Source organism: Serratia sp. AKBS12, assembly GCF_024793895.1.
In the GTDB taxonomy this organism is placed as follows: domain Bacteria; phylum Pseudomonadota; class Gammaproteobacteria; order Enterobacterales; family Enterobacteriaceae; genus Serratia_F.
Genome location: NZ_JANUSB010000016.1, coordinates 57,672 through 115,342, shown reverse-complemented (window position 1 = coordinate 115,342; position 57,671 = coordinate 57,672). Strand labels below are relative to the sequence as shown.

Genomic DNA, 57,671 nt, shown 5'->3' with positions numbered 1-57,671 from the left:
CTGGCGGAAATCATCGTGCTCGATCAGTTCAGTCGCAATCTGTTTCGCGGCACGCCACGTTCGTTTTCCTGCGACGGTATGGCACTGGTGCTGGCGCAGGAGGCGGTGCGCAGTGGGGAATGCGCCCGGCTCAGCGTGGAACAGCGCGGTTTTCTTTATTTGCCATTTATGCATTCGGAATCCGCGCTGGTGCATCAACAGGCGCTGGCGCTATACCGTGAACTGAATAATGGCGACCAGCTGGAATATGAATTGCGCCATAAGGCGATTATCGATCGCTTTGGTCGCTACCCGCATCGCAATGCGATATTGGGGCATACCAGCACCGCCGAAGAACAGGCATTCTTGCGCCAGCCTGGCTCGTCTTTCTGATATTAGCCGTTGACCGCTGGCGAACAACAAAATAGCCGTGGCACCGGGACAAGATTAATTAACGAGCTGTTTTTATTACTGGAAATAATATATCGCGCCAAAAAAATCTTAGGCGACGACAGGAAATTCTTGGTGCGATATTAAGCCTTTACATCGTTTGCTGTGCTAAATATAGTCAGAAAAGATTGCATAATAAATCACCGCACTTCTGTTGCGGATATAAGCGAGTGACACAGGGTGGCAGGCAAATGAGCAAACCAGTTATTGCCATTCATGGCGGCGCGGGCGCCATTACGCGCGCGGCAATGAATGCAGAAAAAGAACAACGTTATATTCAGGCGCTCTCGTCGGTGGTGGCCGCCGGGCAGCAAATACTGGCGCAGGGCGGCAGCGCGCTGGATGCGGTCACCGAAGCGGTGCGGTTATTGGAAGAGTGTCCGTTGTTCAATGCCGGCGTCGGATCGGTATTTACCCATCAGGGCACCCATGAAATGGATGCGTGCGTGATGGACGGCCGCACCCTCGATGCCGGCGCGGTAGCCGGCGTCAGCCGGGTGCGCAATCCGGTACTGGCGGCCCGCGCGGTACTGGAAAACAGCCAGCATGTGCTGTTTGCCAGCGACGGCGCGGAGAAGTTTGCCGCCACCCACGGGCTGGAGATGGTCGCGCCCGATTTCTTTTTTACCCAGGAACGTTTCGATCAACTGCATCGCGCTCAGGCGGAGCAGGGGCGGGTGTTGCTCGATCACGACGGTGCAGCGGCGTCGCAGGCCGGCGATCCGCTCGATGCCGATCGTAAATTCGGCACGGTAGGTGCGGTGGCGCTCGACGCGCTCGGCAATCTGGCGGCGGCGACCTCCACCGGCGGCATGACCAATAAGCAGGCCGGTCGGGTGGGAGATACGCCGATTATCGGCGCCGGCTGTTATGCCAATAACGCCACCGTGGCGGTATCCAGCACCGGCACCGGCGAAATCTTCATGCGCAGCGTGGCGGCTTATGACGTTTCCGCACTGATGGAATACGCCGGGCTCAGTTTGCAACAGGCCAGCGATAAAGTGGTGCAGGAAAAGCTGCTGGCGCTGGGCGGCAGCGGCGGGTTGATCGCCATCGATCGCGACGGCAACGTGGCACTACCGTTCAACAGCGAAGGCATGTACCGCGGCTTTGGCTATGTTGGTGATGCGCCTACGGTGGGTATTTACCGTTAACCGTCGGCCGGGAGGCAACATGACCGAGACTGTTCTGACGCCGGAGGCGGGCGGCGGTTTGCTGCTGCCGCCGCAGCGCGTGCTGTCGGTGCGCGATCTCAGCGTGCAATTTCAGCGTGAAGGTGAAACCGTCGACGCGGTGCGTGGGCTTAATTTTGCTGTCGATCGCGGCGAAACGCTGGCGATCGTCGGTGAATCCGGTTCTGGCAAGTCGGTGACCTCGCTGGCGCTGATGCGTTTGGTAGAGCAGGGCGGCGGGCGGCTGATCGCGGGCAGCATGGTGTTTCGTCGCCGCAACGGCGCGCTGCTCGATGTGGCGCAGGCCAGTCAGAGCACGATGCGCCGTCTGCGCGGTGCCGATATGGCGATGATCTTTCAGGAACCGATGACCTCGTTGAACCCGGTATTCCCGGTCGGTGAGCAAATTGCGGAATCCCTGCGTTTGCATCAGGCGATGGACCACCGCACTGCCCGTCGCGAAGCGCTGCAGATGCTGGATCTGGTGCGAATTCCCGACGCCGGAAACGTGCTTGGCCGCTATCCGCACCAGCTTTCCGGCGGGATGCGCCAACGGGTGATGATTGCCATGGCGCTGTCATGCAAGCCGGCGCTGCTGATCGCCGACGAGCCAACCACCGCGCTGGACGTCACCATTCAGGCGCAAATTCTGCAATTGATCCGCGTACTGCAGCAAGAGATGCAGATGGGGGTGATTTTCATTACTCACGATATGGCCGTGGTGGCGGAAATCGCCGATCGCGTACTGGTGATGAAACAGGGCGAAAAGGTGGAAGCTGGCGGCGTGCGCCCGCTATTTTCCGCGCCTCAACAACCCTATACCCAGGCGCTGCTGGCCGCGGTGCCGAAGCTCGGCGCGATGGCCGAGGCGGATTTCCCGGCTAAATTCCCACTGCCGGGTGACGAGCAGGCGGTGCAGCCGCAGGATACCGTACCACGTGACGCGCAGCCGATCCTGCGCGTCGACCGGTTGGTCACGCGTTTTGACGTACGCAGCGGCATTTTCAACCGCGTTACGCGGCGAGTGCATGCGGTGGAGAACGTCAGTTTCGACCTCTATCCCGGTGAAACGCTGGGGCTGGTGGGCGAATCCGGCTGCGGAAAATCGACCACCGGTCGCTCGCTGCTGCGGCTGGTGGAAAGCCAGCACGGCACCATTACCTTCAACGGTCAAACCATCAATCAACTACAGGGCGCGGCGTTACAGCACCTGCGGCGCGATATTCAGTTCATTTTCCAGGATCCTTATGCCTCGCTCGATCCGCGACTGACGGTGGGTTTTTCCATCATGGAGCCGCTGCTGGTGCACAACGTGGCGCGCGGCAAGGCGGCAGAGCGGCGGGTCGCCTGGCTGTTGGAGCGCGTTGGCCTGCGGCCGGAACATGCGCGCCGCTACCCGCACGAGTTTTCCGGCGGCCAGCGCCAGCGGATCTGCATCGCCCGCGCGCTGGCGCTTAATCCGAAGGTGGTGATTGCCGATGAGTCGGTGTCGGCGCTCGACGTGTCGATTCAGGCGCAGATCGTCAACCTGCTGCTGGATTTGCAGCGTGAGTTCGGCATTGCCTTTTTGTTTATTTCGCACGACATGGCGGTGGTGGAGCGCGTCAGCCACCGGGTGGCGGTGATGTACCTTGGCCAGATTGTCGAAATCGGCCCGCGTAAAGCGGTGTTTGAAAACCCGCAGCATGCCTATACCCGCAAGCTGATGGCCGCAGTGCCGGTAGCCGATCCGCGCCGCGCACACCTGCGCCAGCCGCTGCTGGTGGATGAAATACCCAGCCCGATTCGCCCTCTCGGCGATGAACCGGTGACTGCACCGCTGGTCGAGGTCGGCCCTGCGCACTTTGTCGCACGCCATCCTATCGCCGGCATCTATTAATCTTTGGGAGAACAAGCCACATGACTCAGAAACGCAGTTTATTGGCCGTTGCCGTGCTGTTGACCGTTACCGGCGCGGCGCCGGCCTGGGCAGCGAAAGATGCGGTGATCGCCGTCGCCTCCAACTTCACCACCCTCGATCCGTATGACGCCAACGACACGCTGTCGCAGGCGGTGGCAAAATCGTTTTACCAGGGGCTGTTCGGTTTTGACAAGGACATGAAACTGGTCAACGTGCTGGCCGACAGCTACCAGGCCAGCGCCGACGGCCTGAGCTACACCATCAAGTTACGATCCGCAATCAGGTTTCACGATGGCAGCGAATTCAACGCCGAGGCGGTGAAGGCCAACCTGGATCGTGCCAGCAATCCGGACAGCCACCTGAAACGCTATAACCTGTTCAAAATGATCGACAAAACCGAGGTGGTCGATCCGACCACGGTGAAGATCGTGTTGAAAGCGCCGTTCTCGGCGTTTATCAATAACCTGGCGCACCCGGCTGCCGCGATGATTTCGCCGACGGCGCTGAAGCAGTACGGCAAGGAGATCGGTTTCCACCCGGTGGGGACCGGGCCATACCAGTTCGAAACCTGGAACCAGACCGATTATGTCAAGGTGAAGAAATTTGCCGGTTACTGGCAGCCGGGGCTGCCGAAGCTTGACAGCATTACCTGGCGTCCGGTGGTTGACAACAATACCCGGGCGGCGATGCTGCAAACCGGCGAGGCGACGTTTGCCTTCCCGATCCCGTACGAGCAGGCCAAGGTGTTGCAAAAGAACGACAAACTGGCGGTGGTGACCGCGCCGTCGATCATGCAGCGCTACATCAGTATCAACGTCACCCAGAAGCCGTTTGATAACCCGAAAGTACGCCAGGCATTGAATTACGCCATTAACAAGCAGGCGTTAATCAAAGTGGCGTTTGCCGGTTACGCGGTGCCGGCGGAGGGGCCGGTGCCACCGTCGATCGATTTTGCCACCCGCTATCAAGCGTGGCCGTACGATCCGGCCAAGGCGCGTGAGTTGCTGAAACAGGCTGGCTACCCGAACGGTTTTACCACCACGCTGTGGTCTTCGCATAACCACAGTACCGCGCAAAAAGTATTGCAGTTTGCTCAGCAGCAGTTGGCGCAGGTGGGGGTAAAAGTGAAGGTTACCGCCATGGACGCCGGGCAGCGAGCGGCGCAGGTTGAAAGCGTCGGCGTCAAGGATACCGGCGTGCGCCTGTTCTATACCGGCTGGTCGGCTTCGACCGGCGAGGCCGACTGGGCGCTGTCGCCGCTGTTTGCCAGCCAGTCGGCACCGCCGAAGCTGTTCAATACCGCGTTCTACAGCAATCCGCAGGTCGATCGGGATCTTGGCGAGGCGCTGGCGACCACCGATCGAGTGAAAAAACAGCAGTTGTACAAGGATGCGCAGGATCGCATCTGGGCCGATGCGCCGTGGATCTTCCTGGCTACCGAGCGCTTGCTGTCCGCCAGCAACAAGCAGCTCAGCGGCTTTTACGTGATGCCAGATACGTCATTCAGCTTTGAAAATGCCGATCTCAAGTAAGCGCTGCGTTACCGTCCTCTCCGTGCGGGGAGGACGGCATGAGGGGTTAACCAACCGATGCTTAATTATTTTATTAAACGGCTGCTCGGGCTGATCCCGACGCTGTTGATCGTCGCGGTGCTGGTGTTCCTGTTCGTCCACCTGCTGCCGGGCGATCCGGCGCGGCTGGCGGCCGGGCCCGAGGCCGACGAGTCGGTGGTGCAGCTGGTGCGTAAAGATTTGGGGCTGGACAAACCGCTGCCGCAGCAGTTCGTGCATTTCTTTGTTAACGCGCTGCAAGGCGATTTCGGCCACTCGATGGTGTCCAAACGGCCGGTCAGCGAAGAGATCGCCAGCCGCTTTATGCCGACCTTCTGGCTGACCGTGAGCAGTATGCTCTGGGCGGTTATCATTGGCATGGCGATTGGCATGGTGTCCGCAGTGTGGCGCAATCGCTGGCCTGATCGTCTGGGCATGACCCTGGCGGTGTCCGGTATTTCGTTCCCGGCGTTTGCGCTTGGCATGCTGTTGATGCAGGTGTTCTCGGTCGAGCTCGGCTGGTTACCGACGGTGGGTGCCGATAGCTGGCAGCACTATATTTTGCCGTCGATTACCCTGGGTGCGGCGGTAGCGGCGGTGATGGCGCGTTTCACCCGGGCGTCGTTCGTGGAAGTGATGCAGGAAGACTATATGCGCACGGCGCGCGCCAAGGGCGTGCGGGAAACGGCGGTGATCGTCAAGCACGGTCTGCGTAATGCGATGATCCCGGTGATCACCATGATGGGCTTGCAGTTTGGTTTTCTGCTCGGCGGTTCGATCGTGGTGGAAAAGGTGTTCAACTGGCCCGGTCTGGGGCGCTTGCTGGTCGATTCGGTAGAAATGCGCGATTACCCGGTGATTCAGGCCGAAGTGCTGCTGTTCTCACTGGAGTTTATTCTGATTAACCTGTTGGTGGATATGCTGTATGCGGCGATCAACCCGGCAATACGTTACAAATGAGGGCGTGGCATGATTAATTGGCGACGTAATGCCGCAATGACCACGCTGCCGGTGCTAAATCCGCAGGCGGTACGTACGCCGTGGCATGAGTTCTGGCGGCGTTTTCGCCAGCAGCGGGTGGCGGTGATAGCGGCGCTGTTTGTGCTGTTGCTGGCGGCCGCGGCGGTGTTCGCACCGTGGCTGGTGCCGTACGATGCGGAAAACTACTTCGATTATGACCGGCTGAATGAGGGGCCGTCGCTGGTGCACTGGCTGGGGGTCGACTCGCTTGGGCGTGACATTTTCAGTCGGGTGCTGATGGGTACGCGCATTTCGCTGACCGCCGGGGTGTTTTCGGTGCTGGTTGGCGGTGTGATTGGTACGCTGCTGGGACTGTTGGCCGGCTACTATGAAGGCTGGTGGGACCGGGTCGTCATGCGTATCAGTGACGTACTATTTGCCTTTCCCGGTATTTTGCTGGCGATCGGCGTAGTGGCGGTAATGGGCAGCGGTATGGCGAACGTTATCGTTGCGGTGGCGATCTTCAGCATTCCGGCGTTTGCCCGACTGGTGCGCGGCAATACTCTGGTATTGAAGCATTTAACCTACATCGAGTCGGCGCGTAGCATTGGCGCCTCCGACTGGACCATTATCATGCGCCATATCTTGCCGGGCACCATTTCGTCAATTGTGGTGTATTTCACCATGCGGATCGGTACCTCGATCATTACTGCCGCCAGCCTGTCGTTTCTCGGGCTGGGGGCGCAGCCACCAACGCCGGAGTGGGGCGCAATGCTCAACGAAGCGCGTGCGGATATGGTGATCGCACCGCATGTGGCGATCTTCCCGAGTCTGGCGATCTTCCTTACCGTATTGGCGTTTAATTTACTGGGAGACGGGTTGCGCGATGCGCTGGATCCAAAATTGAAGGGCTAATGGTGATAATTCACGGGCATCAGCGATAAGCGTGCCGGCTGGGGCATTGGCGACAGGGAGATGACGAGTTATGTATGATAATGCCATCAGAGCTTTTTCCGGCATTAGCCTGATCCTGACTATGTCCATTATTCATGCATCTCCTATAACGTTTTCCATTGGCGAAAAATTATCTCGACGCGTTGATTGTGGTGCTGGTTTTTCTTGGTGTTAACAGCGCCTGTTTATCGCTTGTCGATTTTTATCGTTGGTATTCAGGCGTTTCACCGCAGTAAGCCGCGTTTGTGGCGGATGAGCGTAGCTTTTTCCTTGGCACCATTAGATAAATTAAGATACAGGGTGACGGGCGCTGGGGTTACTGAGGTTAGGCAACTGGGTTAAGCGATGGAAATTGCCGCTATCGGTAATAAGTGCTTGCGACCATCCTTATCGCAAGCAGCGGTCTGGCTATCAGCGGAACAGATGTTCTGCGTGAAAGCGCAGGTGATCCTCGACAAAGGTCGCGATGGTAAAGTAGCTGTGGTCGTAACCCGGCTGTATGCGCAGCGTCAGCGGCCAGTCGCGCTGGCGTGCCAGCTCGGCCAGCTTCGCCGGTTGCAGCTGATCGGCCAGGAACTGATCGTCATCGCCCTGATCGACCAGCACCGGCATTTTTTCTGCGCCGCTGGCCAGCAGGTGACAGCTATCGTATTGCAACCACTGACTTTCGTCGTCGCCGAGATAGGCGCTAAAGGCTCTGCGCCCCCAGGGCACCTGACACGGGTTGACAATCGGCGCAAATGCCGACACCGAGCGATAACGCTGCGGATTGCGCAACGCCATCACCAGGGCACCATGGCCGCCCATTGAGTGGCCAAAGATCGACTGGCGGTCACTGACGCTGAAATGCTGATTAATCAGCGCCGGTAGCTCGTCGCTGATGTAGTCATACATGCGGAAGTGCCGATCCCACGGTGCCTGCGTGGCGTTGAGATAAAACCCCGCTCCCTGGCCGAGATCGTAGCCTTCGTCATCCGGTACCTCATCGCCGCGCGGGCTGGTATCGGCCATCACCAGCACCAGCCCGAGTTCGGCTGCGATGCGCTGTGCGCCGGCCTTCAGCGTGAAGTTCTCGTCGTTGCAGGTCAGCCCGGACAGCCAGTACAGTACCGGCGGCGGATTATCATCACGCGGTGGCGGCAGGTAGATGCTGAACGTCATATTGCAGTTCAGGCTTTGCGCCGCGTGGCGGTAGCGCTGTTGCCAGCCGCCGAACATGCGATGCTCTTCGAGAAGTTCAAGTGACGTATTCATACCGGATTTGCCTCCCTGCTTATTTATCGAAATGAATTACGGAACGAATCGATTTGCCTTCATGCATTAAATCGAATGCTTGGTTAATCTGCTCCAGACCCATGGTGTGGGTGATAAAGTCGTTCAGGGCGAACTCGCCGTCGAGATAGCGCTGAACAATGCCCGGCAGCTGTGAGCGGCCCTTGACGCCACCAAAGGCGGAACCGCGCCAGACGCGGCCGGTTACCAACTGGAACGGGCGGGTAGAGATCTCTTCGCCGGCGCCGGCGACGCCGATGATCACCGACTCACCCCAACCCTTGTGACAGCATTCCAACGCCGAGCGCATCACGTTAACGTTGCCGATGCACTCAAAAGAGAAATCCACGCCGCCATCGGTCAGCTCGACGATAACCTCTTGAATCGGTTTGTCGTAGTCCTGCGGATTGATCAGATCGGTGGCACCCAGTTTGCGCGCCAGATCGAATTTACTGGTGTTGATATCGATGCCGATAATACGACCCGCACCGGCCATTTGCGCGCCAATGATCGCCGACAGACCGATACCCCCCAGTCCGAAAATCGCTACCGTATCACCGGGTTGCACTTTGGCGGTATTGATGACCGCCCCCATGCCGGTGGTGACGCCACAGCCGAGCAGACAGACTTCTTCCAGCGGCGCTTCTTTGCTGATTTTCGCCAGCGAGATTTCCGGTACGACGGTGTATTCGGAGAAGGTGGAGGTGCCCATATAGTGGAAGATCGGTTGACCGTCCTTGAAGAAGCGGGTGGTGCCATCTGGCATCAGGCCTTTGCCCTGGGTAGAGCGGATCGCCTGACACAGGTTGGTCTTGCCGGATTTGCAGAACTTGCATTCGCCGCATTCCGGGGTGTACAGCGGAATGACGTGATCGCCGACTGCGACGCTGGTGACACCTTCACCAACCGCTTCCACCACACCGCCGCCTTCATGGCCGAGGATCGCCGGGAAAACGCCTTCCGGATCTTTGCCCGAGAGGGTATAGGCATCGGTATGACATACCCCGCTGGCGACGATGCGCACCAGCACTTCACCTTTTTGCGGCGGCATCAGATCGACTTCCTCGATCTTCAACGGCTGGTTGGGGCCCCAGGCGACGGCGGCGCGGGTTTTGATCATTTCCATTACATTCTCCTCAGTGGTATGGATTTTTAAGCGAGTTCGCTGTGTGCGACGGCTGGGGTTTCAGCCTGTTCTATAATCAGTTGTTTCAAGGCGCGTACGTTGGGGCCGAAGGCGTCACGACGCCACAGCAGCCAGGTGGCGGTTTCGGCGATGTCGGGCGGCAAAGGGTGGATGCTGACCCGTTCATGCCCCGGCAATAGCGTCAGCACCGAATGGGGGATCATCGCCAGCCCGGAACCGCTGGCGACGCAGGCCAGCATGGCGTGATAGGACTGGATTTCCATAATCTGACCGGGCAAGGCGCCATCGCGCTTGAACCACGACTCCAGCCGCAGTCGATAGGAACAGCTGGGGCGGAAGGCAAACAGCGTTTCGCCCTTGGCGTCCTGCGCACTGTGGATAGGCGCATGATCAAGGCAGGAGATCGCCACCATGCGTTCCTCGAAGGCCACACAGCCGTTCAGTTCGTCGTGCTGCAGCGGACCATCGACCAGCGCCGCCGCCAGCGTACCGGCGCGCACGCGTTCGGTGATTTCGCCGGAGGTGCCGGTGATCAACGACAGGGAAACTCGAGGGAAACGCTGGTGATAGGCTGCCAGCAGGGTAGGCAGACGCGTCGCGGCGGTGCTTTCCATCGAGCCGAGCGCGAAGTTTCCCGCCGGTTCGCCGGCGTGGGTGATGCTCATCGCCTCTTCGCTCAGCGCCAGAATGCGGTTGGCGTAACACAGAAAATTATGGCCCATCGGCGAAAGGCGCAGGCGCTGTTTTTCGCGGATAAACAGATCGGCGCCCAGCTCGTGCTCGAGCTGGCGTAGACGGGTGGTCAAGTTCGACGGTACCCGATGCAGCTGCTCGGCGGCACGTGCGACGGAGCCGGTTTCGGCGACGCTGCAAAACATGCGAAGCTGGGTCAGATCCATTATCTTCTCTTTTTGTGATGAACTTTGTGATTATTATTCAGTTTTTGTGAGTGTAATACTGCGGCATGATACTGGCAACTTTCTTTTAACCGTTGGGATGGCCAAATGGCATTGAGAATTGCATTAAGTGGATTTGTGGCGCTGATTGTGGCGATGGGGATCGGCCGTTTCGCCTTTACGCCGCAGGTGCCGCTGATGATTGCCGAACATCAGTTTACGCTGACCAGCGCCGGGCTGGTCGCGGCGCTGAACTACCTGGGTTATCTGTGCGGGGCCTACGATGCGATGCGTGCCTGCCGTCACGTCGAACGCCGGGTGTGGCTCGGCGTATGGGGTGCGGTAGCGCTGACGCTGCTGTCTGCCTGGGTGGAAGGCGCGTGGTGGCACGGCGCGGTGCGTTTTGCCATTGGCTGGGTCAGCGGCTGGGCGATGGTGCTGGTGGCGGCATGGACCAACGAGCGTTTGGCGCATTATGGTCGCCCGGCGCTGAGTGCGGCAGTATTTGCCGGCCCCGGAGCGGGGATCTTTATCAGCGGCATGCTGGCGGTGGGTATCCACGGGCTGGCGCTGAGCGCGGCCCAGGCCTGGCTGGTGTACGGCGTATTGGCATTGCTGCTGATTGGCACCATCAGCGTCAATTTACCGCGCGCCGGGGAACTGCATCGACCGAACCTGACGCCGGAGCCACTGGTGCTGACGCCGGCGCTGAAACGCCTGGTGTGGAGTTACAGCCTGGCCGGTTTCGGCTATATTCTGCCGGCGACGTTTCTGTCGCAAATGGCCAGCGAGCGGTTTCCAGGTAGCGTATTTGCCCAGTTTGTCTGGCCGGTGTTTGGCGGCGCGGCGGTGCTGGGGATCGTGCTGGGTATTCTGACCCGCCACCGGCTGACCACCCCGACCCGTCTGGCGCTGACGTTATGGGTGCAGGCGTTGGGGGTTCTGTGTGCGGAGGTGGTGCCGGGCATCACCGGTCTGGCGTTGGGGGCGTTGTTCACCGGCGGCGGTTTTCTCAGCGTGGTGCAGCTGGCGCTGCAGCATGGCCGTGAACTGGCGCCAAACCATGCGCGCTACATGGCCGGCCTGCTGACCACCGGTTATGCTGTCGGCCAGTTGGTCGGGCCGATACTGTCGGCGCTGTCCACTGCGCTGACCCAACGTCTGGAGCCGGCATTGTATGTTGCCGTGGCGGGCTTGCTGGTGGCCGGTTTGCTGGTGGTGAACACGCCGGCGCGTGCCGCAGTGAGCAATCTGTCGCGCAATTGTACAAAATAACAACAAAAATACGCGACTGACCCGATCGTGCTATATGCGGATTTTTCACGGCTGGTTGAAACACAATCACTGGATAAACGACTCACTCTCATTTACAGTGGGCAAAATCTTGATCGGCTTCACGCCGTTGGCGGTAAATGTCGGTCGGATACAAGAATCAATCCCTGCTCCATCATTCAACGTTACGGCAACAGTCTGGACGGGTAATCAGGGTAGCCTGCTGGAGACACACACAAAATGACGACATTAAGTAAAGAAGCGGCGTTGGTTCACGCCGCGCTGGAATCGCGCGGTCTGGAAACCCCGTTACGCGGCGAAATGCTGGATCGTGAAACGCGCAAGCGTCGCATTCAGGAGCACATGACGGAAATCATGCAACTGCTGAACCTCGATCTGACCGACGACAGCCTGGCGGAAACTCCTCATCGTATCGCCAAAATGTACGTCGACGAGATTTTCTCCGGCCTGGATTACGCCAACTTCCCTAAAATTACCGTCATTGAAAATAAAATGAAGGTAGATGAAATGGTGACGGTGCGTGATATCACGCTGACCAGCACCTGCGAACACCACTTCGTCACCATCGACGGCAAAGCCACCGTGGCTTATATTCCAAAGGATGCGGTGATTGGCCTGTCAAAAATCAACCGTATCGTGCAGTTCTTTGCCCAGCGCCCTCAGGTGCAGGAGCGTTTGACGCAGCAAATCCTGGTGGCTTTGCAAACGCTGCTGGGCACCAATAATGTGGCGGTTTCTATCGATGCGGTCCATTATTGTGTCAAGGCGCGCGGTATCCGCGATGCGACCAGCGCCACGACCACCACCTCGTTGGGCGGGCTGTTCAAGTCCAGCCAGAATACCCGTCAGGAATTCCTGCGTGCGGTACGCCATCATCAGGGGTAAGGGTTAAAGCGTTAAGCGACAGGCGCCTGCGGGCGCCTTTTTAATGAGCGAAATACGGCGAAACAGATGAATAACCAATCGACAGCCTCCTTGCCGCGTATCGCAACCCTGGATTGTGTACGCGGTATCGCCATTCTCGGCATTCTGCTGCTGAATATCAGCGCCTTTGGCTTGCCGAAGGCGGCCTATCTCAACCCGGCCTATGCCGGGCTGCCGGCACTCCGTGACGCCTGGACCTGGGCGCTGCTGGATCTGCTGGCACAGGCCAAGTTTCTGGCGATGTTTGCGCTGCTGTTTGGTGCCGGCTTGCAGCTGTTGCTGCACCGCGGCAAGGGTTGGATGCGCGCGCGTTTAAGCTGGTTGGTGCTGTTTGGCCTGGGGCACGCCATTTTCCTGTGGGACGGTGATATCTTGCTGGCTTATGGTCTGATCGGCCTGGTGTGCTGGCGTATGATCCGTGAGGCGAAAGATACCTTTACGCTGCTGAAAACCGGTGTGGTGCTGTATCTGATCGGCGTTGCTGTGTTGCTGCTGCTGGGGGTTATCAGCCACCCAGAGCCCGGCAGCTTTTGGCAACCCGGCCCGGCGGTTTTGCAATATGAGCAGTTCTGGAAGTTGCAGGGCGGTATGGAGGCCTGGCGTAATCGTGTTGATCTACTCTCTTCCAGCCTGTTGGCGATTGGTGCGCAGTACGGTTGGGAATTGGCCGGCATGATGCTGTTTGGCGCGGGCCTGATGCGCAGCGGTTGGCTGCGTGGCCATTTCTCGCCGGGGTATTACCGGCGACAGGCCGCCTGGCTGATACCGCTGGCGCTGATGATTCAGCTGCCCGCAGTGGCGCTGCAATGGCATATGCAGTGGGATTACCGCTGGAGCGGCTTTCTGCTGCAGGTGCCACGCGAGCTGGGTGCGCCGTTGCAGGCGATGGGTTATCTGGCATTGTGTTACGGTTTCTGGCCACAGCTGGCGCGGCTGCCGGTTGGCCGTTGGCTGACGCAGGTAGGCCGTATGGCACTCAGTAACTACCTGCTGCAAACGCTGGTGTGCACCACGCTATTCTACCGCTTCGGCTGGTATCAGCAGTTTGATCGCCTGCAGCTGCTGGCGCTGGTGCCGTTGGTATGGGTAGTCAATCTGGTGTTTTCCACCCTGTGGCTGCGCTATTTTACCCAGGGACCGATGGAATGGTTATGGCGTAAATTGACTGCCCTGGGCGCGGGTAACAACGATCGCCGGCGACAAAGCGAGATTTAAGTCGCCTAAGTTAAAAAAATGTATGTAAACGTTTTCTTTTATGTGACGCAATTCGCGTAGGGAAAGCGGGGCTCGGGGTAGGATAGCGCCACACGTTGATTACCCCGAACCAGGATCCTCGATGCACCCAACCCATCTCATCACTATTCGCGACGTTGCCAAACGCGCCGGCGTTTCAGTGGCGACCGTTTCTCGCGTATTAAATAACAGCGCCGTGGCCAGCCCACAGACCCGCGAGCGAGTATTGCAGGCGGCAGCCGCGTTGGGTTATCGGCCGAATGCCAATGCGCAGGCGCTGGCGACGCAGAATAGCGAAACCATTGGCGTGGTGGTGATGGACGTGTCGGATCCGTTCTTCGGCGCGCTGGTGAAAGCGGTTGACACCGTGGCGCAGCAGCATCACAAATATTTGCTGATCGGCAACAGTTACCATCAGGCGGAAAAAGAGCGACATGCCATCGAAGTCTTGCTGCGCCAGCGTTGCAATGCGCTGATAGTGCATGCAAAAGCGCTGGGTGACGACGAACTGGCGGCGTTTATGGACCAGGTGCCGGGTATGGTACTGATTAACCGTATCGTTGCCGGCTACGAGCACCGTTGCGTAGGGCTGGCCAACGTCTGCGGCGCGGAAATGGCGCTGCGGCTGCTATTGTCGCAAGGGCATCGGCGTATCGGCTATCTGGGCTCCAACCACGGCATCGAAGACGGCCCGCTCCGCCAGCAGGGATATCTGCAGGCCATGACGGCAGCGGGAGTGCAGGTGGCGGAAAGCTGGAGCGCCTTTAATACTCCGGACTTGCAGGGCGGCGAAGCGGGGATGGTCGAGCTGCTGGGGCGCAATCTGCGTCTAAGCGCAGTGTTCGCCTACAATGACGCGATGGCCGCCGGCGCCATGGCGGTGCTAAAAGAAAACGGTATCACGGTGCCGCAGCAATTTTCGCTGATCGGTTTTGATGATATACCGATTGCGCGTTACACCAGTCCCAAACTCACTACCGTACGCTATCCCATTGTATCCATGGCTACTCTGGCGGCCGAGCTGGCGCTCAAGGGCGCAGCCGGGCAGTTGGAAATCCAGGCCAGCCATCTGTTCATGCCGACGCTGGTACGACGCCATTCGGTGGCGCCGTGGCAAAGTGAGGCGGTGGTCACTCTCTGAACATTTAATCTTGTGTAACCGTTTTCAATCTGTGAGAAAATTCACAGATTATTAACATAGTGCCGTTTATGCTCTAGGCGTTTTCCGGCGCAAAGGCTCTTGCCACCGATTATTTAACCGCGCGCTGACACAGCATTTTCAGGAATAACATGATTCAAGGATGACAGGGATCCTGCCAGGCTCGGTCGTGTGCGCACGCCGTGAAACCTGGTTTATTACATCGAGAACGACCCTCTATAAACCGGAGACACACAATGAATAAGAAGGTTTTCACCCTGGCCACGCTGGCTGCCAGCATGATGTTTGGCGCTGCGCACGCAGATACCCGCATTGGCGTTACCGTTTACAAATACGATGACAACTTCATGTCGGTAGTGCGCAAGGCGCTGGAAAAAGATGCCAAGGCGGCGCCGGATATCACCTTGCTGATGAATGATTCGCAGAATGACCAATCCAAGCAAAACGATCAGATCGATGTGCTGATTGCCAAGGGGGTTAAAGCGCTGGCGATCAACCTGGTTGACCCGGCTGCGGCGCCGGTGGTGATTGACAAGGCGCGTGCCAACGACATTCCCGTGGTGTTTTACAATAAGGAACCTTCGCGCAAGGCGCTCGACAGCTATGACAAAGCCTATTATGTCGGCACCGACTCCAAAGAATCCGGCGTTATTCAGGGTGAGCTGATTGCCAAGCACTGGCAGGCCAATCCGAACTGGGATCTGAACAAAGACGGCCAAATTCAATACGTGTTGCTGAAAGGCGAGCCGGGTCACCCGGATGCCGAAGCGCGTACTACCTACGTGGTGAAGACGCTGAATGAAAAGGGTATTAAAACCCAGCAGCTGCAGATGGACACCGCAATGTGGGATACCGCCCAGGCGAAAGACAAGGTGGATGCCTGGATGTCAGGCCCGAACGCCAGCAAGATTGAAGTGGTCATCGCCAACAACGATGCCATGGCAATGGGCGCCATTGAAGCGCTGAAGGCGCATAACAAGTCGGCTATTCCGGTGTTCGGCGTGGATGCGCTGCCAGAAGCGCTGGCGTTGGTGAAATCGGGCGCGATGGCCGGTACCGTGCTGAACGACGCCGACAACCAGGCGAAAGCCACCTTTGCATTGGCGAAGAATCTGGCAGCGGGCAAACCGGCCGCTGAAGGCACCAATTACAAGATCGACAATAAAGTGGTGCGTATTCCTTACGTCGGCGTAGATAAAGACAACCTGTCACAATTCGTTAAATAAACTTCGGTTATACCCGGGCTTATTTGCGTTGCATCGATCGGCCAGGCCCGGGATGCCGCGCAAACGAGCACGGGTAGAGACTATCGTTCCCCGCCGGCGGCGACCCGACGCCAACACCAGTTGGCCGTGCGGCGGGGAATTTCAGTACATTAAGGTATATCTATGGCCGACAGTTCTCGCGAATATCTGCTGGAAATGACCGATGTCAATAAGTCATTTCCCGGCGTCAAGGCATTGGATAATGTCAATTTACGCGTTCGCCCACACTCCATTCATGCATTAATGGGAGAAAACGGTGCCGGTAAATCGACGTTATTAAAATGTCTGTTTGGTATTTATAAAAAAGATTCGGGCAGCATTGTTTTTCAGGGGAAAGAAGTCGATTTTAAAAGTTCCAAAGAAGCGCTGGAACATGGCGTTTCCATGGTACATCAGGAATTGAACCTGGTATTGCAGCGTACCGTCATGGACAACATGTGGTTGGGGCGTTACCCCACCAAGGGGCTGTTTGTCGATCAGCACAAGATGTACCAGGATACCAAAAGCATTTTCGACGAACTGGATATTGATATTGATCCGCGTGCCAAGGTCGGTACGCTGTCGGTGTCGCAAATGCAGATGATTGAAATTGCCAAGGCATTTTCCTATGACGCCAAAATAGTGATTATGGATGAGCCGACTTCGTCATTAACCGAAAAAGAGGTCAATCATTTATTCACCATTATCCGTAAATTGAAACAGCGTGGCTGTGGCATCGTGTATATCTCCCACAAGATGGAAGAGATATTCCAGCTGTGCGACGAAATAACCATCCTGCGTGACGGCCAATGGATTGCCACCCAACCGCTGGAAGGGCTGGATATGGACAAGATCATCGCCATGATGGTCGGACGTTCACTGAGCCAGCGTTTTCCCGATCGCCAGAATACGCCGGGAGAGGTGATTTTACAGGTGAAGAATCTGACTTCACTGCGCCAGCCGTCGATCCGTGACGTGTCGTTTGATTTGCACCAGGGCGAGATCCTGGGCATCGCCGGGTTGGTCGGCGCCAAGCGTACCGATATTGTCGAAACCCTGTTCGGCATTCGCGAGAAAGTGAGCGGTACCATCAAACTGCACGGCAAGGCGATTAATAACCACAGTGCCAACGAAGCGATCAATCACGGATTTGCCTTGGTAACCGAGGAGCGACGTTCGACCGGGATTTATGCTTTTCTGGATATCGGCTTTAACTCGCTGATTTCCAATATTCGCAATTATAAAAATAAAATTGGCCTGCTGGATAATGCGCGCATGAAAAGCGATACCCAGTGGGTAATCGATGCGATGCGGGTAAAAACGCCGGGGCATCGTACCAATATCGGTTCCCTGTCTGGCGGAAATCAGCAGAAGGTGATTATCGGCCGCTGGCTGCTGACCCAGCCGGAAATATTGATGCTGGACGAACCGACGCGCGGCATTGACGTTGGAGCAAAGTTTGAAATTTATCAGTTGATGACCGAATTGGCGAAAAAGGGCAAGGGGATCATTATCATCTCGTCCGAAATGCCGGAGCTTTTGGGAATTACCGACAGAATATTGGTGATGAGTAATGGTCAGGTTGCGGGCATCGTTAATACCAAACAGACCTCGCAAAATGAAATCTTACGCTTAGCCTCCTTGCACCTTTAAGGGAAACGAATTATGAGCGCGCTAAACAAAAAAACGTTATTCACCTATTTTAAAGAGGGTGGCATCTATATGGTGTTGCTGGTTTTACTGGCAATCATCATTATTCAGGATCCGACCTTTCTCAGCTTGATGAACCTGAGCAATATCCTGACCCAGTCTTCGGTACGTATTATCATCGCCCTGGGCGTGGCGGGGCTGATTGTCACCCAGGGTACCGATCTGTCGGCCGGTCGCCAGGTGGGGCTGGCGGCGGTGGTGGCAGCAACGCTGCTGCAGTCGATGGATAACGTCAACAAGGTGTTTCCGCAGATGGAAACCTGGTCGATTCCATTGGTGATTTTGCTGGTCTGCGCCATCGGTGCGCTGATCGGTCTGGTCAATGGCCTGATTATTGCCTACCTGAACGTGACGCCATTCATTACTACCCTGGGCACCATGATCATCGTCTACGGCATCAACTCGCTGTATTACGATTCGGTTGGCGCGTCGCCGGTGGCGGGCTTTGATCCCGGATTTTCCACCTTTGCGCAGGGCTTCTTGAAGTTCGGCGATTTCAAACTGTCGTACATCACCTTCTATGCGCTGATCGCCATCGTTTTTGTCTGGATCCTGTGGAACAAGACCCGCTTCGGCAAAAACATCTTCGCCATCGGCGGTAACCCCGAGGCGGCGAAAGTCTCCGGCGTTAACGTGCCGCTTAACCTGATCCTGATTTATGCCTTGTCCGGGGTGTTCTATGCCTTCGGCGGCATGCTGGAGGCCGGGCGTATCGGCAGTGCCACCAATAACCTGGGCTTTATGTATGAGCTGGATGCCATTGCTGCCTGCGTGGTCGGCGGGGTGTCGTTTGCCGGCGGTGTCGGTACGGTATTGGGGGTGGTGACCGGGGTCATAATTTTCACCGTTATCAACTACGGTTTGACCTATATCGGCGTCAATCCGTATTGGCAATACATTATCAAGGGCGGCATCATTATTTTCGCCGTGGCGCTGGATTCGCTGAAGTACGCCAAGAAGAAGTGATTAATTGCGCAGTAACCACAACGGCCAGCAATTGCTGGCCGTTGTGGTTTACCCGGCACCGATGAGGCGCCTGCGGTTATGATTTGTCGCGGGCTTTCTGTTTCTCTGCGGCCAGTTTATGCTCCAGCTCTACCAGCTGTTCCGGCGACACCGCCGGGTAGCCCTGCGCATCCTCCGGCACCTTGTGCATCGAAGAGATCGGTATCAGCGGGCCAAGGAAGCGCGGTTCGCGTTTCAGAATATACAGATCGTTCAACGCCCCCAAACGGGCAAAAATCTCACGCACCCGCACCGTCAGCATATCTTTTGGCGACGGTACGGCGAAACATTGCGCCTGGATACCCATATGCAGGGCAATGAACAGTGCGCGCTCGCAGTGAAAACGCTGGGTGATGATGATGAAATCGTTGGCGTCGAACACTTTACGGGTGCGAACAATCGAATCAAGGGTGCGGAATCCGGCGTAATCAAGCACGATGTCGCTTGGCGCGATACCGGCGGCGATCAGATCGCGTCGCATGGTCATCGGTTCATTATAACTCTGCAAAGCGTTATCGCCGCTTAGCAGCAGATATTTTACCTTGCCGCTGTTGTAGGCATTAATTGCCCCCTGAATGCGGTAGCGGTAATACTGATTGATCACACCGGTGCGGTAATATTTGGCGGTGCCGAGTACCACGCCAACCTGACGGTTTGGCAGTTGTTGCAGCTCGTCATAAATATAGGGTGCGGTTTTCCAACTGATCCAGCGATCGAGCGCGATAGCCGACAGCATCAACACCGCGGTGATGACGAAAAGGCTGATAATCAGGCGTTTCCACATGTTGAGGCCTTACGCGCACAAATCTGAAAAAGGGTGGATCAAGGCTACTGTACCTGACAGGCTGACGCAAGCTGTCCACCGCGCCTAGCACGGGGGTGCCGCATTTTTCAGCGCTTTTAACCATAAAAAAAGACCCGGCATGCCGGGTCTGTTGCTTTTATCGACAGATTAAAACGAAGTGCGTTTATAACTGCGGTACTGCGGGCGCCAGAAGTTGTGCTCAATGGCTTTGGACAGCGCCTCTTCGGAGGTGACTACCGCCACGCCCTGCAACTGCGCCGCCTTGCCCACTTCCATGGCGATGCACTTGGATACGCCCTGAATATCATCGATATCCGGCAGCAATGCGCCATGGCCGTCGGTGGCCAGCGGCGAGCAGTCCGCCAATGCCCGGCTGGCGGCCATCAGCATGGCGTCGGTGACGCGCGCCGCGCCGGATGCCAGCACGCCCAGGCCAATGCCGGGGAAGATATAGGAGTTGTTGCACTGGGCAATCGGGAACTGTTGTTCCTTGTAATTTACCGGGGCGAACGGGCTGCCGGTAGCGACCAGTGCGGCGCCGTCGGTCCAGTGGATAATATCTTCCGGGCGAGCTTCCACCCGCGAAGTCGGGTTGGACAACGGCATCACGATCGGCCGTGGACAATGCTGGTGCATTTCGCGGATCAGTTCTTCGGTGAACAGTCCCGGCTGGCCGGAAACGCCGATCAGAATGCTTGGCTTGGCATTGCGTACCACGTCCAGCAGCGAAATCGCATCGTTGGAGACGTCCCATGCGGCCAGGTTTTCGCTTTTTTGCACCAGCTTGCTCTGGAAGTCGAGCAGGTTCGGCAGCTTGTCGGTCAGCAGACCGAAACGGTCAACCATAAATACGCGGGCGCGGGCTTCGTCTTCGCTCAGGCCTTCCGACTTCATTTGCGCGATGATCTGTTCTGCGATACCACATCCGGCGGAGCCGGCGCCGAGGAAGGTGACGGTCTGGTCGCGCAATTGACTGCCGGCGGCGCGGCTGGCGGCGATCAGACTGCCGAGCGTGACCGCAGCGGTGCCCTGGATGTCGTCGTTAAAGCAGCAGATTTCGTCGCGGTAACGGTTTAGCAGCGGCGTGGCGTTGTTTTGCGCAAAGTCTTCGAACTGCAACAGCACGTTTGGCCAGCGACGCTTTACCGCCTGGATAAATTCTTCGACGAACGCGTGGTATTCGTCACCGGAGATACGCGGATGACGCCAGCCCATATACAGCGGATCGTTCAGGCGTTGCGGGTTGTTGGTGCCAACGTCCAGCACTACCGGCAGGGTGTAGGCCGGGCTGATACCGCCACAGGCGGTGTACAGCGACAGCTTGCCGATGGGAATTCCCATGCCGCCAATGCCCTGATCGCCCAGGCCGAGAATGCGCTCGCCGTCGGTAACCACGATCACCTTAACGTTCTGCTTGGTGGCGTTTTGCAGCATATCGTCGATGCGGTCGCGATTAGGGTAGGAAATGAACAACCCGCGCGCCCGGCGATAAATGTCCGAGAAGTGCTCGCAGGCTTCACCGACCGTCGGCGTGTAGATGATCGGCATCATTTCGCTCAGGTGGGCATCGAGCAGGCGGTAGAACAGCGTTTCGTTGGTGTCCTGAATGTTGCGCAGATAAATGTGCTTGTCGTTGTCGTTCTTGAAGTCCTGGTATTGACGATAGGCACGTTCCACCTGTTCTTCAATGGTTTCTACCGCTTCCGGCAGCAGACCGTGCAGATTGAAATGGCTACGCTCGTCTTCTGTAAACGCGCTGCCTTTGTTGAGCAGCGGGAATTCCAACAGAATCGGACCGGCATAGGGGATATACAGCGGACGTTTGCTTTCGTATTCAAGTTCCATCAGTTTACTCTTAACGTATCAGATAATTTTTATAACTGGTGATCCTAAAAGATAAGGAAAATATGTACAGCAATTGTTATCGGATCATGAGGCAAATTGATGCAATTATCGACGCTCAAATCATTTTTTAACTAAAAAAAGTGTTTTAGAAGATGAATGGCATTGTATTTGGCGGGCGGGGCTGGTAGTTGCGGAGCCGAACGGCTCCGCATCAAACAAGTCAGAAGGTGATGCGGCTGACCGCGTCGCATCCCAACGCTGCCAGCGTGGCACGGGTGGCATCCCATTGGCTGAATATGGGGCTCTGCGGTTCCGCCAGCACCGCGCGGCGGATTTGCAGGCAATCGCCGCCGGAGACGTTTAACAGCACCAGCGCCGCTTGCAACGGCGGCAGGCTTGGGTTGAAGGCGGCGTTTTCGGCATAGCGGCCCGCATGGATTTTGCCATCGGCGGTTTCCAGCGCTACGCCGCTGTGGGCGTTGCTGTAGGGCGCATGGCTGCGGTTGGCAGCATCCAGCGCGGCCTGCTCCAGTGGATCGCGCAGCGGCAGTTGGAAACCATGATCCACTCGATCCATCAACAGGGTGCTGATAGCCAGATCGCGCGGGCCAAACGCATCCGGCAGATAATCTGCCAGCGTTGCCGCAGCGCGCCCCGGCAGGCGGATTTGCAGTTCACCACCGCTGTTCAACTCGTTCATAAACTGGCGGCAGTGGCCACATGGCGTGTAGTTGACGGTGATGGAAACCAGTGAGCGTTCGCCACGCAGCCAGGCGTGGGTCACTGCGCATTGTTCGGCATGGATGGTTTGTTGCATCGGCGCGCCGTGAAATTCCATATTGGCGCCAAAATACAGATTGCCGCTGACGCCACGGGCGATGGCGCCAACGTTGAAATGTGAGATCGGCGTTAAGGAACAGGTTGCCGCCAGCGGCAGCAGGGCAAATGCCAGGGCATCATCATCCAGCCCGCTGTGCTGCTTGATTGTCTCAACCTGGCTGGCTTCGAACATCGCCGGGAAATCAGACGCATCCATATAAGGCAGCAGTGCGCTTTGCAAGGAAGCGGGCAATTGGCTGAAAGCGGTGTGAAAACGCGTATGCATAATAGGTCTCTCTATTGATTAACGGGGAGGCCGCTGTTACCGATTCACATCGTTGGTGGTGTGCGCCACTCCTGACGTGTCAGGCTTTGGCGGGCCGCCGCCGCAATGCAATCTCGAATTAATTGGATAGGGCATTCTAGGCAGCTCGCCATCAATAAAGTGTGATTAATGTCTCTTTATTGGTGAAATTCATGTAATGGAAATTATTATTGCGAGATATATCGCAAGTTTTAGCCTCAGGCAAACAGGTGCAACAGCAGCGGGAACAACAACGGCGCCAGTAACGAGGTGATAATCCCGCAGATCACCAAGGCCAGTGAGCTAAATGCGCCTTCCTGATAGTCCAGTTCTACGCTACGCGCGGTCCCCAGGGCATGTGATGCGCTGCCCATCGCCAGACCACGGGCCGATTTGGTGTTGATTCTCATTAGGTTGAAGATGGAATGGCCGAAGATTGCGCCGAAAATTCCGACGAAAATCACGCAGACGGCGCTGATGGTCGGTATGCCGCCGATCGATTCCGCCGTTGCCATGGCGATCGGCGTGGTGACCGATTTGGGCAGGATTGACGCGACGATTTCTGGCGTAGCGCCCATCCACAGCGCGATGGCGCCGCCGCTGATCATTGCGGTCAGACTGCCAATAAAGCACACGGTAATGATCGATTTCCAGCGCGCGCGGATCTGGTGTATCTGTTCATACAGCGGAAAGGCCAGCGCCACCACCGCAGGTTGCAAAAAGTCGTTCAGTATTTTGCTGCCCTGAAAGTAGCGTTGATAAGGAATGCCGGTGAACAGCAGAAAAGGAATGATGATGGCCATCGACACCAGCAGCGGGTTGAGCAGTGGCATTTTCAGCCGCTGCGACAGCGCCCGTGCCGCGTAAAACACCACCAGCGTTAACGGTAACGACCACCAGATGTTATCCATTATTTGTCCTCCTTGGCGTCGCACTTGCCGGCAGCCGGGCTACGGTCGCGGTGAAAATAGTGGGAGGAATAACCCACCACCACCAGTACCAGCACGCTACTGACCAGGCAGGATACCAACAGCGGTGCCAGGTGATCGACAATCTGCCGATAGTATTGCATGACGCCGACGCCAATCGGCACAAACAGCAATACCATGTAACGGATAAAGACGCTGCAGCCAGGACGCACCCATTTGGCCGGCAGCAGTTGTGATGCCAGCAGCGCAAACAGCAGCAACATGCCGATGATGCTGCCGGGAATGGTGATGGGTAAAAGGGCGGAAATCGCATTGCCGGCAAACAGGCAGATATAAATCAAAGCGAAGGCCCGCAGGTATTTCCAGCACAGTGCGAATACGTTGGTCATGATTCTTTCCTGTTTAACTGATGCATTTATCATACAATTAAACTGTGAGCTTAGCCACAAAACACGCCATGAATCCTGTCTATGCAAACGATGCCATTTGACGCTATTGACGGCATAGAACAAGTGTAGATTACGCCCCCTGTGCCAGCCGCTGCCGTTGCGCCAGCCGATGCCCGAGAAAGAAAAACAGCAGGCTGAACAATGCGGCAGCAATCAACATGACGAACATCAGCGCCGGTGCGGTATAGCTCAGCAGCAGGCCGCACAGTACCGGATTGATGGCTCCGCCCAGATTGCTGAGGTTCTGCACGCCATAGTAACTGCCTTTTAAATGCCCCGGAGCAATGAAATCGATGAACATATATTCCACCGGGATGACAATGATTTCTCCGAGGGTGAAAACCGCCATGGCCGCCGCCCACAGCCACAGCGACTGGCCGGCAAACAGAAAGCCCAACAGACCGATAACGAAAAACAGCGTGCCCAGCGCCAGCCAGCGCAGAATGTTGTCCTGCCGCATGCCGCGACTTAGCAGATACTGTAACGCAATCACGATGCAGGCGTTGACGATCATCACCAGTCCAATCACCCGGTAGGCGAAGTCGGCGCTGGAGACGGTGATCAGGTACTGCGACAGATAACCGGTGAACTGGCCGAATACCACCGCCCCCAGCGTGCTGCCCAGGGTAAAGTAGATCAGCCGGCGATCCTGACGCAGGATTTTTGCCGTCTGGCGGAAGTTTGGCAAAACGGCCGGTGCGTCTGATTGGCTGGTAACCACCGGCGGCGCCTGTAGTCGGCGTAGCCGCAGGTTGACTATTACTACCGTTAGCAGCGCCAGCCCACCGGAGAGGTAGAACGGCAGCAAGGGGCTGAAGCCGGCCACCAGTACGCCGAGCGACGAGCCGATCGCCCAGCCGACGTTCACCAGGGTGTAATTGATCGAAAACGCCTTGATGCGCTGCGCCACCGGCAGCCATTCGGCGAAACAGGCTTTAATGGTAATACCCAGTACGGCATACGCGGTGTGCAGCACCGCCAGCACGGCGACTATGCCGCCCGGTTGCGTAATCCAGGGAATAATGAAAAAGCTCAACGCGAACAACAGGATGGAAACCGCAATCAGGGTGGTTTTGTTGAACTTGTCCACCAGATAGCCGCCATACAGGCTGCTGAGAATGCCGATCGTCAGGCTGATACCCAGGATGATACCGACGCTGGTTGGCAACAGATGAAAGTGTTCGGTGAGATAAATGGTAATGAATGGCAACGTGACGCCGCGACCAATGGTCAGCAGTAACGAACTGGCCAACAATGTATTGATTTGCGCCGGGAATCCCTTCATGACAATGCCTGTTTATGCATACAGTTATTAATGCGGTGTTGATAACATAGCGTATTTTGGCAAACAGGAAAGGGGATGATGGAAAATAAGCACAAAAAAGGGGCAACCGCTGTCGCCCCCGCTTAAAACAGGTTATTTGCCTGCCTGTGTCTGTAGCGTGGCAAACCATGGCTGGACGAAATCGTCGCTGCTGCCCCAGCCCGGAATGATTTTGCCAAGGCTGGCCACGTTTACCGGCCCCGGTTGGCTGACCAGCAGCGCCTGCGGAATGGCGGCGGCCTTGAATTGGTAGTTTGCCGGCGTAGTTTCACCGGCGATTTTGTTGGCGATGAGCCGCAGGTTCACCGCGCCGATCAGTTTGGTGTCTACCGCGACGCTGACTTTCCATGGGCTGCCGGCTTCGCGCATCAGTTGCAGATCCTGATTGGAGATATCAATGCTGTATAGCTTGATTTCGCTGCGGCCATTTTCCTTCAACGCCTTGTAGGCACCTTGCGTAAAGGCATCCCAGGTTCCCCAAATGGCGTCAATCTTGCCTTTCGGGTATTTGGCCAGTACGGCACCGACCTTGTTGGCGGTATCACCCTGCACGTCGGAAGACACCGCGCCGATCGATTCGAGTTCATGGATGCCGGGGTGTTGCTTCAGCAATTGTTGATATGCGGCCTGACGCCGTTCCATTGGCGGGAAGCCGGCCACCCACAGTTTGATGATATTGGCATGACCGTTGAAGTCTTTCACCAGCTGGCCGAAGGATTCATTGGCCAGCGAGGCGTCATCCTGCTGAGAGACGGTCACGCCGGGAATGACGCCGTTGACGTCGGTATCAAAGGCGGACACGGCAATACCCGCGGCGGCGATGCGCTTCACCAGCTCGGTGGAGTAGGGGGCACGCCCCTGCGAAAGAATAATGCCATCGTATTTTTGGCTGATGGCCTGATTGACGAAATCCTGGAAGCGGGCGTCGTCGCCATTGCTGAGGAAAGTATCCACCTTGAACCCCAGTTTGCGGCCTTCCTGAATGGCGCCGGCAAGGAATTGCGTGGTGTTGTCATCGGACCCCAGATTGCGGATCACCGCCACGCGGATCGGCCCTTGATGATTGGCGATGGCGGCCGGTACCGGTGCCAGCGTTGCGTCTGGCGCCGCGTACAACGGCAGCGCGCTAAGCAGCCCCAGCGCGAGCAAAGAGGTTTTTATCGTTTTCATTATCAACTCCGAAGCAGGTAAGTCTTCCCGATGAAATGGTGAATAGCAGTCTTTCTGTCCAGACGTCTATTTTTGTCTGGCTAGCATCATAACCAGAAGGGTTTTGCTAGGGAATTGTCTTCGTTATGATTTTTTGGCTGACGTTATAGCAAAATGTTTGGCAGGCAGTCGGCGGGCGTAAAAAAGCCGGGCAAGCCCGGCTTTAACTATGGCGTTGATGATTATTTTACTTGCATACCCGGCTGGGCACCGCTGTCAGGGCTCAGCAGGAAGATTTCCTTTCCGCCAGGACCGGCGGCCATCACCATGCCCTCGGACATGCCAAAACGCATTTTGCGTGGCGCCAGGTTGGCCACCATGATGGTCAGGCGGCCTTCGAGCAACTTGGGATCCGGATAGGCGGAACGAATGCCGGAGAAAATCTGCCGACTCTCACCGCCCAGATCCAGCTGCAGCTTCAGCAGCTTGTCGGAACCGTCGACGAAATCGGCGCTTTTGATCAGCGCGATACGCATATCCACTTTGGCAAAATCATCAAAGGTAATGGTTTCCTGAATCGGATCGTCAGCCAGCGGGCCACTAGCCGGCGCCTGGTTGGCAGCCATGTCTTCCCTGGACGCATTGACCATGTCATTTACCTTGTCGAGATCGATACGATTGAACAGCGCCTTGAACGGGGTGACCGTGTGATCCAGCAGCGGTTGCTGGATGCCGTTCCAGCTCAGCTCGCCATTGAGGAACGCTTCGGCGCGCTCGGTCAGTGACGGCAGCACCGGCTTAAGGTAGGTCATCAGTACGCGGAACAGGTTGATGCCCATCGAGCAGATGGCTTGCAGGTCGGCGTCGCGGCCTTCCTGCTTGGCAACCACCCACGGTGCCTGTTCGTCCACATAACGGTTGGCCAGATCGGCCAGCGCCATGATCTCACGGATGGCGCGGCCGGATTCACGGCTGGCGTAAGCCTCGGCAATGCTGTCTGCGGCGTCGGTGAAGGTTTGGTATAGCGCCGGATCGGCCAGGCTGGCTGCCAGCTTGCCGCCAAAGCGCTTGTTGATAAAGCCGGCGTTGCGCGAGGCCAGATTCACCACTTTGTTAACGATATCAGCATTGACGCGCTGCACGAAGTCTTCCAGATTCAGGTCGATGTCATCAATGCGCGAGGAAAGCTTGGCCGCGTAGTAATAGCGCAGGCAGTCGGCGTCCAGGTGTTGCAGATAGGTACCGGCCTTGATAAAGGTACCGCGCGACTTGGACATTTTGGCGCCGTTGACCGTGACATAGCCATGTACAAACAGATTGGTTGGCTTGCGGAAGTTGCTGCCCTCCAGCATCGCTGGCCAGAACAGGCTGTGGAAATAGACGATATCCTTGCCGATAAAGTGATACAGCTCGGTGGTGGAGTCCTTGAGCCAGAACTCATCGAAGTCCAGATCGCCGCGCTTGTCGCACAGATTCTTGAACGAACCCATATAGCCGATTGGCGCATCCAGCCAGACGTAGAAATATTTGCCTGGTGCATCCGGGATTTCAAAGCCGAAGTACGGCGCGTCACGCGAGATGTCCCACTGTTGCAGCCCCGACTCGAACCATTCCTGCATCTTGTTGGCCACCTGCTCCTGCAATGCGCCGGAGCGCGTCCAGGCTTGCAGCATTTCGCTAAAGGACGGCAGATCGAAGAAGAAGTGTTCGGAATCGCGCATCACCGGCGTCGCACCGGATACCGCCGATTTAGGATCGATAAGCTCGGTCGGGCTGTAGGTGGCGCCGCACACTTCGCAGTTGTCGCCATACTGATCCGGCGATTTGCATTTCGGGCAGGTACCTTTCACGAAGCGGTCCGGCAGGAACATGCCTTTTTCCGGATCGTACAGCTGGGAAATGGTGCGGTTTTTGATAAAACCGTTTTCCTTCAGGCGGCCATAAATCAGGCTCGACAGCTCACGGTTTTCGTCGCTATGGGTTGAATGATAGTTGTCATAGCTGATGCCAAAACCGGCGAAGTCCTGCTGGTGCTCCTGGCTCATTTCGGCAATCATTTCTTCCGGCTTGATACCCAGTTGCTGTGCTTTCAGCATGATAGGAGTGCCGTGCGCGTCGTCTGCACAAATGAAATGAACTTCGTTGCCGCGCATTCGTTGGTAACGAACCCAGATATCTGCCTGGATGTGCTCGAGCATGTGGCCGAGATGGATGGAACCATTTGCGTACGGTAGCGCGCACGTCACCAATAATTTTTTCGCGACTTGAGCCATAGTGAGAACTTGCTTTCTGTTATGTATAAAAGGGCCTTTGATGTTAACCGATTGCACGCGTCGCGGCTAGGGCGGTTTCTTTCGTCTTGTACGCGCCAGGCGCCGCGCAGTTCTGATATGCTTGAGCATAACGCCATTTATTCGCTATCTATTAAAATCAAGGAGCAGGGATGAACACAAAATCCCCCGAGCAGAGCAATCCCGAAGTTCTGCGTGCCCTGGTGACCGGTGTACTGGCCGCCTTTGAACACCCGACGCTGAAAAACAACCTGACGGCGCTGAAAGCGATTCATCACTGTGCGCTACTGGACGACGTACTGCATATTGAACTGACCATGCCTTTTGCCTGGTACAGCGGTTTTGAAGCGCTGAAGGCCGGCGTCAGCGGCGAACTGCTGCGCGTCACCGGTGCTGGTGCCATCGACTGGAAGCTGAAGCATGATATAAGCACCTTAAAACGCGCCAACGATCAGGCCGGCGTCAAGGGCGTACGCAACATTATTGCCGTTAGCTCCGGCAAGGGCGGGGTAGGCAAGTCCAGCACGGCGGTCAACCTGGCGCTGGCGCTGATAGCGGAAGGCGCGAAGGTCGGTATTCTTGACGCCGATATTTACGGGCCGTCAATCCCCAATATGCTGGGCACCGAAGATCAACGGCCAACCTCGCCGGACGGCCAGCATATGGCGCCGATTATGGCTCACGGGCTGGCGACCAATTCGATCGGCTATCTGGTGACCGACGACAATGCCATGGTGTGGCGTGGCCCAATGGCCAGCAAGGCGCTGATGCAACTGTTGCAGGACACGCTATGGCCGGATCTGGACTATCTGGTGCTGGATATGCCGCCGGGCACCGGCGACATTCAGTTGACGCTGTCGCAGAATATCCCGGTGACCGGCGCGCTGGTGGTGACTACGCCGCAGGATATCGCCCTACTGGACGCGGCAAAAGGCATTGTGATGTTTGAAAAGGTGCACGTGCCGGTGTTGGGCATCGTCGAGAACATGAGCGTGCATATTTGCAGCAATTGCGGTCACCACGAGCCGATCTTCGGCACCGGCGGCGCAGAAAAACTGGTACAGAAATACCACAGCCGCCTGCTGGGGCAGATGCCGTTGCACATATCGCTGCGTGAAGATCTGGACCGTGGCCAACCGACGGTGATTAGCCGGCCGGACAGCGAGTTTGCCGAGATGTACCGCCAACTGGCCGGTCGCGTGGCCGCGCAGATGTATTGGCAGGGGGAAGCGATCCCGACGGAAATTGCCTTCAGAGCGCTGTAATGGCCTGCAACTTCCCTGGCACGCAAAGCAAAACCCCGGATAGCATCCGGGGTTTTTTTTACCTGGGCTGCGCTGACAACCGATGCAGATCCGCTCGGGTATAGGGGCGGTCGATATGCGCCAGCACGGTGGCGATATGTTCCAGCAGGCCCTGCGTCGGCGCCGGTTGACGCTGCCCCATCAGGAGCAACGGCACCGCCAAGGTAACGGCTATCTGCGGCCAGGAGAGCTGCGGGAGGGGTTTACCGCGCTGTAGCCATAGAAACAGCGCGCTGGCCAGATAGCCTAATATCAGCCCGCTGATCACTTCCGAGGGGGAGTGCACGTGGATAGCCAGTCGTGATATCCCGATTGTGAGGGGCAGGATCAAACTGGCGACCAGCGCCAGGCTGCGTAGAGGATGGGAGAAGCGCCCGGTCAGCGCCCACAGCAAGGGAGGCCAGATACTGGCAGCTAGCGCCGAATGTCCACTGAACCCGGTGAAATCATAACGCTCGCTGCCGATGCCCCAGCCCATAAAGGCCAATTTGGACAGGCAGACTATTCCGCCGGCGAAACCGAAGATCAGTGCCCACTGCCAGCCTGCGGTTCGGGTGGCGCGAGGAAGGACCAATACGGTGAAAAGAATCAGTGAACACGGTAGCAGCAGCATGCTGTCACCTAAAAAAGTCAGAAAATACCAATCCAGCACATCAATCTCCGGTAAACGAGAGTAGTTCTCAAATGGGGGCCTGAGCCAACGCAGCAGTGTAACCCGCTTGAGGAGATTGCCATAGGCGCAGTAATCTTAAACTTTGACGCACCCGTCAGAGCTAAATAGGCGTGCCGCCGGTAATATAGAGTGGCGTAAAGGCCGGTAACTCCCTATAATTGTCGCGTTTTATATCCCCCTCCTCACATTACGAATTCAGGTCTTTAATTTTATGACTGACAAGCCGCATCAGTGCGTCATTATTGGTATAGCTGGCGCATCTGCCTCTGGGAAAAGCCTTATTGCCAGCACCTTGTATCGCGAACTGCGCGATCAGGTCGGCGATGAACACATTGGCGTGATCCCTGAAGACAGTTATTACAAAGACCAGACTCACCTGACCATGGAAGAACGGGTCAAGACCAACTACGATCATCCTAGCGCCATGGATCACAGCCTGCTGATTCAGCACTTGCAGATGCTGAAGGCCGGCAAGGCAATTGAACTGCCGTTGTATAGCTACACCGAACACACGCGCAAAACCGAAACGGTGCACCTGGAGCCTAAAAAGGTCATTATTCTTGAAGGGATCTTATTGTTGACCGATATTCGCCTGCGCCAGGAAATGAATTTCTCGATCTTCGTTGATACGCCGCTGGATATTTGCCTGATGCGCCGCATGAAGCGCGACGTGAACGAACGCGGGCGCTCGATGGATTCGGTGATGGCGCAGTACCAGAAAACTGTCCGTCCGATGTTCTTGCAGTTTATTGAACCTTCCAAGCAATATGCTGACATCATTGTGCCGCGCGGCGGCAAAAACCGCATTGCGATTGACATTCTGAAAGCCAAAATCAGCCAATTCTTTGAATAATGCCACCCCAGGCTGGGAGGGGCAATTCCGGCCTGTAGTCAACTATTTACGCCTCGACGTAGACCTTTTGCCCGTTGTATGGCAATTTTTGTGATAGTTAATGCGCCCTGATGGAGAAACAAGATGAGACTGTGCGACCGTGATATTGAAGCCTGGCTGGATAGCGAAAAACTGGTTATTTCGCCGCGTCCGCCGGTAGAGCGGATTAACGGGGCCACAGTGGATGTCCGTTTGGGCAATCAGTTCCGCGTATTTCGTGGACATACCGCGGCCTTTATCGATCTCAGCGGGCCGAAGGATGAAGTCAGCGCCGCGCTGGATCGCGTGATGAGCGATGAAATCGTGCTGCCGGAAGGTGAAGCATTCTTTCTGCATCCTGGTGAACTGGCGCTGGCGGTAACGCTTGAATCTGTGACGTTGCCCAATGATTTGGTCGGCTGGCTGGACGGGCGTTCCTCATTGGCGCGACTTGGTCTGATGGTGCACGTCACCGCTCACCGTATCGATCCCGGCTGGCAGGGGCGAATCGTTCTGGAGTTCTATAATTCAGGTAAGCTGCCGTTGGCTCTGCGCCCCGGCATGCTGATTGGCGCATTGAGCTTTGAACCCTTGTCCGGCCCGGCAGCACGGCCGTACAACAGCCGTCAAGACGCGAAGTACAAGGACCAGCAAGGCGCTGTGGCCAGCCGTATCGACAAGGACTAACCGCGGCAGGTGCCGCGCGGACGCGCGCTGACAAGAGGAAAGCATGAGACGATTATTGACGACGTTGGTGATTTTACTGGTGGTGCTGGTGGCAGGAATGTCCGCCTTGGTGCTATTGGTCAATCCAAATGATTTCCGCAGTTACATGGTCAAAAAGGTTGAACAGCGCAGCGGTTACCAGCTGACGCTGGAGGGCGACCTGCGCTGGCACGTCTGGCCACAGCTGAGCATTCTGGCCGGCCGCATGACCCTGACCGCACCGGGAGCCAAGGCGCCGGTGGTCAGTGCGGAAAATATGCGTCTTGACGTTAAGCTGTTGCCGCTGCTTTCGCATCAGCTGTTCGTCAAACAGGTGATGCTGAAAAATGCGGTGATTCGTCTCACGCCGGACAGTGAAGAACAAAGCCGGACGGATGCGCCGATCGCTCCCGGCGGCAGTAGCGTCGAATCGGTCGATACGCCGTGGAAATTCGATATTGATAACCTGCGCGTTGCCGACAGTCTGCTGATCTGGCAGCGCGCCAACAATGAACAAATCAACGTACGCGACCTTAATCTGACAATGCAGCGCAGCGGTGACCGACAGGCGGAAATGGAACTCTCCAGCCGGGTTAACCGCGATCAGCGCGATTTGACCTTCAATCTGTCGGCGGATCTGGACTTGCAGCAATTTCCGCGCCAGTTCAGCAGCACCGTAAATCAGTTCAACTATCAGCTCGAAGGGGTGGATATCCCGACCGGCGGCATCAAGGGGCAAGGCTCGGTACGGGCAGAGTACCAGCAGGATTCACGGCAGTTGACGCTCAATGATCTGATGCTTGGCGTCAATGACAGTCAACTGAAGGGCCGTGCCGATATCAGCCTTGGCGATGTGCCCAATTATGTGGTCGAACTTTCGTCTCCGAACCTGGATATGGACGCACTTTCCGGTTGGCGCAGCAATGCCGGCCAGGACGAGCAGCCAATGCAGGCGATGGCCGGGGCGCCGGTGATTGCCAGCGCCGGTGAAGAGCAGCAAAAAAACATGCAGGCGCTGCGTGATTTCAACGCGCGCTTGCATCTCAGCGCTGACCAGCTGACCTATCGCGGGATGGATATCACCCGGCTTGATATACAGGCGGAAAACCAGCGCGGTCTGCTGGCGGTGAAAACCCTGTCCGGTCACGTGGCCGGCGGTGATTTTTCCCTGCCTGGCTCTCTGGACGCTCGGGGGCAAAAGCCGATTATCGGCGTTCAGCCGCAGCTGGCGTCGGTTGAGTTGGGGACGGTACTGAAAGCCTTCGCGTTGCCGCAGGTGTTGACCGGGCAATTGACCATGCACGGCGAGTTCACTGGCGACCGGCTGACCGCACAGTCGTTCGAGCATCACTGGCAAGGCAGCGCCCAGTTGGCAATGAGCAATGCTCAACTGCACGGTCTGAACATTCAGCAGCTGATCCAGCAGGCGGTGGCTCGCAACGACAGCAGCGTGCGCGGTCTGGATCAGTACCAGCGTAATACCGAAGTACGACACCTCGGTGCCAACGCCAAGCTGGATAACGGCGATATCACCATTAGCGATCTGAGCGCCGATTCGGCGATGCTGAACATCGCCGGCGGCGGCAAGCTGGACATGCCGGGCAAGCAGTGCGACATGCAGTTGAACGTGCGTGTTACCGGCGGTTGGCAAGGGCGCAGTGAACTGATTGAGCAACTGCAAAAAACGCCGATTCCGCTGCGCGTATATGGCCCATGGCAACAGCTGAACTATCAGTTGCAGATCGATCAGGTGTTGCGCAAATCGCTGCAAAACCGGGCCAAGGATGCGCTCAATAAATGGGCTGATAAAAACAAAGAGTCTCGCGAAGGGCAGGATCTGAAGAAATTGCTCGATAAGTTGTAAATCTGTTCGGCGCGGGGGCCTGCTACCCGCGCCGCTTTTCTGATGGTAAATCGCATTTTCCCGCGGGTTTCCTTTTTCCCCTTTGACAAAGGTCATGTTCCCTTATACTGAATTTGTGCACAGTGATGCTCAATTCTGTCGGCTCTGACGGACAAATTCGCATAAAAAGAGATAGGGGAAATATGATAGAGCTTCTGATTGGGGTGATCGTGGCGGTGGGGGTGGGGCGTTACATCATCAAGGGCTATTCTGCTACCGGTGTGTTGATGGTCGGTGGCTTGCTGTTATTGGCAATCAGCGTGGCGATGGGCAAAAACGTGTTGCCAGCCAGCGCCACTGCGACCGGTTGGGGTGCGACCGATATCCTCGAATACGTCAAAATCCTGTTGATGAGCCGCGGTGGCGATCTTGGCATGATGATCATGATGCTGTGTGGCTTTGCCGCCTACATGACTCACATCGGCGCCAACGATATGGTGGTCAAGCTGGCGTCCCGTCCGTTACAAATGATCAACTCGCCGTATTTACTGATGGTTGCTGCCTATATTGTCGCCTGTCTGATGTCGCTGGCGGTGTCTTCTGCCACCGGTCTGGGGGTATTGCTGATGGCAACGCTGTTCCCACTGATGGTCAACGTTGGTATCAGTCGTGGCGCGGCAGCGGCCATTTGCGCCTCGCCGGCGGCGATCATTCTGGCGCCGACCTCCGGTGACGTGGTACTGGCGGCCAAAGCGGCTGAAATGCCGTTGGTTGACTTCGCCTTCAAGACCACTCTACCGATTTCGATTGCCGCGATTGCCTGCATGGCGGTGGCGCATTACTTTTGGCAACGCTATCTGGACAACAAAAGCAACGAACAGCATCACATCATGGATGTCAGTGAAATTTCCACCCATGCGCCGGGTTTTTACGCCGTGCTGCCATTTACGCCGATCCTCGGCGTGCTGGTGTTTGACGGCAAGTGGGGGCCGGAACTGCACATTATTACCGTATTGGTGCTGTGCATGCTGCTGGCGGCGCTGATCGAGTTTGTGCGCAGCTTTGATGCCAAAGCGGTGTTCAGCGGTTTGGAAGTAGCCTACCGCGGCATGGCGGATGCCTTTGCCAGCGTGGTGATGCTGCTGGTGGCTGCCGGGGTGTTTGCCCAGGGGCTGAGCACCATTGGCTTTATCAGCGGCCTGATAGGCATGGCACAGTCATTCGGTACCGGGGGCATCATCATGATGCTGGTATTGGTGGTGATCACCATGCTGGCTGCGATGACTACCGGCTCCGGCAATGCGCCGTTTTATGCCTTTGTTGAACTGATCCCGAAGCTGGCCGCGCAGATGGGCGTCAACCCGGCGTATCTGGTGATCCCAATGTTACAGGCCTCCAACCTGGGTCGTACGCTGTCGCCGGTGTCCGGTGTGGTGGTAGCGGTTGCCGGCATGGCAAAAATCTCTCCGTTTGAAGTGGTTAAGCGTACCTCGGTGCCGGTGATTGTCGGACTGATCGTAGTGGTGGTGGCAACCGAGTTGCTGGTGCCAGTGCATTTGTAATCGTCAGGTGGCCGGGCACGGGAGGCGCGTGCCCGGCGAGATTCAGACCTCATAATCCGGGTCGGGTGGGGCTAGCGGCGTGATTTTCACCCGCATGATGCGATGACTGTTGATTTCCAATGGCACAAACAGATAGTCGCCTATCGTCAACCGTTCCCCCTCCTGCGGAATGCGCTGGCAATGTTCCATCAGTAACCCGGCCAGGGTGTGGTATTCGCGCTTTTCCTCCAGTGGCAACGGCAGATAAATCACCAAATCCTCCAGCGGCATAAAACCATTAGCAATCCAGCCTCCATCATCTGTCTGCTGAATGTCATGTCGCGGGTCCAGCTCGCCATCGGCCTCCGGCAGGTTACCGGCGATGGTTTCCATCACGTCAGTCAGGGTAACGATACCTTCCACTGAACCAAATTCGTCGACCACAAAGGCAAAATGGGTCTGCGCCTGCCGAAATTGCTCCAGCGCGCCAAGCAGCGTCAGTTGCTCTGGGAAAATCAGCGGTTGGCGGATTAGACTGCGCAGATCCAGCGACTGCTGCGTCAACTGCTGTTTCAGCACGTCGATGGTGTGTATCACGCCGAGCGGCTCATCGCTGGCGCTGTCTTCAGTTACCACGATGCGCGTATGCTGGTTTTTTTCCAGCAACTGTCTGAGTTTCTGCTGTGGATCGTTAAGCTCAAGATATTCAACGTCATGGCGTGATGTCATGATGCTGCTGACCGTGCGTTGCGCCATGCCAAGCACCCGCTCGATCATATGCCGTTCCTGTTGATTAAAGATCTCTTCGCCTTCGCTGTCGGCCAGCAGATCGGCAGATTCCCGGTCGACTTCGGCATCCTCATGCCTGCCACTCAGCATCCGCAGCACCGCCTCGGCGGTACGTTCACGCAGCGGTCTAACCTTGGACAGGAAGCGTCGGCGGTTAAACTGTGCCAGCTGGTTGAGCGCCTCAATCATTACCGAGAAGCCAATCGCCGCATACAGGTATCCTTTGGGAATATGGTAGCCGAACCCTTCGGCCACCAGACTGAAGCCGATCATCAGCAAGAAGCTCAGGCACAGGATAACGATAGTGGGATGAGCGTTAACAAAGCGTGTGAGTGGCTTGCTGGCTAACAGCATCAAGCCGATGGCGATACACACTGCCAGCATCATTACCGCCAGATGATCAACCATTCCCACTGCGGTAATCACCGAATCCAGCGAGAATACGGCGTCAAGCACCACGATCTGCGCCACTACCGGCCAAAAACGCGCGCCTTTGCGCTGTCCCTGTTGCTCTTCGTCTTTGCCTTCCAGCCGTTCGTTCAGTTCCATCGTCGCTTTGAACAATAGGAATATCCCGCCGGTGAGCATGATCAGATCGCGGCCGCTGAACGGCTGATCCAGCAGGGTAAACAGAGGCTTGGTCAGCGTTGACAGCCAGGAGATGGAGGCCAGCAATACCAGGCGCATCAACAGCGCCAGCAGCAGACCGACTACCCGAGCCTTGTCACGCTGCTGCCTGGGCAGCTTTTCCGCCAGGATGGCAATGAAAATGAGGTTATCGATTCCCAGGACGATTTCCAGCACCACCAGCGTGGCCAAACCCGCCCAGATTGTTGGATCAGCGATCCATTCCATACGCCCGTTTGCACCTTATTTGTTCAACGGCTTATGCCGCAAAGAGAATGATGGGTGCTGAGAGGGGAAAATTCAAATCAGGATCTGAAGGCGTGATGAGACAGGCGTTGGTTTTTTATGCGTTTTGATTGCGTATAAATCCATCCGCAAAAGTGAGGCATAGTCTGAATTTTACGAGAAAAAAAGCGTTTCAGTACGCAAAACTGGACGAATTATCATGGCGATTTTGGCAATTCATTTAAAGTGGTTGCCATATAAGATCAATTAAATCAAGCGGTTGCATTGGCATTCTGTGGCAAAAAAACGTTAAATATCCCTGCTTTGGTAGTCTTATTCTGAAAAGGGTACCAATTGGCCATGTTTGGCTTGTATCGATACCGCAATAGTATAAGAATCTTAGCCACATAAACGTTAACAAGTATCATCGTTTACTTATAAGGACATACTTCTTTTTTAGTTTTCTGTGAGCTGTATACCACTTACGGCAACACAGTGACGGAATACCAGGCGAGCCCGGGAACAAGAAAGCCGGCCGCAGGACATCGATGACAGTGCATTGGTAGCTGAAAGCCAAGGGCGGTAGCGTGTCTGAACGCTGCTGATATGCAGGCAAATCACGCCAGAGTGGTTTGATTGAGCTACATTTATAAGTTATTTGATTGTAGGTAAATAAGATGCAAAAGAGACTGAAAGCTGTAATCCCCGTGGCGGGTTTGGGAACACGAATGCTGCCTGCAACGAAAGCCATTCCCAAAGAAATGTTGCCGGTGGTCGATAAGCCATTGATTCAGTATATTGTTAATGAATGCGTGGCCGCAGGTATCAAAGACATCGTGCTGGTGACCCATTCGTCTAAAAATGCCATCGAAAACCACTTCGACACCTCTTTTGAGCTGGAAGCCGTACTGGAATCACGCGTCAAGCGTCAATTGCTGGAGGAAGTGCAAAGCATTTGCCCGCCGGACGTGACGGTGATGCAGGTGCGACAGGGGCAGGCAAAAGGCTTGGGCCACGCGGTGCTGTGTGCCAAGCCGATGGTAGGTGACGAGCCGTTTGTAGTCTTGCTGCCGGACGTATTGCTTGATGACGCTACCGCCGATTTGCGCAAGGAAAACCTGGCCAAGATGATCGAGCGCTTTGCTGAAACCGGCTATAGCCAGATTATGGTTGAGCCGGTGCCAGAAGAAGACGTGTCGAAATACGGCGTGGTTGACTGTGGCGGCGTGGCGCTTGCGGCCGGGGAAAGCACCCCGATGAGCGCGGTGGTTGAAAAGCCGGCGCGTGACGAGGCTCCGTCGAACCTGGCGGTGGTGGGCCGTTATGTGCTGTCGGCAGATATCTGGCCGCTGCTGGAGAAAACCCCGCCGGGGGCCGGTAACGAAATTCAGTTGACCGACTCCATCGCCATGCTGATGGATCAGGAAACCGTTGAAGCTTTTCACATGAGCGGTAAATCACACGACTGTGGCGATAAACTGGGATATATGAAAGCATTTGTACAATATGGTTTGCGTCATAAAACCGAAGGCGAAGGTTTTAGCCAGTGGTTAAAACAGGCGTTGAAACAACCCTGAGTGACGCCTGCACGATCACAATATTTGAAGAGGATTACCATGACCAAGTTGAAAGCCGTTATTCCTGTTGCTGGTCTGGGTATGCGCATGCTGCCGGCTACCAAGGCGATTCCGAAGGAAATGTTGCCGATCGTTGATAAACCATTAATTCAATATATCGTGAATGAATGCGTGGCCGCCGGCATCAAAGAGATCATTCTGGTTACGCATTCTTCTAAAAATGCCATCGAAAATCACTTCGATACGTCTTTTGAACTGGAAGCGATGCTTGAAGCGCGGGTGAAACGTCAATTGCTGGACGAAGTGCAGTCAATCTGCCCGAAAGGCGTGACGTTGATGCATATCCGCCAGGGGCAGCCGAAAGGGCTCGGGCACGCGGTGCTGTGTGCCAAACCGCTGGTGGGCGATTCACCGTTCGTGGTGTTGTTGCCGGATATTCTGCTGGACGATGCCAAAGCCGACTTGAGCAAAGACAATCTGCCGCACATGATTTCGCGTTTTGAACAGACCGGCCTCAGCCAGGTTCTGGTACAGGCAGCAGACGAAAACGTGTTGCACGATTACTCGGTCGTAGAATGCGAGACCAATTCGCTGCAACCGGGTGAAAGTGCCCGTATGACCTCGATTATCGAAAAGCCGGGTCGTGAAATCCAGCTGCGTTCAAACTACTCTGCCGTTGGCCGTTATGTGCTGTCAGCCGATATCTGGCCGATACTCGAGCAGACCGAACCCGGAGCCTGGGGCCGTATCCAGCTGACTGACGCCATCGCGTCATTATTGAAAAACAAGCCGGTTGAGGCGATGGAGCTGGTGGGAGAATCGTTTAACTGTGGCGAGAAACTTGGCTACCTAAAAGCGTTTGTCACCTATGGTCTGCGCCACCCGACTCAGGGACAGGCGTTTCAGGCCTGGGCCAATCAACTGACGCTGTAATTTGACCTGCGATCCTCGTTTGATCAGTATTTATTGACGGGGATCCTGTCACGTTAGTTAATTTTAAGGAAAAGTCACTGTTTCATTTTGTATAATGGTATACATTCTGTTACTGAGTATTGAGCCGTAAGCCGTGGGGCTATCCGGATTGGCGTTGTGGCAAAGCCAATAAGCGGTGAGCGGTTACAAATAAGGCAACAGAGAGTGTGTTCAACAGCGAACGTGGCGTGCTGCTGGTGTCTTTTTGTACGTTATGCTTGTTAATAACAATACCGTTATCTAATTCAATAACAGATAAACGCTGTAAGTTTTATTACGGGTTTTCCTCATACGCGCAGGGGAAATATACCGAGGCATATTGGTAAAGCTACAGCGACGAGGCCAAGGCTGGCTAGTATTGTAGCTTTGCAGATACATTTACTATGAAGTGATGAAAATTTGATGGCAAAACGACAATTGAAAATGATATCGCTACTGGTATCACTCAGCATACTCAGCGGTTGCACCGTATTCCCGGGGACCCACCTCTCGTCATCAGGCAAGGATGTTGTCAAGCAGGAAGATGCGGACTTCGACATTGACAAGTTGGTCAATATATATCCGATGACGCCGAAGCTGCTTGACCGCATGCGCCCCGAGAAAGTGATTGCCCAACCCAATAACGAGTTAGACGCAACGCTGCGTAAGTATGAATATCGCATCGGCGTTGGCGACGTATTGAACGTCACCGTCTGGGATCACCCGGAATTGACCACCCCGGCGGGGCAGTACCGTAGCGCCAGCGATACCGGCAACTGGGTGCATTCCGATGGCAGCATCTTCTATCCGTATATCGGCAAGGTGAACGTGGTCGGCAAAACGGTTTCGCAGATCCGCGATCAAATAGCCAACCGTCTGGCCCAGTTTATCGAAAGCCCTCAGGTTGACGTTAATATTGCGGCATTCCGTTCGCAAAAAGCCTATGTTACCGGCGAAGTCGCCAAATCCGGCCAGCAACCTATCACCAACGTCCCACTGACGGTTATGGATGCCATCAACGCCGCCGGCGGCCTGACGGAAAATGCCGATTGGCGCAATATCGTGCTGACCCATAACGGCAAAGAACAGAGCCTTTCCTTACAGCGACTGATGCAAAATGGCGATCTGACGCAAAACCGCCTGCTCTATCCTGGCGATATCCTGTATATTCCGCGTAATGACGATCTGAAAGTGTTCGTGATGGGGGAAGTGAAAGCTCCAGCTACGTTAAAAATGGATCGCAGTGGGATGTCGTTGACTGAGGCATTGGGAAATACCCAGGGCATTTCTCAAACAACTTCGGACGCAACAGGTATATTCGTCATTCGACCATTACACGGTAGCGCCGGCGAAAAATTGGCGGATATCTACCAGCTGAATATGGCTGATGCCACTGCACTGGTCATGGGGGCAGAGTTCAAACTGCAACCTTATGATATCGTTTACGTCACAGCAGCGCCAATCGCACGCTGGAACCGTTTGATCTCGCAATTAGCGCCGACAATCGCTAGCTTCAATGATCTAACTGAAGGGTCGCTGCGTGTTCGCAACTGGCCATAGGGATTACTATGTTTGACTCTATTCTTCTTGTTTGCGTAGGAAATATATGCCGCTCCCCTACAGCAGAGAGATTGTTGTTGAAATATTTGCCGGAGAAACGCATCGCGTCAGCAGGAATTTCCGCTTTGGTAGGGCACGGTGCTGATGCCAGTGCTGTTGCGATAGCAGAAAAAAATCATTTAAGCCTAGAAGGGCATACTGCTAGACAACTGACTAAAGAAATGTGTCGAGAATACTCGCTAATTCTGGTGATGGAGAAAGGGCATATTGATGCCGTTTGCCAGCTGGCACCGGAAGTGCGAGGAAAGACAATGCTCTTGGCTCATTGGCTCGGGCAGAAGGAAATCCCTGATCCATATAGAAAAAGCTCTGAGGCATTTGAGTTTGTCTATCGTCTTATTGATGAAGCTGCTCAGAAATGGGCGCAGGCACTAAATCGTTAACCAGAGATCACAATGACTGATAATACTAAAGCAGGCTTATCACCGGCCAACGATCATGATGAAATTGATTTAAGTCGCCTTGTAGGTGTTTTACTCGACCATCGATGGTTAATTACAGGTGTTACAACACTCTTTGTCGTAATAGGCATCATTTACTCCATTTTTTCTACTCCCATCTACCAAGCAGATGCGATGGTTCAAGTAGAACAAAATGCAGGCAACTCGATACTGAGTGATTTTTCACAAATGTTGCCATCAAGTCAGCCTGCCTCGGCAACAGAGATTGAACTGATTTCTTCTCGAATGGTGATAGGCAAAACCATTGAAGATCTGAAGCTTGAAATTGCGGTAAGTCAAGATTACTTCCCTGTGTTTGGCCGTGGTTGGGAAAGACTCACAGGCAAAGAACCAAGCAAAGTAGAGATTAGTCGTTTGACCGTTCCTGAAAATCTGGTTGAGCAACCTCTTGAGCTGAAGTCTTTGGGAGCAAATCGGTATTCATTAAGCTTTGACGGTACGACGGTATTAAAAGGTACGGTAGGCACCTTGGCCGAGGGGAATGGTATCCATATCCTGGTTTCAGACATCAAGGCTGATGAGGGTACTACATTCCAAGTAGTCAAGAGATTGAAGCTTAACGTAATTAATACCTTGTTAAGGAATCTCACCGTTGAGGACAAAGGCAAAGACACCGGTGTTTTGGCGTTAAGCCTCACTGGCGATGACCAAGTCCGTATCCGAGAAATATTAGATAGCATTACGAAGAATTATCTCTTACAAAACGTTGAGCGCAAGTCAGAAGAGGCAGGTAAGAGTCTGACCTTCCTTAAAGAGCAGATTCCTGAAGTACGCGCTAAATTAGATGCATCAGAAGATTTGCTGAATAAATACCGTCAAAAGAATGACTCTGTCGATCTTTCGTTAGAAACGAAAGCAGTGTTGGATTCTATTGTATCGGTTGAAACACAGCTGAATGAATCGACCTTCAGAGAAGCAGAGATTTCAAAGCTCTATACTAAACAGCATCCTGCCTACAGAGCTTTGTTGGAAAAACGCCAGACGTTGGAAGATGAAAGAAAGAAATTAAACCAACGCATTGGTACTATGCCAAAAACGCAGCAGGAAATTTTACGTTTAACGCGTGATGTTCAGGTTGAACAAGAAATATTCATGCAGCTCTTGAATAAAGAACAAGAACTGAACGTAACGAAAGCAAGTACAGTTGGTAATGTACGCATCATCGATCCCGCGTTGACGCAGATTAATCCTGTTCAACCTAGGAAGTCTTTAATAATTTTATTAGCGATCTTCGTAGGTGGCATTCTTTCCATTGGCTTTGTGTTGCTTAAGACAATGTTGCACAAGGGAATCGACAATCCTGAGGCACTGGAAGAACACGGTATTAATGTGTATGCAAGCATTCCGCTATCAGAATGGCAGCAAAAGAAAGACATTGAGTTGGCAAATAAACGTGGGAGAAAAGTTTCTTCGACGGACTCGGTGTCATTGCTTGCCATCGGCAACCCAGCAGACCTTGCTATCGAGGCTATTCGTAGTTTACGGACAAGCTTGCACTTTGCGATGATGGAAGCAAACAACAATGTCATCATGATCTCGGGTGCCAGTCCTAATATCGGTAAGACCTTCGTTAGCATCAACTTGGCTGCGGTGATAGCACAGACGGGTCAACGAGTGTTGGTTATCGATGCTGACATGCGCAAAGGTTATTCGCATACCTTAGTCGGAACTGAACATACGAATGGTTTGTCTGATTACTTATCAGGGAAGACTTCGAAAGAACAGGCGATTCGTAGCACAAATATTGCGGGAATGGACTTCATTCCTCGCGGGCAAATACCACCAAATCCATCTGAGCTATTAATGCATGCCCGTTTGTCTGAACTGCTTAATTGGGCTGGTGATAACTATGACTTAATCCTCATAGATACACCTCCGGTGTTAGCGGTCACGGATGCATCAATCATAGGTCGACTGGCAGGTACATCGCTGATGGTAGCTCGCTTTGGCGTTAACACCGTTAAAGAGGTAGATTTCAGTATCCGTAGATTCGAGCAGAATGGCATTAATATTAAAGGTATCATTTTAAATGCCGTAGAGAAGCGCGCTAGCAATTACTATGGCGGCTATGGATATTATCAGTACAGCTATACGAGTGATAAGAAGCAGTAATACAAAACTGCAGGTTAAAACTACCAGACTTAGTCTGGTAGTTTTACTTTCAGATACTTAATAAAAGTAGCAAAACATGACTCATTCATTAAAAGAACGAGCCGTATCAGGGATGATATGGAGCATAGTAGAGCGTTTTTTAGTACAGGGAGTCCAATTCGGTATTAGCATTGTTTTAGCGCGTATTATATCTCCATCGGATTTCGGTTTGATCGGAATGGTGGCAATCTTTATAGTTTTATCTGATATAATAATAAATAGTGGCTTTACCCAGGCGCTCATTCAGAAGAAAGATAGAACGCAAACCGATTACTCCACGGTATTTTATTTTAACCTACTCGTCAGCGTCATCTTGTACGGGATTATCTATGTCATCGCTCCATTTGTAGCGGATTTTTACAGTGCACCTCCGTTAACACACATAATACGTGTTTTGGGTGTAAGCATTATTATAAAGTCGCTGTGCTTGGTGCAAACCACTAAACTAGCCATCGACCTTAATTTCAAACTAAGAACTAAAATAAATTTCTTGTCTGTCATTATTAGCGGTTCGCTTGCTCTTTATTTAGCCTATCATGGCTTTGGAGCGATGGCGCTTGTCTACCAAACTATAATAAACTCAATTTGCGTTACCATCTTTATGGCTATCCTGCTTAGATGGCGGCCAAATTTTGAGTTTTCATATGTTTCCTTAAAAAGTCTTTTTGGCTTCGGTTCAAAACTGCTGCTGGCTAGCTTTGTAAGAACGATCGTTGATAATTGCTATGCGATCCTGATAGGACGATTCTTCTCGAGTAAAGAAGTTGGCTATTATACTCAAGGGCGGAATATTCCTGACCTTATCTCTGTAAATTTGTTCAATATCTTGCAAGGCGTACTGTTTCCTATCATGTCCTCAACTCAGGATGATACGGAAAGACTGATACGTATCTACAAAAAAAGCCTTGATATGACGGCTTTCATCGTGATGCCTGCGATGGTGGGGTTCACTTTTTTAGCTGAACCATTCGTGCATTTTTTCCTGACAGATAAGTGGTTACCTGCTGTGGTTGTCATTCAATGGATTTGCTTGTCGCGAATGATCATTCCAATGAGCGCTCTTAACTGTAGTTTAATTAATGCTGTGGGGCGTTCTGACACTTATCTCAAAGTGGATTTAAGTAAATTGCCTATCACCGTGGGAGCATTGTTAATCACGGCTCCATTCGGTTTAACCGCCGTCGTCGTAGGAAATTTCGTAGTATCATTAATTTGTTTCTTTATTAATGCTTATTATCCTGGCAAATGGTATGGTCATGGCGCATGGCAACAAATAAAAAGCATGTTGCCGATGATGCTAGCAACATTAATTATGTCTGCTGCATTATGGTTTATACGTATTGATAACGGTATTTATGAGATTATCGTTAAAGTGTTTGTAGGTGCCATTGTCTATTATTGTGCCAGTATTTTTCTAAAAATTGATTCTTGTCATGAAGTTAACAAAATTATTCTTTCAGCATTGAAGAAAAGAGCGAGCCGTTAAATTTGTCTGCAGTAAAATACGTATAGGGAAGGATAATGAAAACGATTATAACAATAAATGAAGTTTGTTCAGATAATATCGGCGACCACGCTATTAATGAAGGATTAAAGAAATTAATAACCGCATCTGGTTATTCGGTTGAAAGTTATGGGTTTGATGCGGAAAAGAAAATTGCCGTACCCAAGGTTACTAATGAAAAGCTCACCGCCAAAGTATTTTTAAGAAAAGCGAAAAATTTATTCTTAAATCGCATACAGTTTCTCAAGTATGCCCGCTGGTATCTACATAATAAAAAAAGAATAGAAAGCACGAGCTGTCGAGATGCAGAAATAATGATGATTGGTGGTGGCCAGCTCATTCAAAGCGGGGGTACGTTTCCTATAGCCATGTATACATGGGCTAAATATGCAAAGAAAAATAACAAAAAGTACGTAATTTTAGGCGTGGGGTGTGCGGAGAAATTTAGCTGGCTAGATAGCGTACTTTATAAATACGCGTTAAAACATGCTAATGGTGTTTATGTTCGTGAGAAACGTTCCATTGATAAATTAAAACGCTTTTTTGATTTTACCCCGTCTTATATTCCTGATCTGGCCTTTTCTTTGTATGAAAAAGAGAGTTATCCCGAAAAGGGCAGTGTGATTATAGGTGCTACTGCCTATTATGTATATTCCAAGAATGTCAAAGAGACCGGGCAAAGTGAGTTTAAAACTCAGCAGGAATACATAGAGGACTGGCGCCAGGTCGTTGAGGATGAAATAAAAAAAGCAGGAAAAAAAGTTGTGCTTGCTTCTACAACCGTCGAAGATGCGGAACTTAATAAACTGATTTATAAAGAAGTGCTAAAAAATAACTCTGAAGAAAATATAGAATTATGTGAGAAAGTCCCTGCGTTAAACATTTACCTTGATTATTTAAGAGTCTCCAGCAAAGTTTACTCTGGGAGAATGCATTCTTTAATCCTTGGGAAAATACTTGGTAATGATCTTGAGCCTTGGTTGATTTCGAAAAAAATCGAATACTTCATGGATGAGTACGGGAATCGACATGTAGAAGAAATTAATAAAGAACTTAAAGACGTTTTTGCAAACATAATCAAGAAATTTGGCTAAGGAGAACATTTTGCTTTTATTTGATCTTTCCGCAACTCAACCTTCGCTTGAGTCTAAATTTCATGGTGGTTCGGAATATGCTAAGCAAGTATTTTTTTCAAGTATCGAACATGGTTACAAAAACTTTGCTTGTGTCTATGATACAACTAAAGAATTAGATGAAAAGATTAAAAAGATTTGTGCTGATGTAGGCTTGAAAGTAATAGGTGTAAGTGGGGATAAAGAATTAATTGCGCTGGTAAACTCAAATCAATTTTCAACTTTTTATTCTGCTCTGCCTTACCATCTTTTTGATGTTGATACGAGTAGGGTTAATTTCATAATGACGGTGCATGGGCTGCGAGAAATAGAATGTAGTTACGATCCCGTACAATGGCATTATCGTGATGGACTAATATCTAAAGCTAAGCTATTAATAAAAAGGTTATTTTTCAAAAATAAAGAATGGGAAAGCTATTTTGATCGGTTTGGTCGGTTGCTAAACAAAGAAAAGACGAAAATTATTACTGTTTCTGAACATAGTAAACATTCTATGCTTTGTTTTTTCCCAAATCTATGCGCCGATGATGTTTATGTGTCACCAGCTCCTTGTCCTTTCGGTAAAGCAGATCCTGTATTAGCGAAAGAGTACCACTATTTGGAAAAATACGGGAAACAGTTCTTTTTATTGGTTAGCGCTAATCGCTGGATGAAGAATAACTACCGAGCGATAAAAGCGTTGGATGATTTTTACAGTAAGCATCCTTCCTGTACGCTAAAAACGATTGTATTAGGGAAAAAGAACGCGCATCCAGGCATAAAGAATACAGAGCAATTTATATATATTGACTATGTTGATTATGAATCATTAGATTGGTTCTATAAAAATGCCTATGCATTTATATATCCCAGTTTGAATGAGGGATATGGTTATCCGCCAATTCAAGCGATGCACTATGGCACTCCCGTATTGGCGTCAGCTGTGTCCAGTATTCCTGAAGTTTGTAAAAATAATGTACTATATTTTAATCCAACAAATATTAATGAAATTGAGAATAGAATTTCACAAATTTACCATAATAAAAAGCTGTATGATAACTTATCGTTATTAGGACGAAAAGCGGCTTCAGACGTTAGTGTTGTTCAGAATGAAAAATGGGGTAATTTGCTTTCAGTTATTTTTGATGGCAAATGCTAATAGATAGTTATTTTTGGTGAATAATTGTGAAAAAGATTCTTTTTATCATGCCAATCCTTGGCCGGTCAGGTGCAGATAGAGTTATCTTCACTTTACTTAATAATATAGATAGAACTAAGTTCAAGCCTTATTTGCTATTATATAAAAACGATAGCGAAAAAAATACATTAGTCAGAGAGTTAAACGAAGACGTTATTGTTGAATATTTAAACATCACTGGGCGAGCAAGATATTCTTTGCCAAAAATTGTTTTAGGCATAAAAAAAGTAAGTAAAAAACATAGTATTGATACTATCTTTATTAGCTCAGGAACATCCAACTCGACGCTATCACCATTTTTGAACTACTTTGGAAAACATATAAAGAAAATTGCCAGAGAGTCAAATCTTCCGAGTTTGTTCGAGAAAAATTTCATAGCCAAGTTCTTGTACAAAACATGTTATAAAAGTTACGATGTTATCGTCGCGCAAAGTGATGATATGGTTAACGATCTCGTTAAAAAAATGAATGTACCACAAAATAAAATCGTTAAAATTAATAACCCACTTGACTATAAACATATCAAGACCTTGAGCCTTAAGCCCTCAGAGCATTCATTTCCTGCTGATAGAATAAACTTATTGTCAATAGGCCGATTGACATACCAAAAAGGCTATGATCAATTGCTAAAAAGTTATAAGAATTTACCTGAAGGGAAATATCATCTGACAATAGTTGGAGAGGGGGAGGATGAAGCAATGTTGAAACAGCTATGTTCTGACTTGCAACTAGAACGTAGCGTTACATTTATTCCGTTCACCGATAACCCCTATGCATTACTAAAAAACTGCGATGTCTTTATTTCTAGCTCACGCTGGGAAGGATATCCAAATGTCGTTATAGAGGCTATTGCCTGCGGAACGCCAGTGCTTGCCAATGCTTATCCTGGTGGGATAAATGAAATCATTAACGAAAAGAATGGCATAATCTGTGACATCACGGGTGAGCTAGAAAACGAGTTGAATAAAGTTTTAAATATTAAAAATGTATTAATTGATAACGCGATAATAGATAATATCTTGCGGAAATATGAAAGTATTCTATAGTCAAAATACATCTATTTAATTTGTGGTTTTATTAAGGTTTATATTGTTTTAGTATGCCGTAAAGGATCTTTTATGAGGCGATTTATTGTTCTCGACAGTTTTCGTGGCATATGTGCCCTGTGTGTAGTATTCCATCATTTTAACGTCAGAGGGAGTATTACCGAGTGGGGGTTGTTTCGAAATGCAACCTTTATGGTCGAGTTTTTCTTTGTTTTAAGTGGTTTTGTATTAACTCACGCCTACAGTAAAAGAGATTTTGACTGGGCAGCAATGAAAAAATTCGCGATAACGCGGACTTTTCGTTTATTTCCACTCCATATAATAATGCTAATCGTATTCATCTTCTTGGAGTTGGCTAAATTAATTGCGCAATCGAAAGGTATTGATTTTAACAAGCCTGCCTTTAGCGGCGTGAATGCACCAATACAAATTTTGCCAAATATATTACTGCTTCAGTCTTGGTTAACTTCTGCTGCTACACTTTCATTTAACTATCCTTCATGGAGTATAAGCGTTGAATACTATCTATATGCCATTTTTGCGATAGTATTATTGTTTTCACAAAAAGCAAAAAGCTCATTGGTTATTATCTTTTTGATCATTTCGTCCGTTGGGTTTTTAGGACTGCTAGTTCCCGCTATCACAATTCTAAAAACAGAGGCACTTAGCGGTTTAGCCTGTTTTTTTGGTGGGGCAATAACCTATATTATTTATAATAATAGTCAGCCAGGGAAACTACCTCGCCTGTTCTTTTCAATGCTTGAGGTTGCTTCAATATTAATATGCTATTATGCGGTGACTTTATCTTATGAGTATAAAGAGATTTTCACCAGCGTGCTTTTTTGCGTAACTATATATATATTCTCCTTTGAGATTGGCGTTTTGTCCTCTTTACTAAAACGTTCTGTCTTCGAATTTTTCGGCAAGATATCATTCTCTATATATATGACCCACGCAGCTGTAGTATTTGTAGCTATTAGTCTTGCCATGGGGGCCGAGAAGCTGGTAGGATACAGTATAACGTATTCAGTCACTACGAAAACGGGTAGTACATTGCGTTATATTGATTTGGGTAATGTGTTATATAATAATTTATTCGCACTCTCCCTAATTGCCATAGTCATCGCTGTATCGTATATTTCTTATAACATCATTGAAACTAGATCAATTTCAGCGGGAAAGAAATACACTAAAAATAAAATGATAAACACTCAATAAAAATACATAAGCGCTAGGCTTAGGTTTAACTCCTATAGAAGATTTTTTATGGCTTATACAATGAGAGTATTTAAGTTTAGAAACACACCGGAAATTGCACTGAAGATATTCCTTATCCTCTGTTTTTTCTCTGGTGTAATTGGTGTCGCTTCTGCGATGTTGGCGATGCCGGTTTTGAAAGTTTGGAAAGAAGCTTTTATTGTAATTCTGTTTATAGTGGCGTTGTTATTCTCTCAAGGGAAGGTTAGTAATAAAATAATAATCCCGGTAGCAATATTAATAGCCATCAGTATCTTTGCTATATATTCAATGCTTGAAATTCTTTCCTCGCATACCTTTATCATACTCTATCAGCTGAAGTTTGACATTATTCCTGTATTATTTATTGTCGCCGTTTTACTTATCTTTTCAAAGATGTCTAAAGATGAGTTATTGTCTTTTAGTATAAAACTAGTAAAACTTGTATTGTTTTTAGGTGCACTTAACGCGATAGCAGTAATTCTTCAACAACTATTTCCTGACTCTTTCATGGGACTGCTCGGTCTGGATGCTGGACAGTGGGGTAGCGACGCCGGCGTGCGTTTGAACTCGACCGAAGGTAATATCCGCGCCATTGGCTTGCAGCTCTCTTTTACGATGTCTGGTGTTCTAATGTTATTCTGCATGATCTTGTCAATCGAATGCGGACGTTTTATAAAGAGTAAGTTTCTAAAGACTTTTCTTTTCTTATTATTCTTTGTTGCAATAATTTGTACAACTTATAAAACTGCTATCATAGGCGTGATGGTGTATTTTTTGGTGAAATTCTTCGAGAAGTTTTTACCCTCCATATCAAAAATAGCTATATTTATAATTGGATTAATCATACTTCTCTTTTTTGTTTATTCGACCCACGACTACGCCGTATATAATGGTGTTCGCGTATACAACCAAACCGCAGCCTATAACTCTATTTATCTGCGAGTCCTAGAGCACCACAAAATAATAGCTTCACTAGATTCACTGGAAAAAGTACTTTTCGGTGCGGGGCTAGGCATTAATGGTACTTTTGGGCTTGATAAAACAGAATATGGTATCACTGCAATAGCAACAGATAGCGCATATATATATTTAGTGAGTAATTATGGATATGTTGGCTTTTTTGTATATCTTTTTATTCTGATTTACATTCAAATAAAACTGTTTGCAATTAAAGCTTGTGACGTGTTTGGTGCCAGACATTTGATATTCTTTACCCTGGTGATTGAGCTTTTTTATAACTTAGGGCTTGGTAACTTCCCCAACAACATACTTCTCATTGTGTTTGTTGCGGTACCTTTTGTGCTGAAGAAAAAGGGATGCACAAAAGAAGATGTTGCTGCTTATAGCTATAAATGAATTATTCAAATCAAAGAGAGAGTTATGATTTATATTAACGCTAGATTTCTTACGCAAGATGTTACAGGAGTACAACGATTTGCTGAACAAATCTGCTTAGAGTTAGCAAAGCTAAGAGATGATATCGTACTGTTAGTCCCTCGGAACATAAAGCGATCTTCATTTTCTCAAAACGTTAATATAAAATCTATTGGCAACAAGAGTGGCCACTATTGGGAACAGATAGAACTGCCAAAATATCTCAAGTCCATCGGTTCACCACTGCTGATAAACTTGTGCAGCACGGCGCCAATTTTTTATAAGAACCAGATTGTTACTCATCATGATGTAACCTATAAGAGATATAAAGCCAGTTTCTCATGGAAATTCAGAGCGCTATATTCGATATTGATTCCATTGATGCTTAAGAACAGTAAAGCTTTAATTACCGTAAGTGAATTTTCAAAGTCAGAAATATTAAGTTATTTTAATTACGATCCACAAAAAATACATATCATCTATAATGCCGTTGGCTCGGAATTTACAAATTCACAAGCAAGTGTGAAAGAAAAAGAAGATTATTTACTGGCTGTTTCTTCACCGAATTTTCACAAGAATTTCCATGGGATGCTTGAAGCTTTTAATATTTTGCGTAGCAAATATGATATTCCATTTAAGCTAAAAGTTATTGGAAAATCTTCTGCCAGCTTCGCTGCACAAGATTATACGAAAGCCACTGACTCTGATGATGTTAGATTTTTGGGACGAGTAGATGATAATGAACTGATTTCTCTTTATCAGAATGCTACGGCCTTTGTTTTCCCTTCTTTTTACGAAGGCTTTGGCATACCTCCATTAGAAGCGCAGGCCTGTGGATGCCCAGTGATATCTTCTAACAAAGCTTCAATGCCCGAAGTATTAAATGACAGCGTCCTTTATTTTGATCCTTATGATAATACTGCGATGGCCGAGGCAATGAAACGAGTCATTGTTGAATCAGAACTAAGAGATAATCTGATTACCGCAGGCTTAGCTAATGTAAAGAGATTTTCATGGTCTCTATCCGCAAAAAAAGTAAATAGTATTGTCGATAATATTACTTCATCGGAGCTTGATCGGTTATGAAGGTACTCCATGCGGCTGAAACCATTAAAGGTGGCGTAGCAACAGTCATGCGGCAGATAATTCTTGCTAATGTTGCCGACCCGGAAATCAAGGATGTTCATTGCCTTATTCCGAGAGACCAAAAAGATGAAGTAAAAGTGTTACCGCAAGAAACGGTTCTGACGTTTAAGCGAAGTGGTAGAAACCCTATTTCTTTTCTTTCTTTCGTTTTTAAATTCATTTCCACCCTAGTGCAATATAAACCAGATTTGATACATCTTCATAGCACATTTGCTGGTGTGTTGGGGAGATTGGTATTGATTCTCTGTTATCCTATCTATCGTCCCAAAGTCATTTATTGTCCTCACGCTTTTTCTTTCTTAATGGAAGGTGGAAATGCAAAGAGACTTGTTTATAAAATAATTGAAAAAGGACTGTTGCCTATTACTGATGCAGTAATTTGCGTAAGTGAATTTGAACGAAAGGCTGCTATAGAACATGGGTTAAACGCCAAGAAACTCAAGGTTGTTTACAATGGCGTCCCGATAGCCAGCGATACGGATGTTTACCCAAATCCGTTCCGGCAGGATGTTATCAATCTATTATTTGTGGGTCGTTTTGATTACCAGAAAGGGTTTGATATTCTTTCCAAGATGGTCAACGATCTGGCAGGAAAGCCCTATCATTTGACCATTATCGGAGGGGCAGTTCACAGTGACGAACTTCAATATGAATTGCCGCAAACAACGTTTACCGGCTGGCTTTCTTCGGATCAAATTGCCCCTTATTTTTTCCACGCTGATGTCTTGATTATTCCCAGCCGCTGGGAGGGCTTTGCGATGGTTCCCCTTGAAGCAATGAGTTATGGGACGCCAATTATATCCAGCAATTGTACGTCTTTTCCTGAGATGATCACTCCTGGTGTAAATGGCTATATGTTTGATATAACTTCGCCTTCAGAGTTGCCAAAAATTATAGAGGGAAAAAGTAAAGAAGATTGGAGGCTATTAGGCATTAATGCCAAAGCTATTTTCTTGAATAAATTTAAGGCGGATAAAATGATAGCTGAGACAATTAAAATTTATAAAGAAAGTTTCATATAGGCTTTTTGAAACCTACAAAGCTTAGGTGACTTGATGAATTATAGTATGATTCCTTTGCAATTTATATTTTTTGCGTGGTTATAGTGAGTTGGCTTCTTAACCTAATTCAGGTTTGGTATATATTTTTTCAGGTTACATCAATAATAACGGTGTCGTCATTTAATTGACATGGTAAATTCTATGGAAAAAAAACAAAAGTACCGTAGTGGGGGAGTTGCAAAGCTTTCACTGGCTCTCTCTGACTTATTCTTCTTCAATGTTTCTGTATATATTACATACTATTTGTTAGAGTCTTATTTCGGCGGGCTTGAGAATTTCGTCCCCCCTGAACAGTTCTATACTCGGTTATTCGTTCAGTTTGCTCTTTCCATTATTTGTATTGTTTGGTTTTGGGTACGGTTACGCCATTATACATATAGAAAGCCTTTTTGGTTCGAATTGAAAGAAGTAATACGGACGTTACTAATTTTTGCGTTGTTAGACCTGGCACTCGTTGCATTTTCTAAATGGAATTTCTCGCGATATGTTTGGTTGATTTCTTGGATGCTGGTGATTTTCTTAATTCCATTAGGGCGTTCAATAACTAAAAGGTTGCTCGACAAATTAGGCTATTGGAAAAAACATACGATTATTATTGGTTCGCGAAAAAATGCATTTGAAGCGTATGCGGCTTTGCAAAGTGAAGCCATCCTTGGTTTCGAGGTTTGTGCTTTTGTATGCACAGATACGCCTTGTGAAGAGCATTATTTTGGTGTTCCTGTCATCAATTCTGAAGAGGAGCTCTGGGCCGTTGCGGATATCCAAAATACACAGTTTATTGTTGCTCTGGAGTTTGAACAGCATGCGTTGCGTGATCGATGGTTAAAAGATCTCGCCAAGCATAATTGCCGTTCAGTATCTGTTATTCCAACTTTGCGCGGTGTTCCTCTTTATGGAACTGATATGTCATTTATCTTTAGCCATGAGGTCATGATTCTGCGTGTAAGCAATAACTTGGCAAAGCGTTCTTCTCGTTTTATAAAGCGGACATTCGATATCTTTGGTTCTTTACTCATCATGTTGCTGCTATCTCCCGTATTGATATTTTTAGCCTATATGGTTTCAAGGGATGGCGGGAAGGCTATTTATGGTCATGAGCGTGTTGGCCATAATGGTAAAAAGTTTAAGTGTCTAAAATTCCGTTCAATGGTGATCAATTCTAAAGAGGTTTTAGAAGATCTGTTGAAAAACGATCCTGAAGCCCTCGCAGAGTGGAACCGCGATTTTAAACTTAAAAACGATCCGCGTATTACCAGAATAGGCGCATTCATACGTAAGACCAGCCTGGATGAATTACCACAACTTTGGAATGTATTCATTGGTGAAATGAGTCTTGTTGGTCCAAGGCCTGTAATCGAAGACGAGCTTGAGAGATATGCCGGCGACGTCGATTATTATTATATGGCTAAGCCAGGTATGACAGGACTTTGGCAAGTAAGCGGCAGGAATGATATTGATTATGATACCAGGGTCTATTTTGATGCTTGGTATGTCAAAAATTGGGCACTTTGGAATGATATCGCCATTCTGTTTAAAACAATAGCTGTTGTATTGAAAAGGGACGGTGCTTATTGATTCTTATCTTGCGCATTGTTAGTTAAAACCTGCTGACGGCTCCATATGCAGGTTTGGCATTTAACCAAGTACGTCAATACGCTTGGTAAGCCAAGTGGCGTACTTTTAAAAAGCTATTGTCTATGACCGATAAAATCGTTTCCTTGCAGGTGATTTACCGGTCATAGACAACTGCAACTAGTTTTCTTTACTCATTTTTAAAACCGGTGTCACATCGTCGGTGCTGCTATTGTTATCTCCTTCAATAATTAATGGCGTTACTTTTTCCTGCTGTTGCTGTGTGAATGAGAAACTTTTGATAGTTTGAAGAATACTTTTTTCTTGCGTGTCTTTCTTATTTGTCCAACTAACGGTTGCTCGCTCATTCCCCTTTTTTAACTCAATAATATTTTTGCCATTTTCTGACTGTTTATAATCAACAATTTGATAACTGTGTGCTATCTCCGCAATTTTCTTCAAATTTGCGGCTGCAGGTTTTGCAACCAGATCCTGTGCAACAAACCCGAACCGGTCTTCACGCTCTTTTGGGTTTGAACCATCATCAATCAGGTCATACCACCAAATTCCTTTGATATAATCTCTCGATTTTGCCAGTAATGTATATTTAACTACGTTCTGCGCCGCCAGCTCACCTGATACTCCACCATCCCCTATATGCGTTGGGAATCCCATTTCAGTTATATAAATAGGAACTGAACGCCCTGTTTTCGCACGAAGTTTCTTTTCAAACACATCAATGCCCGCTAGATTCCCTTCAGGCTTGCGCATTTCTTTGTCAGGATTGCGATAGGAATAAGGGTGGATTGAGATCCCATCGACATATTGCATTAATCCCAAATCTATTAATTTATCCAGCCAGGCATTATCCTTGTCTTTCAATGGGTTTAACGAACCGGTGACGACCACTGCATCAGGATCGGCTTTTTTAACCGCCAAGGCAGCTTTTTTAACCAATTCGAAAAAAACCTTTTCGGAAGGGGGCTTTTTATTGCCTTTAACCCCAGTTCCGACTAGCCATTCATTCCATACTTCATAATATTTTACTTTGCCCTTAAATCTTTTTGCTGTCCAATATGCGTAATCTGCAAAAGCATTAATTGCTGCTTCGCTTGTTGGATAACCATTATTATCATAAAGACGATTGGTATAGGCTAGCACCAACATTGAGCTGAGCCCATAGTCCTGTTGGCTCCTGGCAAATACGGCATCAACTTTTCCTAGGTTACCTATCAACGAGAATTGACGATTGGGACCGGCAACCTGTGCCCATGGATAATCCTCGCGTATTGATGTAAACCCATAATCTTTAGCTAGTTTTAGATAATAACCGCCTTCCTTGGGATAATGACGAACATGCATATTTATCCCGACTTCGAAAGCATTGACATAACCTATTGGTAAACAGAAAAGCGCGGCAGTTAACCCCGTTGTAATGCCCCTCTTAAGACTAATGTTATTCATGCTGCTTCCTTCTATGTGAAATTAACAGGATAGTATGCTGAAATTTATAAAAAATCAGGTGAAAACTCTGATATATATGGCTTAAAAATCATCAGGTTACAAAATAATCGCTTACTTGCAGTCTTCAGTATATAGGATTAGTAGTAATTGCTAGGCATATCACTTTGTTTTATTGTTATAAAATATTAAGTTACGTGAGTGATTATTTCACCTGTTGATTTTTTCGTTTGGACTCTTTATTTTTTATTCTTCCCCCTTCCTTGACAGAATTCGATTCATTTCCTTTTATTTAAGGGCAGTAAAGTTATTTTATTTTCCTTACCGCTTAGCCTGCTAATGATTTAGCCGCAGGTGCAGTAGTTTTCGAACGCTAAAAAATGCATCCAAGGGGGATGTTATGGCTTCTTTAGTTTATCAATACGAGGCAGCATCAATTTACTATGCTGTTTTGGGAAAAAATGCATCCAGCTCTGCTATTGATTACTTCGGGAATCAATTACAGATGGGCGCCAGAACGGATGTTCAGTTTATCAATGGATTATTAGCATCCGCAGATGGACTAGCGCGCTTTGCAACCAAGTCATCAGCTGAAACTCTGCAAACTATATATACTAATATTCATGGTGTTGCCGCTACATCAGAGCAAATAGCCTCACTGCTGGCACGCAGTGATAATATAGGCAGCATCATTAATGGCCTGATTAACGACCTTACCAACTATTCCGGGTCTGATAGTGCAACACTATCACAGCAAACAAATTTTGAAAATCACATCAAGACTGCGCTGTATCCTTCTGCAACGAGCATAGATACAGGTACTGGCGCTTCGGATGTTGCCGCGATCTACCATGTGC

At 51.1% G+C, this 57,671-nt stretch carries 47 protein-coding genes (2 of these 47 cut by a window edge); 33 read left to right on the top strand and 14 right to left on the bottom strand.

What is annotated here, in order from left to right:
- The 6 genes from NYE85_RS19850 to gsiD form a co-directional block, all read left to right on the top strand.
- Positions 1-372, top strand: partial view of a DUF924 family protein gene (locus tag NYE85_RS19850; protein ID WP_259006466.1) — the 3' portion only. The gene continues 165 nt to the left of window position 1, outside the view; the window shows 372 of its 537 coding nt (coding positions 166-537); its start codon lies beyond the left edge, outside the window; its stop codon occupies positions 370-372.
- 248 nt (positions 373-620) lie between these two features.
- Positions 621-1,583, top strand: coding sequence for an isoaspartyl peptidase/L-asparaginase family protein (locus NYE85_RS19845; protein WP_259006465.1), 963 nt, complete (start codon positions 621-623; stop codon positions 1,581-1,583).
- Positions 1,584-1,602: 19 nt separating this feature from the next.
- Positions 1,603-3,480, top strand: a complete 1,878-nt coding sequence (locus NYE85_RS19840; RefSeq protein WP_259006464.1) for a dipeptide ABC transporter ATP-binding protein — start codon at positions 1,603-1,605, stop codon at positions 3,478-3,480.
- 20 nt (positions 3,481-3,500) lie between these two features.
- Positions 3,501-5,033: a glutathione ABC transporter substrate-binding protein GsiB gene (gsiB, locus tag NYE85_RS19835; protein ID WP_259006463.1), complete on the top strand. Its 1,533-nt coding sequence runs from the start codon at positions 3,501-3,503 to the stop codon at positions 5,031-5,033.
- A gap of 57 nt (positions 5,034-5,090) precedes the next feature.
- Positions 5,091-6,011 (top strand): glutathione ABC transporter permease GsiC, encoded by a 921-nt coding sequence (gsiC, locus tag NYE85_RS19830; protein WP_259006462.1) that lies wholly within the window; start codon positions 5,091-5,093, stop codon positions 6,009-6,011.
- A 9-nt stretch (positions 6,012-6,020) separates the two neighbouring features.
- Complete coding sequence (gsiD, locus tag NYE85_RS19825) at positions 6,021-6,926, top strand: glutathione ABC transporter permease GsiD (protein ID WP_259006461.1); 906 nt, start codon at positions 6,021-6,023, stop codon at positions 6,924-6,926.
- 450 nt (positions 6,927-7,376) lie between these two features.
- Here the strand turns inward: gsiD and fghA are convergent, their stop codons facing one another.
- The 3 genes from fghA to NYE85_RS19810 are packed head-to-tail and all read right to left on the bottom strand — an operon-like array spanning position 7,377 to position 10,283.
- Complete coding sequence (fghA, locus tag NYE85_RS19820; protein ID WP_259006460.1) at positions 7,377-8,219, bottom strand: S-formylglutathione hydrolase; 843 nt, start codon at positions 8,217-8,219, stop codon at positions 7,377-7,379.
- Positions 8,220-8,238: 19 nt separating this feature from the next.
- Positions 8,239-9,363, bottom strand: a complete 1,125-nt coding sequence (locus tag NYE85_RS19815; protein ID WP_259006459.1) for an S-(hydroxymethyl)glutathione dehydrogenase/class III alcohol dehydrogenase — start codon at positions 9,361-9,363, stop codon at positions 8,239-8,241.
- A gap of 26 nt (positions 9,364-9,389) precedes the next feature.
- Complete coding sequence (locus NYE85_RS19810) at positions 9,390-10,283, bottom strand: putrescine utilization regulator PtrR (RefSeq protein WP_198772799.1); 894 nt, start codon at positions 10,281-10,283, stop codon at positions 9,390-9,392.
- A 105-nt stretch (positions 10,284-10,388) separates the two neighbouring features.
- Here NYE85_RS19810 and NYE85_RS19805 point away from each other — a divergent pair, with 105 nt between their 5' ends.
- The 7 genes from NYE85_RS19805 to mglC all read left to right on the top strand — a co-directional run bounded on the left by NYE85_RS19805 (position 10,389) and on the right by mglC (position 18,809).
- Complete coding sequence (locus NYE85_RS19805; RefSeq protein ID WP_259006458.1) at positions 10,389-11,555, top strand: MFS transporter; 1,167 nt, start codon at positions 10,389-10,391, stop codon at positions 11,553-11,555.
- A gap of 237 nt (positions 11,556-11,792) precedes the next feature.
- The gene (gene folE, locus NYE85_RS19800; RefSeq protein WP_004965325.1) at positions 11,793-12,458 is read left to right on the top strand and encodes a GTP cyclohydrolase I FolE; all 666 of its coding nucleotides are present in this window, start codon (positions 11,793-11,795) and stop codon (positions 12,456-12,458) included.
- A 66-nt stretch (positions 12,459-12,524) separates the two neighbouring features.
- The gene (gene yeiB, locus NYE85_RS19795) at positions 12,525-13,712 is read left to right on the top strand and encodes a DUF418 domain-containing protein YeiB (RefSeq protein WP_309600882.1); all 1,188 of its coding nucleotides are present in this window, start codon (positions 12,525-12,527) and stop codon (positions 13,710-13,712) included.
- 121 nt (positions 13,713-13,833) lie between these two features.
- Positions 13,834-14,871: an HTH-type transcriptional regulator GalS gene (gene galS, locus NYE85_RS19790; protein ID WP_259006457.1), complete on the top strand. Its 1,038-nt coding sequence runs from the start codon at positions 13,834-13,836 to the stop codon at positions 14,869-14,871.
- A gap of 254 nt (positions 14,872-15,125) precedes the next feature.
- Positions 15,126-16,115, top strand: a complete 990-nt coding sequence (gene mglB, locus NYE85_RS19785; RefSeq protein ID WP_259006456.1) for a galactose/glucose ABC transporter substrate-binding protein MglB — start codon at positions 15,126-15,128, stop codon at positions 16,113-16,115.
- 162 nt (positions 16,116-16,277) lie between these two features.
- Entirely contained in the window at positions 16,278-17,786 is a 1,509-nt protein-coding gene (gene mglA / locus NYE85_RS19780) for a galactose/methyl galactoside ABC transporter ATP-binding protein MglA (RefSeq protein ID WP_259006455.1), read from the top strand.
- Between the two features lie 12 nt (positions 17,787-17,798).
- Positions 17,799-18,809, top strand: a complete 1,011-nt coding sequence (mglC, locus tag NYE85_RS19775; protein WP_259006454.1) for a galactose/methyl galactoside ABC transporter permease MglC — start codon at positions 17,799-17,801, stop codon at positions 18,807-18,809.
- A 76-nt stretch (positions 18,810-18,885) separates the two neighbouring features.
- Here mglC and sanA read toward each other — a convergent pair whose 3' ends face one another.
- From sanA to metG, 8 genes are all read right to left on the bottom strand, one after another.
- Positions 18,886-19,632, bottom strand: coding sequence for an outer membrane permeability protein SanA (sanA, locus tag NYE85_RS19770; RefSeq protein WP_259006453.1), 747 nt, complete (start codon positions 19,630-19,632; stop codon positions 18,886-18,888).
- 168 nt (positions 19,633-19,800) lie between these two features.
- On the bottom strand, positions 19,801-21,498 hold the full coding sequence (locus NYE85_RS19765; protein WP_259006452.1) for an NAD-dependent malic enzyme: 1,698 nt from the start codon (positions 21,496-21,498) through the stop codon (positions 19,801-19,803).
- A 220-nt stretch (positions 21,499-21,718) separates the two neighbouring features.
- Positions 21,719-22,603, bottom strand: a complete 885-nt coding sequence (gene cdd, locus NYE85_RS19760; RefSeq protein WP_259006451.1) for a cytidine deaminase — start codon at positions 22,601-22,603, stop codon at positions 21,719-21,721.
- A 236-nt stretch (positions 22,604-22,839) separates the two neighbouring features.
- On the bottom strand, positions 22,840-23,535 hold the full coding sequence (locus NYE85_RS19755; RefSeq protein WP_259006681.1) for a CidB/LrgB family autolysis modulator: 696 nt from the start codon (positions 23,533-23,535) through the stop codon (positions 22,840-22,842).
- Positions 23,532-23,939 carry a CidA/LrgA family protein gene (locus NYE85_RS19750; protein ID WP_259006450.1) on the bottom strand — a complete coding sequence of 136 codons (408 nt, stop codon included), beginning with the start codon at positions 23,937-23,939 and terminating at the stop codon, positions 23,532-23,534. Before NYE85_RS19750 ends, NYE85_RS19755 begins: the two co-directional genes overlap by 4 nt.
- A 130-nt stretch (positions 23,940-24,069) precedes the next feature.
- Positions 24,070-25,284, bottom strand: coding sequence for an MFS transporter (locus tag NYE85_RS19745; RefSeq protein WP_259006449.1), 1,215 nt, complete (start codon positions 25,282-25,284; stop codon positions 24,070-24,072).
- A 132-nt stretch (positions 25,285-25,416) separates the two neighbouring features.
- A complete protein-coding gene (locus NYE85_RS19740; RefSeq protein WP_259006448.1) occupies positions 25,417-26,493 on the bottom strand; it encodes a sugar ABC transporter substrate-binding protein in 1,077 nt (358 codons plus the stop codon).
- 221 nt (positions 26,494-26,714) lie between these two features.
- Positions 26,715-28,745: a methionine--tRNA ligase gene (gene metG / locus NYE85_RS19735; RefSeq protein WP_259006447.1), complete on the bottom strand. Its 2,031-nt coding sequence runs from the start codon at positions 28,743-28,745 to the stop codon at positions 26,715-26,717.
- Between the two features lie 170 nt (positions 28,746-28,915).
- On the opposite strand from metG, the gene apbC reads away from it, so the two are divergent.
- A complete protein-coding gene (gene apbC / locus NYE85_RS19730; protein WP_259006446.1) occupies positions 28,916-30,028 on the top strand; it encodes an iron-sulfur cluster carrier protein ApbC in 1,113 nt (370 codons plus the stop codon).
- Positions 30,029-30,086: 58 nt separating this feature from the next.
- Here the strand turns inward: apbC and NYE85_RS19725 are convergent, their stop codons facing one another.
- Complete coding sequence (locus NYE85_RS19725) at positions 30,087-30,719, bottom strand: phosphatase PAP2 family protein (RefSeq protein ID WP_259006445.1); 633 nt, start codon at positions 30,717-30,719, stop codon at positions 30,087-30,089.
- A 232-nt stretch (positions 30,720-30,951) separates the two neighbouring features.
- On the opposite strand from NYE85_RS19725, the gene udk reads away from it, so the two are divergent.
- The 4 genes from udk (at position 30,952) to dcuC (ending at position 35,721) form a co-directional block, all read left to right on the top strand.
- A complete protein-coding gene (gene udk, locus NYE85_RS19720) occupies positions 30,952-31,593 on the top strand; it encodes a uridine kinase (protein WP_259006444.1) in 642 nt (213 codons plus the stop codon).
- Positions 31,594-31,716: 123 nt separating this feature from the next.
- The gene (gene dcd, locus NYE85_RS19715) at positions 31,717-32,298 is read left to right on the top strand and encodes a dCTP deaminase (protein WP_039992300.1); all 582 of its coding nucleotides are present in this window, start codon (positions 31,717-31,719) and stop codon (positions 32,296-32,298) included.
- Between the two features lie 43 nt (positions 32,299-32,341).
- Positions 32,342-34,180, top strand: a complete 1,839-nt coding sequence (asmA, locus tag NYE85_RS19710; RefSeq protein WP_259006443.1) for an outer membrane assembly protein AsmA — start codon at positions 32,342-32,344, stop codon at positions 34,178-34,180.
- A 182-nt stretch (positions 34,181-34,362) separates the two neighbouring features.
- Positions 34,363-35,721, top strand: coding sequence for an anaerobic C4-dicarboxylate transporter DcuC (gene dcuC, locus NYE85_RS19705; protein WP_259006442.1), 1,359 nt, complete (start codon positions 34,363-34,365; stop codon positions 35,719-35,721).
- Between the two features lie 42 nt (positions 35,722-35,763).
- Here dcuC and NYE85_RS19700 read toward each other — a convergent pair whose 3' ends face one another.
- Positions 35,764-37,344: a TerC family protein gene (locus tag NYE85_RS19700; RefSeq protein WP_259006441.1), complete on the bottom strand. Its 1,581-nt coding sequence runs from the start codon at positions 37,342-37,344 to the stop codon at positions 35,764-35,766.
- 674 nt (positions 37,345-38,018) lie between these two features.
- Here NYE85_RS19700 and galU (NYE85_RS19695) point away from each other — a divergent pair.
- The 14 genes from galU (NYE85_RS19695) (at position 38,019) to wbaP (ending at position 55,356) form a co-directional block, all read left to right on the top strand.
- Positions 38,019-38,918: a UTP--glucose-1-phosphate uridylyltransferase GalU gene (gene galU / locus NYE85_RS19695; protein WP_259006440.1), complete on the top strand. Its 900-nt coding sequence runs from the start codon at positions 38,019-38,021 to the stop codon at positions 38,916-38,918.
- A 39-nt stretch (positions 38,919-38,957) separates the two neighbouring features.
- The gene (galU, locus tag NYE85_RS19690) at positions 38,958-39,851 is read left to right on the top strand and encodes a UTP--glucose-1-phosphate uridylyltransferase GalU (RefSeq protein ID WP_259006439.1); all 894 of its coding nucleotides are present in this window, start codon (positions 38,958-38,960) and stop codon (positions 39,849-39,851) included.
- Between the two features lie 441 nt (positions 39,852-40,292).
- Positions 40,293-41,429, top strand: a complete 1,137-nt coding sequence (locus NYE85_RS19685) for a polysaccharide export protein (RefSeq protein WP_259006438.1) — start codon at positions 40,293-40,295, stop codon at positions 41,427-41,429.
- Positions 41,430-41,437: 8 nt separating this feature from the next.
- Positions 41,438-41,872 carry a protein tyrosine phosphatase gene (locus tag NYE85_RS19680; protein ID WP_259006437.1) on the top strand — a complete coding sequence of 145 codons (435 nt, stop codon included), beginning with the start codon at positions 41,438-41,440 and terminating at the stop codon, positions 41,870-41,872.
- 12 nt (positions 41,873-41,884) lie between these two features.
- A complete protein-coding gene (gene wzc / locus NYE85_RS19675) occupies positions 41,885-44,062 on the top strand; it encodes a tyrosine-protein kinase Wzc (protein ID WP_259006436.1) in 2,178 nt (725 codons plus the stop codon).
- Positions 44,063-44,138: 76 nt separating this feature from the next.
- A complete protein-coding gene (locus NYE85_RS19670) occupies positions 44,139-45,587 on the top strand; it encodes a lipopolysaccharide biosynthesis protein (protein ID WP_259006435.1) in 1,449 nt (482 codons plus the stop codon).
- A 35-nt stretch (positions 45,588-45,622) separates the two neighbouring features.
- Positions 45,623-46,699: a polysaccharide pyruvyl transferase family protein gene (locus tag NYE85_RS19665; protein WP_259006434.1), complete on the top strand. Its 1,077-nt coding sequence runs from the start codon at positions 45,623-45,625 to the stop codon at positions 46,697-46,699.
- Positions 46,700-46,709: 10 nt separating this feature from the next.
- Complete coding sequence (locus NYE85_RS19660; protein ID WP_259006433.1) at positions 46,710-47,876, top strand: glycosyltransferase; 1,167 nt, start codon at positions 46,710-46,712, stop codon at positions 47,874-47,876.
- Between the two features lie 26 nt (positions 47,877-47,902).
- On the top strand, positions 47,903-48,961 hold the full coding sequence (locus NYE85_RS19655) for a glycosyltransferase (protein WP_259006432.1): 1,059 nt from the start codon (positions 47,903-47,905) through the stop codon (positions 48,959-48,961).
- Positions 48,962-49,033: 72 nt separating this feature from the next.
- Positions 49,034-50,179 (top strand): acyltransferase, encoded by a 1,146-nt coding sequence (locus tag NYE85_RS19650; protein WP_259006431.1) that lies wholly within the window; start codon positions 49,034-49,036, stop codon positions 50,177-50,179.
- A gap of 48 nt (positions 50,180-50,227) precedes the next feature.
- Entirely contained in the window at positions 50,228-51,556 is a 1,329-nt protein-coding gene (locus NYE85_RS19645) for a hypothetical protein (RefSeq protein ID WP_259006430.1), read from the top strand.
- 24 nt (positions 51,557-51,580) lie between these two features.
- Positions 51,581-52,660 carry a glycosyltransferase family 1 protein gene (locus tag NYE85_RS19640; protein WP_259006429.1) on the top strand — a complete coding sequence of 360 codons (1,080 nt, stop codon included), beginning with the start codon at positions 51,581-51,583 and terminating at the stop codon, positions 52,658-52,660.
- Positions 52,657-53,742, top strand: a complete 1,086-nt coding sequence (locus NYE85_RS19635; RefSeq protein WP_259006428.1) for a glycosyltransferase — start codon at positions 52,657-52,659, stop codon at positions 53,740-53,742. Before NYE85_RS19640 ends, NYE85_RS19635 begins: the two co-directional genes overlap by 4 nt.
- 180 nt (positions 53,743-53,922) lie before the next feature.
- A complete protein-coding gene (gene wbaP, locus NYE85_RS19630) occupies positions 53,923-55,356 on the top strand; it encodes an undecaprenyl-phosphate galactose phosphotransferase WbaP (protein WP_259006427.1) in 1,434 nt (477 codons plus the stop codon).
- A 177-nt stretch (positions 55,357-55,533) separates the two neighbouring features.
- Here the strand turns inward: wbaP and NYE85_RS19625 are convergent, their stop codons facing one another.
- Positions 55,534-56,817, bottom strand: a complete 1,284-nt coding sequence (locus tag NYE85_RS19625; RefSeq protein ID WP_259006426.1) for a cellulase family glycosylhydrolase — start codon at positions 56,815-56,817, stop codon at positions 55,534-55,536.
- Positions 56,818-57,214: 397 nt separating this feature from the next.
- Here NYE85_RS19625 and NYE85_RS19620 point away from each other — a divergent pair, with 397 nt between their 5' ends.
- A protein-coding gene (locus NYE85_RS19620; RefSeq protein WP_259006425.1) for a DUF4214 domain-containing protein crosses the window boundary here: on the top strand, positions 57,215-57,671 show its 5' portion. Its footprint extends 2,570 nt past the window's final position; only the first 457 of its 3,027 coding nucleotides appear in the window; the start codon lies at positions 57,215-57,217; its stop codon lies beyond the right edge, outside the window.

Bases quoted from the DNA above. Each gene is read 5' to 3' on its own strand.
- NYE85_RS19845 (WP_259006465.1), top strand. From the start codon at position 621: ATGAGCAAACCAGTTATTGCCATTCATGGCGGCGCGGGCGCCATTACG.
- NYE85_RS19840 (WP_259006464.1), top strand. From the start codon at position 1,603: ATGACCGAGACTGTTCTGACGCCGGAGGCGGGCGGCGGTTTGCTGCTG.
- gsiB (WP_259006463.1), top strand. From the start codon at position 3,501: ATGACTCAGAAACGCAGTTTATTGGCCGTTGCCGTGCTGTTGACCGTT.
- gsiC (WP_259006462.1), top strand. From the start codon at position 5,091: ATGCTTAATTATTTTATTAAACGGCTGCTCGGGCTGATCCCGACGCTG.
- gsiD (WP_259006461.1), top strand. From the start codon at position 6,021: ATGATTAATTGGCGACGTAATGCCGCAATGACCACGCTGCCGGTGCTA.
- fghA (WP_259006460.1), bottom strand. From the start codon at position 8,219: ATGAATACGTCACTTGAACTTCTCGAAGAGCATCGCATGTTCGGCGGC.
- NYE85_RS19815 (WP_259006459.1), bottom strand. From the start codon at position 9,363: ATGGAAATGATCAAAACCCGCGCCGCCGTCGCCTGGGGCCCCAACCAG.
- NYE85_RS19810 (WP_198772799.1), bottom strand. From the start codon at position 10,283: ATGGATCTGACCCAGCTTCGCATGTTTTGCAGCGTCGCCGAAACCGGC.
- NYE85_RS19805 (WP_259006458.1), top strand. From the start codon at position 10,389: ATGGCATTGAGAATTGCATTAAGTGGATTTGTGGCGCTGATTGTGGCG.
- folE (WP_004965325.1), top strand. From the start codon at position 11,793: ATGACGACATTAAGTAAAGAAGCGGCGTTGGTTCACGCCGCGCTGGAA.
- yeiB (WP_309600882.1), top strand. From the start codon at position 12,525: ATGAATAACCAATCGACAGCCTCCTTGCCGCGTATCGCAACCCTGGAT.
- galS (WP_259006457.1), top strand. From the start codon at position 13,834: ATGCACCCAACCCATCTCATCACTATTCGCGACGTTGCCAAACGCGCC.
- mglB (WP_259006456.1), top strand. From the start codon at position 15,126: ATGAATAAGAAGGTTTTCACCCTGGCCACGCTGGCTGCCAGCATGATG.
- mglA (WP_259006455.1), top strand. From the start codon at position 16,278: ATGGCCGACAGTTCTCGCGAATATCTGCTGGAAATGACCGATGTCAAT.
- mglC (WP_259006454.1), top strand. From the start codon at position 17,799: ATGAGCGCGCTAAACAAAAAAACGTTATTCACCTATTTTAAAGAGGGT.
- sanA (WP_259006453.1), bottom strand. From the start codon at position 19,632: ATGTGGAAACGCCTGATTATCAGCCTTTTCGTCATCACCGCGGTGTTG.
- NYE85_RS19765 (WP_259006452.1), bottom strand. From the start codon at position 21,498: ATGGAACTTGAATACGAAAGCAAACGTCCGCTGTATATCCCCTATGCC.
- cdd (WP_259006451.1), bottom strand. From the start codon at position 22,603: ATGCATACGCGTTTTCACACCGCTTTCAGCCAATTGCCCGCTTCCTTG.
- NYE85_RS19750 (WP_259006450.1), bottom strand. From the start codon at position 23,939: ATGACCAACGTATTCGCACTGTGCTGGAAATACCTGCGGGCCTTCGCT.
- NYE85_RS19745 (WP_259006449.1), bottom strand. From the start codon at position 25,284: ATGAAGGGATTCCCGGCGCAAATCAATACATTGTTGGCCAGTTCGTTA.
- NYE85_RS19740 (WP_259006448.1), bottom strand. From the start codon at position 26,493: ATGAAAACGATAAAAACCTCTTTGCTCGCGCTGGGGCTGCTTAGCGCG.
- metG (WP_259006447.1), bottom strand. From the start codon at position 28,745: ATGGCTCAAGTCGCGAAAAAATTATTGGTGACGTGCGCGCTACCGTAC.
- apbC (WP_259006446.1), top strand. From the start codon at position 28,916: ATGAACACAAAATCCCCCGAGCAGAGCAATCCCGAAGTTCTGCGTGCC.
- udk (WP_259006444.1), top strand. From the start codon at position 30,952: ATGACTGACAAGCCGCATCAGTGCGTCATTATTGGTATAGCTGGCGCA.
- dcd (WP_039992300.1), top strand. From the start codon at position 31,717: ATGAGACTGTGCGACCGTGATATTGAAGCCTGGCTGGATAGCGAAAAA.
- asmA (WP_259006443.1), top strand. From the start codon at position 32,342: ATGAGACGATTATTGACGACGTTGGTGATTTTACTGGTGGTGCTGGTG.
- dcuC (WP_259006442.1), top strand. From the start codon at position 34,363: ATGATAGAGCTTCTGATTGGGGTGATCGTGGCGGTGGGGGTGGGGCGT.
- NYE85_RS19700 (WP_259006441.1), bottom strand. From the start codon at position 37,344: ATGGAATGGATCGCTGATCCAACAATCTGGGCGGGTTTGGCCACGCTG.
- galU (WP_259006440.1), top strand. From the start codon at position 38,019: ATGCAAAAGAGACTGAAAGCTGTAATCCCCGTGGCGGGTTTGGGAACA.
- galU (WP_259006439.1), top strand. From the start codon at position 38,958: ATGACCAAGTTGAAAGCCGTTATTCCTGTTGCTGGTCTGGGTATGCGC.
- NYE85_RS19685 (WP_259006438.1), top strand. From the start codon at position 40,293: ATGGCAAAACGACAATTGAAAATGATATCGCTACTGGTATCACTCAGC.
- NYE85_RS19680 (WP_259006437.1), top strand. From the start codon at position 41,438: ATGTTTGACTCTATTCTTCTTGTTTGCGTAGGAAATATATGCCGCTCC.
- wzc (WP_259006436.1), top strand. From the start codon at position 41,885: ATGACTGATAATACTAAAGCAGGCTTATCACCGGCCAACGATCATGAT.
- NYE85_RS19670 (WP_259006435.1), top strand. From the start codon at position 44,139: ATGACTCATTCATTAAAAGAACGAGCCGTATCAGGGATGATATGGAGC.
- NYE85_RS19665 (WP_259006434.1), top strand. From the start codon at position 45,623: ATGAAAACGATTATAACAATAAATGAAGTTTGTTCAGATAATATCGGC.
- NYE85_RS19650 (WP_259006431.1), top strand. From the start codon at position 49,034: ATGAGGCGATTTATTGTTCTCGACAGTTTTCGTGGCATATGTGCCCTG.
- NYE85_RS19645 (WP_259006430.1), top strand. From the start codon at position 50,228: ATGGCTTATACAATGAGAGTATTTAAGTTTAGAAACACACCGGAAATT.
- NYE85_RS19640 (WP_259006429.1), top strand. From the start codon at position 51,581: ATGATTTATATTAACGCTAGATTTCTTACGCAAGATGTTACAGGAGTA.
- NYE85_RS19635 (WP_259006428.1), top strand. From the start codon at position 52,657: ATGAAGGTACTCCATGCGGCTGAAACCATTAAAGGTGGCGTAGCAACA.
- wbaP (WP_259006427.1), top strand. From the start codon at position 53,923: ATGGAAAAAAAACAAAAGTACCGTAGTGGGGGAGTTGCAAAGCTTTCA.
- NYE85_RS19625 (WP_259006426.1), bottom strand. From the start codon at position 56,817: ATGAATAACATTAGTCTTAAGAGGGGCATTACAACGGGGTTAACTGCC.